Origin of the sequence: Sutcliffiella horikoshii, from assembly GCF_021991925.1 — a bacterium.
Lineage (GTDB): Bacteria > Bacillota > Bacilli > Bacillales > Bacillaceae_I > Sutcliffiella_A > Sutcliffiella_A horikoshii_F.
Genome location: NZ_RXZI01000012.1, coordinates 1 through 55,322 on the forward strand (window position 1 = coordinate 1; position 55,322 = coordinate 55,322).

72 protein-coding genes, 1 rRNA gene, 1 pseudogene and 1 other annotated feature (1 of these 75 running past the window's edge) are annotated in these 55,322 nt (G+C 42.8%); of the genes and pseudogenes, 2 read left to right on the forward strand and 72 right to left on the reverse strand.

Annotated features, from left to right (window positions below):
* Together EKQ44_RS19795 and EKQ44_RS19800 are read right to left on the reverse strand one after the other, a co-directional pair.
* A 16S ribosomal RNA gene (locus EKQ44_RS19795) occupies positions 1-96 on the reverse strand; the annotation flags it as partial.
* Positions 97-446: 350 nt separating this feature from the next.
* Positions 447-683: a hypothetical protein gene (locus tag EKQ44_RS19800; protein ID WP_237665332.1), complete on the reverse strand. Its 237-nt coding sequence runs from the start codon at positions 681-683 to the stop codon at positions 447-449.
* 141 nt (positions 684-824) lie between these two features.
* On the opposite strand from EKQ44_RS19800, the gene pdaB reads away from it, so the two are divergent.
* Positions 825-1,589 (forward strand): polysaccharide deacetylase family sporulation protein PdaB, encoded by a 765-nt coding sequence (pdaB, locus tag EKQ44_RS19805; RefSeq protein WP_237665282.1) that lies wholly within the window; start codon positions 825-827, stop codon positions 1,587-1,589.
* A 39-nt stretch (positions 1,590-1,628) separates the two neighbouring features.
* Here the strand turns inward: pdaB and EKQ44_RS19810 are convergent, their stop codons facing one another.
* The gene (locus tag EKQ44_RS19810; protein WP_237665283.1) at positions 1,629-2,228 is read right to left on the reverse strand and encodes a KinB-signaling pathway activation protein; all 600 of its coding nucleotides are present in this window, start codon (positions 2,226-2,228) and stop codon (positions 1,629-1,631) included.
* Positions 2,229-2,386: 158 nt separating this feature from the next.
* Here EKQ44_RS19810 and gerD point away from each other — a divergent pair, with 158 nt between their 5' ends.
* The gene (gerD, locus tag EKQ44_RS19815) at positions 2,387-3,016 is read left to right on the forward strand and encodes a spore germination lipoprotein GerD (protein ID WP_237665284.1); all 630 of its coding nucleotides are present in this window, start codon (positions 2,387-2,389) and stop codon (positions 3,014-3,016) included.
* A gap of 50 nt (positions 3,017-3,066) precedes the next feature.
* On the opposite strand, the gene EKQ44_RS19820 is transcribed toward gerD, so the two are convergent.
* The 69 genes and pseudogenes from EKQ44_RS19820 to gltX form a co-directional block, all read right to left on the reverse strand.
* The gene (locus EKQ44_RS19820) at positions 3,067-4,113 is read right to left on the reverse strand and encodes an Mrp/NBP35 family ATP-binding protein (protein ID WP_237665333.1); all 1,047 of its coding nucleotides are present in this window, start codon (positions 4,111-4,113) and stop codon (positions 3,067-3,069) included.
* A gap of 471 nt (positions 4,114-4,584) precedes the next feature.
* Entirely contained in the window at positions 4,585-5,307 is a 723-nt protein-coding gene (cwlD, locus tag EKQ44_RS19825; protein WP_237665285.1) for an N-acetylmuramoyl-L-alanine amidase CwlD, read from the reverse strand.
* A 62-nt stretch (positions 5,308-5,369) separates the two neighbouring features.
* Entirely contained in the window at positions 5,370-5,810 is a 441-nt protein-coding gene (locus EKQ44_RS19830; protein ID WP_237665286.1) for a YbaK family protein, read from the reverse strand.
* A 208-nt stretch (positions 5,811-6,018) separates the two neighbouring features.
* Positions 6,019-6,462, reverse strand: coding sequence for a hypothetical protein (locus EKQ44_RS19835; protein WP_237665287.1), 444 nt, complete (start codon positions 6,460-6,462; stop codon positions 6,019-6,021).
* A 28-nt stretch (positions 6,463-6,490) separates the two neighbouring features.
* Entirely contained in the window at positions 6,491-7,261 is a 771-nt protein-coding gene (locus EKQ44_RS19840) for a hypothetical protein (RefSeq protein ID WP_237665288.1), read from the reverse strand.
* Between the two features lie 22 nt (positions 7,262-7,283).
* On the reverse strand, positions 7,284-7,685 hold the full coding sequence (locus EKQ44_RS19845; RefSeq protein WP_237665289.1) for a hypothetical protein: 402 nt from the start codon (positions 7,683-7,685) through the stop codon (positions 7,284-7,286).
* A 237-nt stretch (positions 7,686-7,922) separates the two neighbouring features.
* Positions 7,923-8,516, reverse strand: coding sequence for a TetR/AcrR family transcriptional regulator (locus tag EKQ44_RS19850; protein ID WP_237665290.1), 594 nt, complete (start codon positions 8,514-8,516; stop codon positions 7,923-7,925).
* Positions 8,503-9,774: an MFS transporter gene (locus EKQ44_RS19855; protein WP_237665291.1), complete on the reverse strand. Its 1,272-nt coding sequence runs from the start codon at positions 9,772-9,774 to the stop codon at positions 8,503-8,505. The genes EKQ44_RS19850 and EKQ44_RS19855 overlap by 14 nt, the downstream gene beginning before the upstream one ends.
* Before the next feature lie 530 nt (positions 9,775-10,304).
* Entirely contained in the window at positions 10,305-10,886 is a 582-nt protein-coding gene (locus tag EKQ44_RS19860) for a PIN domain-containing protein (protein ID WP_237665292.1), read from the reverse strand.
* The gene (locus tag EKQ44_RS19865; RefSeq protein WP_237665293.1) at positions 10,855-11,574 is read right to left on the reverse strand and encodes a helix-turn-helix domain-containing protein; all 720 of its coding nucleotides are present in this window, start codon (positions 11,572-11,574) and stop codon (positions 10,855-10,857) included. The genes EKQ44_RS19860 and EKQ44_RS19865 overlap by 32 nt, the downstream gene beginning before the upstream one ends.
* 278 nt (positions 11,575-11,852) lie before the next feature.
* Positions 11,853-12,245 (reverse strand): 30S ribosomal protein S9, encoded by a 393-nt coding sequence (gene rpsI, locus EKQ44_RS19870; protein WP_060666582.1) that lies wholly within the window; start codon positions 12,243-12,245, stop codon positions 11,853-11,855.
* 20 nt (positions 12,246-12,265) lie between these two features.
* The gene (gene rplM, locus EKQ44_RS19875) at positions 12,266-12,703 is read right to left on the reverse strand and encodes a 50S ribosomal protein L13 (protein ID WP_060666583.1); all 438 of its coding nucleotides are present in this window, start codon (positions 12,701-12,703) and stop codon (positions 12,266-12,268) included.
* Positions 12,704-12,867: 164 nt separating this feature from the next.
* Complete coding sequence (gene truA, locus EKQ44_RS19880) at positions 12,868-13,614, reverse strand: tRNA pseudouridine(38-40) synthase TruA (RefSeq protein WP_331254678.1); 747 nt, start codon at positions 13,612-13,614, stop codon at positions 12,868-12,870.
* A 14-nt stretch (positions 13,615-13,628) separates the two neighbouring features.
* Entirely contained in the window at positions 13,629-14,426 is a 798-nt protein-coding gene (locus EKQ44_RS19885; protein WP_237665294.1) for an energy-coupling factor transporter transmembrane component T family protein, read from the reverse strand.
* Complete coding sequence (locus EKQ44_RS19890; protein ID WP_237665297.1) at positions 14,423-15,292, reverse strand: energy-coupling factor ABC transporter ATP-binding protein; 870 nt, start codon at positions 15,290-15,292, stop codon at positions 14,423-14,425. The genes EKQ44_RS19885 and EKQ44_RS19890 overlap by 4 nt, the downstream gene beginning before the upstream one ends.
* Complete coding sequence (locus tag EKQ44_RS19895; protein ID WP_237665299.1) at positions 15,268-16,101, reverse strand: energy-coupling factor ABC transporter ATP-binding protein; 834 nt, start codon at positions 16,099-16,101, stop codon at positions 15,268-15,270. The genes EKQ44_RS19890 and EKQ44_RS19895 overlap by 25 nt, the downstream gene beginning before the upstream one ends.
* A gap of 622 nt (positions 16,102-16,723) precedes the next feature.
* Positions 16,724-17,086 carry a 50S ribosomal protein L17 gene (gene rplQ, locus EKQ44_RS19900; protein WP_064097824.1) on the reverse strand — a complete coding sequence of 121 codons (363 nt, stop codon included), beginning with the start codon at positions 17,084-17,086 and terminating at the stop codon, positions 16,724-16,726.
* Between the two features lie 74 nt (positions 17,087-17,160).
* Positions 17,161-18,105 carry a DNA-directed RNA polymerase subunit alpha gene (locus tag EKQ44_RS19905; RefSeq protein WP_148990109.1) on the reverse strand — a complete coding sequence of 315 codons (945 nt, stop codon included), beginning with the start codon at positions 18,103-18,105 and terminating at the stop codon, positions 17,161-17,163.
* Positions 18,106-18,275: 170 nt separating this feature from the next.
* Positions 18,276-18,665, reverse strand: coding sequence for a 30S ribosomal protein S11 (gene rpsK, locus EKQ44_RS19910; RefSeq protein ID WP_063558956.1), 390 nt, complete (start codon positions 18,663-18,665; stop codon positions 18,276-18,278).
* Positions 18,666-18,694: 29 nt separating this feature from the next.
* Positions 18,695-19,060 carry a 30S ribosomal protein S13 gene (gene rpsM / locus EKQ44_RS19915; RefSeq protein WP_010191536.1) on the reverse strand — a complete coding sequence of 122 codons (366 nt, stop codon included), beginning with the start codon at positions 19,058-19,060 and terminating at the stop codon, positions 18,695-18,697.
* A 20-nt stretch (positions 19,061-19,080) separates the two neighbouring features.
* Entirely contained in the window at positions 19,081-19,194 is a 114-nt protein-coding gene (gene rpmJ, locus EKQ44_RS19920) for a 50S ribosomal protein L36 (protein ID WP_003156543.1), read from the reverse strand.
* A 41-nt stretch (positions 19,195-19,235) separates the two neighbouring features.
* Entirely contained in the window at positions 19,236-19,454 is a 219-nt protein-coding gene (gene infA, locus EKQ44_RS19925; protein ID WP_003348578.1) for a translation initiation factor IF-1, read from the reverse strand.
* Positions 19,454-19,768: a KOW motif-containing protein gene (locus EKQ44_RS19930; RefSeq protein ID WP_063558957.1), complete on the reverse strand. Its 315-nt coding sequence runs from the start codon at positions 19,766-19,768 to the stop codon at positions 19,454-19,456. The genes infA and EKQ44_RS19930 overlap by 1 nt, the downstream gene beginning before the upstream one ends.
* 13 nt (positions 19,769-19,781) lie before the next feature.
* Positions 19,782-20,528 (reverse strand): type I methionyl aminopeptidase, encoded by a 747-nt coding sequence (gene map / locus EKQ44_RS19935; protein WP_237665300.1) that lies wholly within the window; start codon positions 20,526-20,528, stop codon positions 19,782-19,784.
* Entirely contained in the window at positions 20,528-21,178 is a 651-nt protein-coding gene (locus EKQ44_RS19940) for an adenylate kinase (protein ID WP_237665301.1), read from the reverse strand. The genes map and EKQ44_RS19940 overlap by 1 nt, the downstream gene beginning before the upstream one ends.
* 60 nt (positions 21,179-21,238) lie before the next feature.
* Positions 21,239-22,534 carry a preprotein translocase subunit SecY gene (secY, locus tag EKQ44_RS19945; RefSeq protein WP_237665302.1) on the reverse strand — a complete coding sequence of 432 codons (1,296 nt, stop codon included), beginning with the start codon at positions 22,532-22,534 and terminating at the stop codon, positions 21,239-21,241.
* A complete protein-coding gene (gene rplO / locus EKQ44_RS19950) occupies positions 22,534-22,974 on the reverse strand; it encodes a 50S ribosomal protein L15 (RefSeq protein ID WP_237665303.1) in 441 nt (146 codons plus the stop codon). Before rplO ends, secY begins: the two co-directional genes overlap by 1 nt.
* Positions 22,975-23,008: 34 nt before the next feature.
* Entirely contained in the window at positions 23,009-23,191 is a 183-nt protein-coding gene (gene rpmD / locus EKQ44_RS19955; protein WP_237665304.1) for a 50S ribosomal protein L30, read from the reverse strand.
* Positions 23,192-23,204: 13 nt separating this feature from the next.
* Positions 23,205-23,705: a 30S ribosomal protein S5 gene (gene rpsE / locus EKQ44_RS19960; RefSeq protein ID WP_237665305.1), complete on the reverse strand. Its 501-nt coding sequence runs from the start codon at positions 23,703-23,705 to the stop codon at positions 23,205-23,207.
* Positions 23,706-23,725: 20 nt separating this feature from the next.
* Entirely contained in the window at positions 23,726-24,085 is a 360-nt protein-coding gene (gene rplR, locus EKQ44_RS19965) for a 50S ribosomal protein L18 (protein ID WP_237665306.1), read from the reverse strand.
* A gap of 35 nt (positions 24,086-24,120) precedes the next feature.
* The gene (rplF, locus tag EKQ44_RS19970; RefSeq protein ID WP_237665307.1) at positions 24,121-24,657 is read right to left on the reverse strand and encodes a 50S ribosomal protein L6; all 537 of its coding nucleotides are present in this window, start codon (positions 24,655-24,657) and stop codon (positions 24,121-24,123) included.
* A 31-nt stretch (positions 24,658-24,688) separates the two neighbouring features.
* A complete protein-coding gene (gene rpsH, locus EKQ44_RS19975; protein WP_010191507.1) occupies positions 24,689-25,087 on the reverse strand; it encodes a 30S ribosomal protein S8 in 399 nt (132 codons plus the stop codon).
* A gap of 30 nt (positions 25,088-25,117) precedes the next feature.
* Positions 25,118-25,303: a type Z 30S ribosomal protein S14 gene (locus EKQ44_RS19980; protein WP_060666600.1), complete on the reverse strand. Its 186-nt coding sequence runs from the start codon at positions 25,301-25,303 to the stop codon at positions 25,118-25,120.
* 30 nt (positions 25,304-25,333) lie between these two features.
* Entirely contained in the window at positions 25,334-25,873 is a 540-nt protein-coding gene (rplE, locus tag EKQ44_RS19985) for a 50S ribosomal protein L5 (protein WP_168864267.1), read from the reverse strand.
* A 26-nt stretch (positions 25,874-25,899) separates the two neighbouring features.
* A complete protein-coding gene (rplX, locus tag EKQ44_RS19990) occupies positions 25,900-26,211 on the reverse strand; it encodes a 50S ribosomal protein L24 (RefSeq protein ID WP_010191502.1) in 312 nt (103 codons plus the stop codon).
* Positions 26,212-26,248: 37 nt separating this feature from the next.
* Complete coding sequence (gene rplN / locus EKQ44_RS19995) at positions 26,249-26,617, reverse strand: 50S ribosomal protein L14 (RefSeq protein ID WP_010191501.1); 369 nt, start codon at positions 26,615-26,617, stop codon at positions 26,249-26,251.
* Positions 26,618-26,659: 42 nt separating this feature from the next.
* Entirely contained in the window at positions 26,660-26,923 is a 264-nt protein-coding gene (gene rpsQ, locus EKQ44_RS20000; RefSeq protein ID WP_060666602.1) for a 30S ribosomal protein S17, read from the reverse strand.
* A gap of 20 nt (positions 26,924-26,943) precedes the next feature.
* The gene (rpmC, locus tag EKQ44_RS20005) at positions 26,944-27,144 is read right to left on the reverse strand and encodes a 50S ribosomal protein L29 (protein ID WP_010191499.1); all 201 of its coding nucleotides are present in this window, start codon (positions 27,142-27,144) and stop codon (positions 26,944-26,946) included.
* Positions 27,134-27,568, reverse strand: a complete 435-nt coding sequence (gene rplP / locus EKQ44_RS20010; RefSeq protein ID WP_010191498.1) for a 50S ribosomal protein L16 — start codon at positions 27,566-27,568, stop codon at positions 27,134-27,136. The genes rpmC and rplP overlap by 11 nt, the downstream gene beginning before the upstream one ends.
* A gap of 2 nt (positions 27,569-27,570) precedes the next feature.
* Positions 27,571-28,227: a 30S ribosomal protein S3 gene (rpsC, locus tag EKQ44_RS20015; protein WP_060666603.1), complete on the reverse strand. Its 657-nt coding sequence runs from the start codon at positions 28,225-28,227 to the stop codon at positions 27,571-27,573.
* 3 nt (positions 28,228-28,230) lie between these two features.
* A complete protein-coding gene (gene rplV / locus EKQ44_RS20020) occupies positions 28,231-28,572 on the reverse strand; it encodes a 50S ribosomal protein L22 (RefSeq protein ID WP_064097835.1) in 342 nt (113 codons plus the stop codon).
* Between the two features lie 19 nt (positions 28,573-28,591).
* The gene (rpsS, locus tag EKQ44_RS20025) at positions 28,592-28,870 is read right to left on the reverse strand and encodes a 30S ribosomal protein S19 (protein ID WP_063558970.1); all 279 of its coding nucleotides are present in this window, start codon (positions 28,868-28,870) and stop codon (positions 28,592-28,594) included.
* 57 nt (positions 28,871-28,927) lie between these two features.
* Positions 28,928-29,758 carry a 50S ribosomal protein L2 gene (gene rplB / locus EKQ44_RS20030; protein WP_237665335.1) on the reverse strand — a complete coding sequence of 277 codons (831 nt, stop codon included), beginning with the start codon at positions 29,756-29,758 and terminating at the stop codon, positions 28,928-28,930.
* A 38-nt stretch (positions 29,759-29,796) separates the two neighbouring features.
* On the reverse strand, positions 29,797-30,084 hold the full coding sequence (gene rplW / locus EKQ44_RS20035) for a 50S ribosomal protein L23 (protein ID WP_010191491.1): 288 nt from the start codon (positions 30,082-30,084) through the stop codon (positions 29,797-29,799).
* On the reverse strand, positions 30,084-30,707 hold the full coding sequence (gene rplD / locus EKQ44_RS20040; RefSeq protein ID WP_010191489.1) for a 50S ribosomal protein L4: 624 nt from the start codon (positions 30,705-30,707) through the stop codon (positions 30,084-30,086). Before rplD ends, rplW begins: the two co-directional genes overlap by 1 nt.
* Before the next feature lie 25 nt (positions 30,708-30,732).
* Entirely contained in the window at positions 30,733-31,353 is a 621-nt protein-coding gene (gene rplC / locus EKQ44_RS20045; protein ID WP_237665308.1) for a 50S ribosomal protein L3, read from the reverse strand.
* Between the two features lie 36 nt (positions 31,354-31,389).
* Positions 31,390-31,698, reverse strand: coding sequence for a 30S ribosomal protein S10 (gene rpsJ / locus EKQ44_RS20050; RefSeq protein WP_010191483.1), 309 nt, complete (start codon positions 31,696-31,698; stop codon positions 31,390-31,392).
* An 885-nt stretch (positions 31,699-32,583) separates the two neighbouring features.
* Complete coding sequence (gene tuf / locus EKQ44_RS20055; RefSeq protein WP_237665309.1) at positions 32,584-33,774, reverse strand: elongation factor Tu; 1,191 nt, start codon at positions 33,772-33,774, stop codon at positions 32,584-32,586.
* Between the two features lie 113 nt (positions 33,775-33,887).
* Positions 33,888-35,966: an elongation factor G gene (fusA, locus tag EKQ44_RS20060; RefSeq protein WP_237665310.1), complete on the reverse strand. Its 2,079-nt coding sequence runs from the start codon at positions 35,964-35,966 to the stop codon at positions 33,888-33,890.
* 89 nt (positions 35,967-36,055) lie between these two features.
* Positions 36,056-36,526 (reverse strand): 30S ribosomal protein S7, encoded by a 471-nt coding sequence (rpsG, locus tag EKQ44_RS20065; RefSeq protein ID WP_010191480.1) that lies wholly within the window; start codon positions 36,524-36,526, stop codon positions 36,056-36,058.
* 49 nt (positions 36,527-36,575) lie between these two features.
* Positions 36,576-36,998, reverse strand: a complete 423-nt coding sequence (gene rpsL / locus EKQ44_RS20070) for a 30S ribosomal protein S12 (RefSeq protein WP_010191479.1) — start codon at positions 36,996-36,998, stop codon at positions 36,576-36,578.
* 102 nt (positions 36,999-37,100) lie between these two features.
* Entirely contained in the window at positions 37,101-37,349 is a 249-nt protein-coding gene (locus EKQ44_RS20075) for a 50S ribosomal protein L7ae-like protein (RefSeq protein WP_010191478.1), read from the reverse strand.
* Positions 37,350-37,476: 127 nt separating this feature from the next.
* Positions 37,477-41,073 carry a DNA-directed RNA polymerase subunit beta' gene (rpoC, locus tag EKQ44_RS20080; protein WP_237665311.1) on the reverse strand — a complete coding sequence of 1,199 codons (3,597 nt, stop codon included), beginning with the start codon at positions 41,071-41,073 and terminating at the stop codon, positions 37,477-37,479.
* Positions 41,074-41,139: 66 nt separating this feature from the next.
* On the reverse strand, positions 41,140-44,697 hold the full coding sequence (gene rpoB / locus EKQ44_RS20085) for a DNA-directed RNA polymerase subunit beta (protein WP_237665312.1): 3,558 nt from the start codon (positions 44,695-44,697) through the stop codon (positions 41,140-41,142).
* 286 nt (positions 44,698-44,983) lie between these two features.
* Positions 44,984-45,586, reverse strand: a complete 603-nt coding sequence (locus EKQ44_RS20090) for a class I SAM-dependent methyltransferase (RefSeq protein ID WP_237665313.1) — start codon at positions 45,584-45,586, stop codon at positions 44,984-44,986.
* Between the two features lie 157 nt (positions 45,587-45,743).
* A complete protein-coding gene (rplL, locus tag EKQ44_RS20095) occupies positions 45,744-46,106 on the reverse strand; it encodes a 50S ribosomal protein L7/L12 (protein WP_060666612.1) in 363 nt (120 codons plus the stop codon).
* A 63-nt stretch (positions 46,107-46,169) separates the two neighbouring features.
* The gene (gene rplJ / locus EKQ44_RS20100) at positions 46,170-46,670 is read right to left on the reverse strand and encodes a 50S ribosomal protein L10 (protein WP_237665314.1); all 501 of its coding nucleotides are present in this window, start codon (positions 46,668-46,670) and stop codon (positions 46,170-46,172) included.
* A gap of 40 nt (positions 46,671-46,710) precedes the next feature.
* Positions 46,711-46,858: a sequence feature (ribosomal protein L10 leader region), on the reverse strand.
* 48 nt (positions 46,859-46,906) lie between these two features.
* On the reverse strand, positions 46,907-47,611 hold the full coding sequence (gene rplA / locus EKQ44_RS20105) for a 50S ribosomal protein L1 (RefSeq protein WP_237665315.1): 705 nt from the start codon (positions 47,609-47,611) through the stop codon (positions 46,907-46,909).
* A gap of 117 nt (positions 47,612-47,728) precedes the next feature.
* On the reverse strand, positions 47,729-48,154 hold the full coding sequence (gene rplK / locus EKQ44_RS20110; RefSeq protein ID WP_148967032.1) for a 50S ribosomal protein L11: 426 nt from the start codon (positions 48,152-48,154) through the stop codon (positions 47,729-47,731).
* A gap of 172 nt (positions 48,155-48,326) precedes the next feature.
* Positions 48,327-48,860 (reverse strand): transcription termination/antitermination protein NusG, encoded by a 534-nt coding sequence (nusG, locus tag EKQ44_RS20115; protein WP_060666616.1) that lies wholly within the window; start codon positions 48,858-48,860, stop codon positions 48,327-48,329.
* A gap of 426 nt (positions 48,861-49,286) precedes the next feature.
* A complete protein-coding gene (secE, locus tag EKQ44_RS20120) occupies positions 49,287-49,469 on the reverse strand; it encodes a preprotein translocase subunit SecE (RefSeq protein ID WP_237665316.1) in 183 nt (60 codons plus the stop codon).
* Between the two features lie 31 nt (positions 49,470-49,500).
* On the reverse strand, positions 49,501-49,650 hold the full coding sequence (gene rpmG, locus EKQ44_RS20125) for a 50S ribosomal protein L33 (RefSeq protein WP_063558983.1): 150 nt from the start codon (positions 49,648-49,650) through the stop codon (positions 49,501-49,503).
* A 119-nt stretch (positions 49,651-49,769) separates the two neighbouring features.
* Entirely contained in the window at positions 49,770-50,420 is a 651-nt protein-coding gene (gene sigH, locus EKQ44_RS20130) for an RNA polymerase sporulation sigma factor SigH (protein WP_063558984.1), read from the reverse strand.
* Between the two features lie 68 nt (positions 50,421-50,488).
* Positions 50,489-50,998, reverse strand: coding sequence for an NYN domain-containing protein (locus EKQ44_RS20135; protein WP_237665317.1), 510 nt, complete (start codon positions 50,996-50,998; stop codon positions 50,489-50,491).
* A gap of 6 nt (positions 50,999-51,004) precedes the next feature.
* The gene (gene rlmB / locus EKQ44_RS20140) at positions 51,005-51,748 is read right to left on the reverse strand and encodes a 23S rRNA (guanosine(2251)-2'-O)-methyltransferase RlmB (RefSeq protein ID WP_237665318.1); all 744 of its coding nucleotides are present in this window, start codon (positions 51,746-51,748) and stop codon (positions 51,005-51,007) included.
* Between the two features lie 2 nt (positions 51,749-51,750).
* The gene (locus EKQ44_RS20145) at positions 51,751-52,158 is read right to left on the reverse strand and encodes a Mini-ribonuclease 3 (RefSeq protein WP_237665319.1); all 408 of its coding nucleotides are present in this window, start codon (positions 52,156-52,158) and stop codon (positions 51,751-51,753) included.
* Positions 52,159-52,165: 7 nt separating this feature from the next.
* A complete protein-coding gene (cysS, locus tag EKQ44_RS20150) occupies positions 52,166-53,566 on the reverse strand; it encodes a cysteine--tRNA ligase (protein ID WP_237665320.1) in 1,401 nt (466 codons plus the stop codon).
* Positions 53,547-54,236, reverse strand: a pseudogene (cysE, locus tag EKQ44_RS20155) (serine O-acetyltransferase); the annotation flags it as partial. The gene cysS and the pseudogene cysE, both read right to left, overlap by 20 nt.
* A gap of 631 nt (positions 54,237-54,867) precedes the next feature.
* On the reverse strand, positions 54,868-55,322 hold the 3' end of the coding sequence (gene gltX / locus EKQ44_RS20160) for a glutamate--tRNA ligase (RefSeq protein ID WP_237665322.1). Its footprint extends 997 nt past the window's final position; 455 of the gene's 1,452 nt are visible here — the last part of the coding sequence; the start codon falls outside the window, past its right edge — the gene reads right to left on this strand; it ends in the stop codon at positions 54,868-54,870.

The window sequence follows — 55,322 nt, forward strand, 5'->3', positions numbered from 1 at the left end:
CCTTTCAAAAGCAAGCTTTTGAAAGGTCCGCTCGACTTGCATGTATTAGGCACGCCGCCAGCGTTCGTCCTGAGCCAGGATCAAACTCTCCAATAAAGAGTCTGAGCTTTTGCTCAAAATTTGCTAGCTTGTGTTACTTAAAATCATTTGCCAGTTCCGTAGAACCGACGTTATGACGCTGTTGTTTTGTTTAGTTTTCAAAGATCATTTCAATCAGTTCATCGCTCAGAGGCGACTTTTCTAATTTAACATATCGAGCAATTGTTTGTCAACATGTTTTTTATTTTTTATCGTGCAAGCTGTTGTTCATCTCGCAGCGACGAATAATAATATACCACGCATTTTCTATTTGCGTCAACAGTTTTTCTCATTTATTCTTTAGTTGTTTTTTTAATCGCTAAAAAGCGCAAACAAAAAACCGCAGTGACTGCGGCGGTATTATAGATCTATAAGGATTCTCTTTCCCTGAAGACGGCTTTGGATCGGATGTATTTCATGCATTCTGTCTGCGGTGCGATACGGGTGAACATTTTATAGAGTATTTGATAGCGTTCTTCCATGGCGTGCTTTACCACTCTATCGATACGTTTATCCTCGAAGTCATGTAAAAGCTCTTCAAGTTCGCGTTTGAGCAGGTATTCCATTTCCTTTACTTCTTTATTATTAAATAGCATCCCTAACATTTCTTCACCTCTGAAAGTTACTTTATAGTTATTTTTTCCACCAAACTGGTTTTTATGAAACATTTTCCTAGATTTTTTTTGCATAAGATTTGTCCTACTGAATATTTATGAGAGTAGACACTGTGGACAAGGGGGCAAAGCATGACTAACTTTTATGTGATTAACGGAAGGAAGCTCAAGCAATTATCCATTATCATATTGGCAGCATTCTTCACTGCAGGGATCTTATATATAGAGAATTTTTCTAATCAGCCTGTATTTTCAACAAAGGATGGTCCAAGAGCTATTTATAAAGGGGAGGGGAAGAATAAAGAAGTTGCTTTGTCTTTTGATATCAGCTGGGGTGATGAGAAAGCTTTGCCTATACTCAACTTACTGAAGCAGAACGGCGTGACGGGGGTGACCTTTTTCCTTTCCGCTTCCTGGGCGGAGAGGCACCCAGATATAGTGAAGCGAATTATGGATGACGGTCACGAAATTGGGAGTATGGGATATGCTTATGAAAATTACCGGGACTTGGAAGATTTAAAAGTGAAACGTGATATATTGAAGTCGCTGGATGTTTTCAACAAGCTTGGAGTAAAGAAGGTCAATTTGTTGCGCCCACCAAAAGGCGCTTTTGATAAGAGGGTTCTGGAGATTGCCAATTCCCTTGGTTTTACTGTTGTGCATTGGAGTGTGGATTCCCATGATCTGATTAACCCAGGCAAGGAGATCATCGTGGATAATGTGACAAAGAACCTCACGGATGGAGACATTGTACTCCTGCACGCGTCAGACTCCGCCAAGCAAACAGAGGAAGCTTTGCCGGAAATTATCCAATATATCAAGAGCAAGGGATATGATATAAGCAGTGTGACGGAATTGATAAATAATACGAAGGCAAATAGCAAGGAAGTACAATAGAAAAATGGCGCTTCTCCCAAATGGAGAGGCGCCATTTACTTATTTTGCAGCAGGTTTATTCAGCCTGTGCAACAGTAGAAGCTGATAAGAGTTACATGCCAATAACGGAAACAGCATAAACAACAGCCATCCTGGTTCATTCTCCCTTAGGGCCGGGAACCATTCTATCGTGGTGACGACCACCATAAAGAATAGGGCTGGGATAAACGCATGCTTATTGGTCTGTGCACTTTTTACATATGCGACAAGCAGGCCATATACGAGCAAGAAAATCGGAAAGGCCAGATAAGGGAGCATGGAATCTCCATCATTTGCAAAAGCTATATAACGGAAATACACCAAATCAAACAGTACAAAAATGATCAATACAATCTGTACTGCGTTCCAAAGGGACTTGAAAATTCCAAGACCAAATCGGTGAATGGTCAGATAAGCGAAAAACCCCATTTGGCTGATGATGCTGAATATAAGACCCACTCCAATATACCAAGCAATAATGGAGAGAAATTGAAGATATTCCCCATTAGCAAATTGTGCTGTATGTTGATCCCAACGGACTATGAAGGCAACAATAACGGTGGTTACCGCTCCGACTAGTAACGTGGAAAGAAATAATCGAACCCAATTACGACTGTTCACTTTTCTTTTCCTCCATTTTACACAGATTAAAGACACTAGTTACCATTTTACCAATCCAACCAGTAAAAATCTATAATAGCACGCCTGCAAATTTGTATATTTCATTAACTTTGTCACATATTAAACGTATGAAAAACCTGATGGAAGGAGTTTTCTTCATGAAAAGCTACCTTTTGCCGTCTCTCCTTCTTTTCCTGTTGCTTTCAGGATGTGCACAGGGTGAAAAAGGCGGCCAAATGGATTATGATGAAACCAAAAAGATGGTTGTGGATATATTAAAGACAGATGATGGCAAGAAAGCGATCGAAGAAATTATGGCAGATGACAAGATGAAGGCTAATTTTGTCCTTGATCAGGAAGTTGTCACCAAGTCAATAGAGCAGACATTGGACAGTGAAAAAGGCACGGAGTTCTGGAAGAAAGCCTTTGAAGATCCAAAATTTGCAGAGACCTTTGCAAAAAGCATGCAAGCTGAGCATGAAAAACTTATCAAGGACCTGATGAAGGATCCTGAATATCAAGGAATGATGGTTCAGATCTTGCAAGATCCCGAAATGGAAAAGCAGATGATCACCGTAATGAGTGGGCAGGAGTATAAAAAGCACCTGCAAAAGGTTATGACCGAAACATTTGAGAGTCCATTGTTCAAGGCAAAAATACAGGATATCTTGTTAAAAGCAGCTTCTGACATGCAGGGCGGACAAGGCCAACAAGGCGGAGGCCAGGAAGGACAATCTGGCGGTTCAGAGGGCGGTCAGGAATCCTCCGGCGGTGGAGAAGGCGGTTAATAGAAAGAAGCAGACCTTTAGTACTTGGGGTCTGCTTCTTCTTTTCTTTTTTATGTCAGTTCCACCACTTTGGAAGCAATGTTCAGATAGATTTCCCCAAGGTCATGGTCTTGCTGGTAGATGGAAGGTGCGAAATCATCGTCGTTCCAATCCGGCTGTTGAAGAGGAAGCTGTCCAAGTAGGGGAGCCTGCAATTCCTCCGCCAACTTCTCTCCTCCACCTTTACCAAATACATATTCCTTCTCGCCTGTCTTCTTACTTTCGAAGTAAGCCATGTTTTCGATGACCCCAATTACCTCATGATCTGTTTTGATGGCCATCGCACCCGCTCTGGCAGCAACAAAAGCAGCTGTAGGATGAGGTGTCGTCACGATGAGCTCTTTACAGGACGGTAGCATGGAGTGCACATCCAGTGCCACATCACCTGTGCCCGGCGGCAGATCTAACAGGAGATAGTCCAAGTCGCCCCACTCCACTTCATTAAAGAAACTGTTCAGCATTTTACCAAGCATCGGCCCTCTCCAGATTACTGGGGAGTTGTCCTCCACGAAAAAGCCCATAGAAATCACCTGCACCCCAAAACGCTCAACTGGGATGATTTTTTCCCCGCGCACTACCGGACGTTTTGTAATTCCCATCATATCCGGGACGCTGAATCCATAGATATCCGCATCAATCAACCCGACCTTTTTCCCTAAACGCGCAAGGGATACAGCCAAGTTAACGGATACTGTTGATTTTCCAACGCCGCCTTTTCCGGAAGCAATGGCAAGGAACGTTGTTTTATTACTATTCAAAAGTGTTTCTTCCTCCTTAGGCGCTGCAGCCCCGAAGCGTTCCACCACTTCTTGAGGAAGTTCCATAAAACGCAGGCCCACTGTTGAGGCACCTGCTTCTTTTAAAAGGTTAACGATCGTGCCCTGGAGCTGCATTTGTTCTGCAGTACCAGTTTTGGCAAGTGCCACTTTTACACTTACATGGTTCTTCTCCTCTTTGATGGAGATTTCTTGGATCGCATTTGTTTCTTCGAATGTTCTATGTAAAAACGGATCTTGTAGATCTTTCAATAACTGTACAACTTTAGCTTCTGTTAACAACATGACCCCACCCTTATGTGATAATAGTCTATTTTCAGAATTGAATTCGTTTACAATACCAGTATAACATAAGGCTTATTTTTTATGGAATTATTGATTTCCGTTTCCGCGCCCCACTCTCCTGCGAGCATTCAGGAAATCTCTTCGGATTCGCCGAGGCCACTAAGAAAGAATATTTTCTTAATGATTGGTTTACTGTCGCTGTTGATTTCCGCAAACGGCTTCGCTTTCCGCGGGGCGACCTTGAGCCTCCTCAGGCTACGTCTTGCGGGGTCTCAACATTTCGCTACTCCCCCGCTGGAGTCTTCGCCTTTTGCTCCAATCAACAGCTGGAAATCATTAATATAATTGTTATTTTTATTTATCAATGGCCTATTTCCCTACAGGTCCCATATGCCTCCCTCCTGTAGGAGTCTTCACGCCTTCCACTCCACTTGCAAACTTCCTGCCTAAATAAAAATCCCCCTTTTCTTATTGAGGGGGATCTGGTAGTTCCTTTTCATCGGTATAATGTCTCATGATTCCGTTATAGATGGATGCCGCAAGTGCCTTTTGGTATTCCTCTGTGTTTAGCAGGGCCCGCTCTGAAGGGTTGGATAAGAAACCGACTTCCACGAGGGCACCAGGAATCTTTGCATTCTTCAATATAAATAGGGTGTTCATTGATTTAGCGTAGCGATCTGTATTTTCAAGATTGACCCGAAACTCCTCTTGGATGAATTTCGCCAATCGTTCATTTTTTTCATGTTTGCTGCCGTGGTAGAAGGTTTGGGCACCTCTCCACCTTGGAGATGGGATGGCATTCAAGTGGATACTGAGAAAGAGGTCGCCATCTGATTCGTTGATCATCTCAATCCTTTTTCGCAGGTCTTCCACCTTTCTACGGCTGTAGCCTTTTGTGGCAGGGTCTGCAAGATCTACATCCTCCTCACGCGTCATCAATACCAAGGCTCCCTGCTCCTGTAGATAGTCTTTCACATACCTAGATACCTGCAGGGCCACATCCTTTTCCAGCACGTCCCCACCAACAGCACCGCCATCAGGTCCCCCATGACCGGGATCAAGAATGATAATTTTCCCACTTAAAGGAAGGCTCCATTGTTCCCATGTATCTTCAGAAAATAACTGAAATTGAAAAACGGCTGTCACCGTTAAGGCTGCTGTTAGAAACGCCCAGAACTTCCACCTTCGCATATGTATCCCTCCCGCATGTCCGCTCTATAAACTATATGGGACAAGGGGGAAGATTATGATAATTAGTGCAGCCTCATTTTGTACCTTTTTTCACCTTTATGGAAGCCTTCTCGCCACCAGTAGTCGACGAAGGCATCGCATGTCATATAAAAAGATTCATGTACCATATCATTATCGCCGATCGAGCCCCAATAAAGGAAATAGTCGTATAGGGTATCAATCAGGTATTTTTCTTCTACATGACAGCGCGTTTTCACCATCTCCGCACTTTCTCCGTAATATCCAAACTTACTATATGAAGCACCTAGGAGATACGCCTCAATGGCCACATCCAGGCATCCCTCTTCAATGGCAGTAACCTGCTTTTTATTTTTTAAGTATGGTGAAAAGAAATCCTTCACCTTCGTCCGCAAAACCTCTAGTGATATTTCACGCAGCATTTTTCGCTCGTACTTCATCTGCTTTTCTCTGCGTTTTTCCTTGAAGGTTGTTACTACAGTCATCGCATTCACACCCTTTCCCGTTTAGTTTCCTAAAGGGCGTGGGCTTTCATGCGTACAAAGAATGAGTACGTTTTTCCAAGTATGGAATTGGACTGTCTTAGGCTTTATAAAGTTTGTCCAGTTCCTTACGCTGCAGGTACTCGCCTTCCGCTTCAATCCACTCCTCTTTTAAAGCAAAAAGCCTGCACATTCAAGTACAGGCAACATTTCATTCCGTATTTATTATGGATTCCGCACGCGCTTGCTCTAGTTTCTCATATGCCTCTTCCATAATCCGCTCCACTTCCAACAAAAACTGCTCTTGTTGGCCCTCCATATCAACCTCCATCGTTTGTAACAGAGTGTTTGTATAAGCATTTAGCTCTTCCTTGCTCTTCTCAGCCTCTTGCGCGGTAAAGTCTGCAAGCTCTTGATTGGCTTTCGCAAGAGTGGCTGCTATCTCTTTCTTCAATATGGCCATCTGCGCTTCCTTCTCCTTGGTTATTTCCATTTCCAGAGAACGAATCGATTCCTGCTTTTCCCCTTCAAACCAATTGGTTAACAATGTTTGGATGCCGCTGCTGGCAAAGGCCGTTTTCCATTCTGCCGTAAAAAGAAGTACCATGATCATCATCGCAACAACGAATAGCTTCTTATACTTCCCTGTACTCAATCACTTCACCTCTTAAATATCCCCTGTTTTAGTCATTGATACTGTTCATCACCTCATCAAGGCTTGCTTTCGCTTCCTGTTCCAGTTCCAACGCCTTGGCTGTTATGATATTTTGCTGTTCTCTTACCAAGCCATTGATGATGGATGTCAATGCCTCACGCAAGTCGTTCAGCTTGTATGTGATTTGCCGCTCCAAATTATGTCTGCTTACCTGCTCTTCCATTGCAAGCTGTGCGGATAGTTCCGCTTTTGCCTGTTCAATGGCACCCTCTAGCTCGGAAACCGCCGAATCCTTAGCAGAGGTCAACTCTTGCGTCATTTCGTTAACGGCAGCTTGTCCAGTTTCGCTGGTGTAATCACGAAATCCTTCCCGCACCGTTCCTAAGGCTGCGTCTCCTTGGTTCTGAATGGCAAAATAACCTTCTAGGAAAATATGCTGGTACACCTGATAGTTCATATTATCAAGCAAAGCCAATTTCTCCGCATCCAATGAAGCAAGATGCCCCTCTTTTCTAGTCATAATTTCCGTACCTGCCCTTGTTAGCTCCGCCGCCATTGTTTCATTGATCTTCAAGCCCGCTCCTGCCTTAAGCTGCTCCGTGTTTGCTGCCCAGCTTTCAAATGCAGCAGTTGCATTTGCTTCATTATCCGCCAAGATAGATTGTTGTGTAGTACCAAAAATACTGTTATACCACTGCCTTAGGGGAGAATCCTCACTAGCATTTGCAAAAGTCAATCCAACACCCGATACCAAACCTACCGCTACCGTACCTGCTACTAATTTCTTTTTCCACGACATATATATCGCTCCTTTTAGAGGGTTATTGTTTTTCACCTAATAATTCAGCAAGATATTGTTCGAGTTCTTCCGTCAGTTCTGCATCTAATTCTACTTGGCGCTCTTCGTAATAAGTGCCAAGTGGATGTTGGTTCAGTTGGTTTTTCGTTTGTGTTAATTGTTGAAGGTATGTCTGTTGATGGAGTTCGATGTTACGCTTTGATGAAGATGTGGTGGAATTAATGAATTCTTCTAGTTCTAAGGAGTAGTGGGAGTTATTTGTTTCCTGGAGTTGTTCTGAAAAGGTGTCTTTAGTAATCCATTCTCTGGCATTATCGGAATGGTCGTTCCATTTTCCTGCCATCCAATCTTTAAGGCTGTTCCAGCTACTGCCTGCCTGAACTTGGCTGCCAGCGACGAAGAAACAGGTCAGTGATAGACACATGATCAACCGTTTATTCTTTATGGCTATTCATCCCCCTTTCTTCTTTATTAAGAACTAATGATATAGCATGTCCGGATTTATGTTAAGTTGCATTATGCCTATTTTATTCACTATATAGAACAAGTTAAAATTGGTTGTTATTACCTATTTTTAATTAATTTTCCATAGGGACTGTGAAATACTGCTTAGGTAGGAAGGCCGAGCATAAAAAAAACCCAACCATAAAGGGTCGGGGGCTTATTTCTTCACACCTAATGCTATTTTTAGAAATTCCACAAACAGCTCTGCCTGCTCTTTTATTTTGAGGTCTTCACTGGGCAGAATGGTATGGTCTAAAGCCAGACCATCCAGGAAAGTGACAATGGAACGTGCGAGAACTTCACTTTGGAAAGATGGTTGGAATTCCCCTCTTTCCTGGCCCTGTTCAATGATGTCCCTGTATATTTTTACACCATTTTCATAACGGACCTTCCCATACTCCCTTCTCCGCTGATCCTTTCTTCCCGAAATGAAAAATTCCAGATTGGAAGGCCCCATCGGATCCATCTTATCGTTTGGCTTTTTGTCTTTCCCAAACATACAGGAAAGCAGCAGTTCCCAGTGGGAAGCCACATTATCTTTCAGAAGCTCGGCACTATTGTTCATGGACTCCTTCAATGCTTCATCCAGTATGGTTTCATACACATCCTCTTTATTGGAAAAGTACTGATACAAGCCGCCACGGCTTATGTTCGCCTTCTCCATGATGTGCTTCATTGTCGTCTTTTCGTAGCCATGCTCGATAAAAACCTCTTTTGCTTTATTCAGTATATAAGCTCTACGTTGTTCCATGTGTTCCTTGCTGACTTTCGGAGACACTGATCTTCCCCCGCTCTATATTATTTTTAAAAGTAAGACCCAGTATTGAGATGACGACCAATAGGGATGCTGTAATTATAAATGTCGGTAACACTCCCCATACAGTGGCAAGCCAACCTCCCAACAAAGGGCCGATTATGGTCGCTGTTGTGGTTACACTGTTTATCACTCCGAAGACCCTGCCTGTCATGTGAACAGGTGTACTGGTTTGAACAGCAGCCTGAAACGGGATGAAAACAAGTCCAGCTGCAAACCCGGCCAATAATCCAAGTGCAGGTCCCCATAGCGTGGATAATGCTGTATCAAGCCCGGTCAGTACTGCCATCATGCCAAATCCTAAGCCAAGGCCGCATACCCCGAGGAACATGAGGCTGAGGGCATGATAGCCTGTTTTCTTGGCTAGCAAGGCCCCTGATAAGAGCATGCCGATTCCTGAAGCCGTGACGATAAAACCGAAAAGGTCGGGTGAAGCCTGTGAGAGCTCCCTTATCAATACGATAATCTGGGAATCTGAAAGCTGCAAGATTAAAAGGCTGATTCCAAGCACCAATATTCCGACCAGCAAATAGCGGCTTCCTTTGATAAAGGCCATTCCTTCCAAAAACTCCTCTTTAAAAGAAGTTTTATTCATTCCCCCGGATTCCTCAGTAGGGGCAATTGTCTCTTTAACCGTTTTCGGCAAGGTGAATAATAACAGGGCCGAGAGGATAAAAGTCACCGAGTCTATATAGAAAACAAGCTGTGTACTGAAGGCAGTAACCAATAACCCGCTCAGCAACGGACCAATCACCTTTGTACTTGCATCGATCATAGAGGTGATGGACATGGCACTCTTCATATGCTCCTGATGTACGAGTTCCTTCAGTTTACCATTCTTAGCGGGAACAAAGACAGCGGACAGCATTCCAATAAAAAATAAACACACATACACCATCCAAATCGAGCTTGCGAAGGCAAGTATCAATATAAGCACCGCTCTTCCAAGGTCTGAAACCACCATCAGCGTTCTCCGGTTCACTCTGTCTGCAACTGTCCCTGCAAAAGGCCCCAAAAGCGCCATTGGAATCGCCAGGCTCAAAATTACAAAGGAGACCTCCATCGGTGAGGCTTGCCACTTCAATCCCACAAGCGTCATTATCGCAACAATACTCAACCAATCACCCAAACTTGAAATCAACTGTGCCAACATCAGCGTAAGAAATCCTCTATTTCTGTTCAACTTCACGTCCATCCCATTCCCTCCATTAATAACGACATTAGTGTCTATTTAAAACTATTATATCGACACAGATGTCGTTTTGATACCTTTTTTTAAAAAAAATTAAAGCAGGATTAAATATGGGTGTTGAATTACTGAGATTACTCGCGAATCCGGGACGGGTACTGGAGCTGGATGCGTATATATATGTACACACAGAGTCCCCTAAAAAATTTAATTTTCCGAACACCAAAAACCCCCAACCACAAAGGGCCGGGGGTTTTCCATATTGGAATCCGAAGATTAACGTTTGGAGAACTGAGGTGCACGACGAGCGCCCTTAAGTCCATAATTTGTATATATACTATGAAGAAAAAATAAAACTATATATCCAAGGTTTAAGTTTATTTTTATTCCTTAAATTTAAGTGTAATAATATAGGTTCTATATGTTTCGTGAACAAATCGTAACCCCTAAAATACATTGGAAATATATCCATGGTTAAACCAAAAAGGAAAAGAACCACTTTCTCTAAAAGACGTTCCTTTTCTTTAATAACGTATTTATATAGAATTATAAAAATCTATAGGATCGATTCGAATAATGGAACCGATTTGATCAGGAAAACGCTTAGTATTTCTGGTGACTATGTAATTACATTCTGTTTCAATTGCGGTTGCCCACACGTGAAAATCATGAATGTCGAACTGTTCCAATGGGAGCTTCATTCCATGTTGTTGGGCAATCGCTTGTGCATGTTCATCCGAACAGGCTGCGATCTCGAGAAGTGCCTCTCCAATTGAGATTGATGGTTTTTGTGTGAGCATTTTGATAACCTCGTAACTACTACGGGACACAACGCTATTAGTCACTTCTTGACCTTGTAAAGAAGGGAAGACGAAATGATTTATAAACGAATCAATCGTCTCCCAATCAAACACTTTTTTGTTTGTCTTACTACCTAGTCCTTTAGATGCATTTCGTACAAATTCTAATAAACAGACATTTGAAATAATGGGTTGATAAATGCCTAATCGAGCAACAGTAAGCAATTTTCGATTTATACCATTAGTGAGCAAGGCACCGCACAAAACTGTGGTATCAATCATGGCTCTAGGAGTAATCAAGGTCGAGGTCAAACTCATCCACTTCGCCTCCAAACTGTTCACGGGTGTTTTCATCTACATCTTTCATAAAAGAATCTGCTTTTCTCGCTTCTTGTAAAGTCATTTTAAAGAATTTTTGAGGAATTCTCCAGTGCCCCCCATCGGTTTTGAAAGCACCTGGAAATTTTCCTTTTTCACACCAGCGACGGATGGTTTGATCTGAAACTCCCCCAATCTCTGCTGCTTCACTTGATTTTACATATTCTGCCTTTTCTGATTCAGCAGCAATTCTTCCAAGAATTGAACGGTCATAAATTTTTGCACCCTTAAGAACTTTATAACGCTTTTGTTCCTTAAATTTATGTTCAATTAATGATTTTAATAATTGTTTGTGCAAGTAATCAGCTTCTCTGTGAGTGTCAGACAACAAATGAACGAAGCGATCTAAATACTCCGTAGTTAGTTCTGCTACCTCTTCTTCTTTCCTTTGCTCCACTAATTGAGCAATTTCTTTTGACAATGATTGCATATAAAGTATTTCTTTTTCTTCTAATTGCTTTTGTGGAGTAGGAAAAGCACGAAAGGAAATTGTTCCTCCTATCGATTGAACAGTTTGAACAGCAATGGCTTTCATTACTTCAACAGCATCTGTATAATGTTGACCTTTTACTAATGTCAAAGCACTTTTCCATAATCCATCTTCAGTTTGCCATTTCGTTACATACATATTCATCCCTCCTTCAATTATTCTTATGTTTAGTATACCACACAAGTCAACAAAAAATCCAACAAACTCAACATTTTTTTATAGTTCAACTTCTGTTGCGATCGTTTCAAACCAATAAACCGGTTAAGGTGTAACCGTAATTTTTGGACAAAGGATGAGGTTAAGCAATTTTTAAATTTACTAATAAATTATTGTGACTGATATGTAACCAATAACACATTTTCGCAATAAAAAAGACCCCCAACCAAAATGGTTGAGAGCCTTCGAAACATTGATAATTAACGTTTTGAGAACTGAGGTGCACGACGAGCGCCCTTAAGTCCGTATTTTTTACGTTCTTTCATACGCGCGTCACGAGTCAGAAGACCTGCACGCTTTAAAGAAGCACGGAACTCAGGATCAGCTTGTAATAATGCACGAGCGATTCCGTGACGGATCGCACCAGCTTGACCAGTGTATCCTCCACCGTCAACGTTTACCAATACATCGTAGTTACCTTCTGTTTCAGTAACTGCCAATGGTTGTTTAACAACGTTACGTAGAGCTTCGAATGGGATGTAGTTTTCGATATCACGATCGTTGATCACGATTTGTCCGTTACCAGGAACTAGACGTACACGTGCAACGGAGCTTTTACGACGACCTGTGCCGTAGTATTGTACTTGTGCCAAAGTTATACCCTCCTTATTAATTAACCGCGAAGTTCGTAAACTTCTGGTTGTTGTGCTTGGTGTGGATGCTCGCTTCCAGCATACACATTCAATTTTTTAGCTTGCTGACGTCCAAGACTTCCTTTTGGAAGCATGCCTTTGATTGCTAGTTCTAACATCTTTGTAGGATAGTTAGTACGCATTTCCAAAGCCGTTCTTTGTTTTAGTCCACCTGGGTGCATTGTGTGACGGTAGTAGATCTTACCGTTCAACTTGTTACCAGTTAAGTGGATTTTTTCTGCATTGATGATAATTACATGATCTCCAGTGTCTACGTTTGGAGTAAATGTTGGTTTATGTTTACCACGTAAAATGGATGCAACTTCACTTGCAAGACGACCTAAAGTTTGACCTTCAGCGTCAACCACGTACCATTTACGATTTACTTCGCTAGCTTTCGCCATAAACGTTGTACGCATTAAATTTCCCTCCTAAAAAAAATAAACCTTTTATTTTTCATTTCTTCATATATTTTATTCAACACGATGAAACTCTTCCGGGGCTTGATCGTGGGGTTAAAATACATACCATGTGATATCTTATATCTTTTTTGCCAGATTGTCAAGAAAATGTTACACCAGGATTAGTTGTCATCATAAACCACGTTCCAAAGGTATAAACCGTGAGCTGGTGCCGTTTTTCCTGCCGCTCCCCTATCTCTCGCTTCCAGGATCGAAAAAATATCTTCTGGTAATTTTTTACCTTGTCCAATCTCCAATAAGGTACCCACGATGATACGGACCATATTGTATAAAAAGCCATTGCCGACAATGCGAAACTCCAGCTCCTCGCCAATCACAGCAGCTTCCAACGAGTAAATGGTCCTCACCTTGTCCTCTACCTCCGTCTTAGCGGAACAGAAGCTTGTAAAGTCGTGCTCACCAAGGAGATGCTCACACGCCTCCCTAATCGCCTCCACATCCAATGAAAAAGGATAATGAAACACCTGGTTACGATGAAATACATCAAAATCCTTCGCAAGGCTCACTTTGTACCTGTATTCCTTTTTCACCACATCAAAGCGCGCATGGAAGCCCCCTGCTACAGACTCCACCCTCTTCACCCAAATATCCTTGGGCAAATGGGCATTCATCGCCTTTTGCCAAGCCTCTTCAGGAATGGTCAAAGGCGAGTCAAAATGTAGCACCTGACCGACCGCATGAACTCCTGCATCGGTGCGTCCAGAAGCAGAGACCTTGATTTCTGCCCCCTTGTGGATGCGTGACAGGGCACGCTGCACCTCGAGCTGGACCGTGCGCTTTTCCTTTTGGATCTGATAGCCTTCAAACTCTGCCCCATCATAGGAAAGGGTACATTTTACTCTATTCATCACATCTAACTCCATTATGTTCGAATAAGAACCAAGATAAACGTAAGGACAGCAAGGACCACCATCAGCATGGTGTCCTTCGTCTGCCACTCCAGCAGGCGGAATTTCGTCCTTCCTTCGCCGCCCTTATAGCCGCGTGCTTCCATCGCTGTTGCGAGCTCTTCTGCGCGTTTGAATGCACTGATAAACAAAGGGACAAGCAAAGGCACCAACGCCTTTACACGCTCCTTCAGAGGCCCCACAGTGAAGTCTGCACCTCTTGCACTCTGCGCCTTCATGATTTTATCGGTCTCTTGCATCAAAGTCGGGATGAATCGAAGGGAAATAGACATCATAAGCGCCAGCTCATGCACAGGGACCCCCACCTTTTTGAACGGCCCGAACAAGGTCTCCATCCCATCCGTGACCTCAATTGGTGTCGTCGTAAGTGTCAGGATCGTCGTAATGGTAATCAAGAATAAAAATCTTAAAGAGATGAAAATTGCTTGAATGACCCCTTCTTCATACACTTGAATAAACCCGACTTCAAAAAGAAGTGTCCCTTGTTTTGTCAAAAACACATGAAATAGCATCGTAAACAAGATGATCCAGATGATTGGCTTTAAGCCCTTTAAAATGAATGGGACCGGAATTCTCGTCAATAATACCACTGCCAGCGTAAAGACACCGAGTAATCCATAGCCCCAGACGCTGTTAGCCAGGAACACGATCATCACAAAGATGAAGACAAGGAGCAGTTTCGCCCTTGGGTCCATCCGATGAATCAGAGAGGTTCCAGGAACATACCGCCCAATAATCAAATTGTTCATCATGAGCCAGCCCCCCCGTTCATGCGGGACGCTATCGCCTGTGCCACTTCTTCAACAGTCAGACAAACTTCATCGAACTTCTCGTCCAGACGGACTCCAAGATCTTTCATGAAAAGCACCGTCTCGGGAACATCAAGTCCAAGCTTTTGAAGCTCCTCAGCCTGTCCAAATATCTCCCTTGGTGTTCCTTTCAATCCAACCGTCCCCTTGTTCATCACCATGATGGTATCTGCATATCTTGCTGCATCCTCCATGCTGTGCGTGACAAGGATGGTTGTGAGATTTTGCTCCTTGTGCAACTTGTAAAATAGATCCATGATTTCTTTACGGCCACGAGGGTCCAGGCCTGCTGTCGGTTCATCCAGTACTAACACCTCTGGCTGCATGGCAAGCACTCCCGCTATAGCAACCCGGCGCATCTGCCCCCCACTTAAGTCAAACGGAGAGGCTTCTAAGTATTTATCAGGTAAACCAACCATCTGTAAAGCTTCTTTTGCACGCCTTTTCGCTTCGTCTTCAGGTACGCCAAAATTAATCGGACCGAAGCACACATCCTTTTCCACTGTCTCATCAAATAGTTGATGTTCCGGAAATTGAAAAACGATTCCTACCTTTTTACGGATAGACTTAATGTTCTTTTCCTTCTTGTTAGCCTGCAGGGTAATATCCCCCACCTGGATACTCCCTTTGGTAGGCCTGAGCAACCCATTGAGGTGCTGCAAAAGCGTCGACTTACCGGACCCTGTATGTCCAATAATCGCCGTATAGGAGTTCTGTGGTATCAGCATGTTGACATCGAATAGGGCAACCCGTTCAAACGGGGTATTCGCCTGATAGCGATGTTCTAAGTCTTTGATTGTAATTTGCATAGCTCATCCATCAGCCTTTCCCTATTCGTCGGATCTGTTTCGAACCTCACACCCAATTCTTTGAGTCTATTTGCCAAAATGATAGGAAAAGGCAGATCTAACCCTATCTCCACAAGCTTTTCTCCCATACGGAAAATATCGTCAGGGGTGCCCTCCCCAAATACTTTTCCACCATTCATCACTATGATGCGGTCCGCTCTTGCTGCTTCTTCTAAGTCATGTGTAATGGAGATTACCGTTACACCGACTTCCTGTCTTAACTCTTCTATTGTATTGATCACTTCTTTACGACCGATAGGATCCAACATACTTGTTGCTTCATCCAGAATAATGATGGATGGACGCAGCGCAATCAATCCTGCAATGGCTACTCGCTGCTTTTGGCCACCGGAGAGCTGATGTGGCTCTTGGGTTAAAAAAGATTCCATCCCAACTTTTTCGATTCCCTCTGCTACACGCGTAAGCATCTCATCGCGGGGAACGCCAATATTTTCTAAACCAAACGCAACATCATCCTCCACCGTCGATCCCACAAATTGATTATCCGGGTTTTGAAAGACCATGCCGACCTGTCTTCTGATATCCCAGATGGTTTCTTCAGTTAGTTTTACTCCTTGAACCAAGACAGTCCCATCTGATGGAAGCTGCAGCCCGTTCAGGATTCTGGCCAATGTGGACTTACCGGAGCCGTTATGGCCGACAATCGCAGTCCACTCCCCTTGATTGACTTCAAGGTTGATATTCTTTAACGTATCTTCCTCTTGATTTGCGTAGCGGAAGGACAAATCCTTCACTTCTAAGATGGCCACGAAAACACAACTCCTCTCTTCTCCGCTTAACTGACTCTCTCTATTATAGCCTTATCATCACCAAAAGGCTCAATTATACACGGCTGTTGATTTCCGCACAGGGCTTCGCTTTCCTCGGGGCGCTTGGGGAGCCTCCTCGGCTTTGCATATGGGGTCTCCCCTAACCGCTACCTCCCGTAGGAGTCTTCGCCCTGTGCTACAATCACCAGCTATAAATCTCATTAAATAGAGGTTTTTAAGACTCTCACTTCTATTTACAGATTATAGAGGTTTGCTTTACTTCGGTTTATCGGAATAGATGAACCAGTAACCACCTGTTGCTTGGAGTGCAAGGTGTGAGACTCCTGCGGGGGGAAACGGTTGGTTGAGACCCCGCAACGAAGTGAGGAGGCTCAAGCACCGTCCCGCGGAAAGCGAACACCTGGAACGCAAAGCAACAAGGGAGAAAAACCAGTGCTTATATCACAAACTGTGTTACCCAACCGATGAATCTCTCAATATATAGGCAAAAAAATAAAGGGCATAGATCAGTCATTACAACTGTCCGCCCTTATTTATGACTGACTATAGTAAGTTAAAAGACTCGTTGCCTCCTCTTTCAACCACTACCATCTAATATATATTATACAAGTTCAATGATTACCATTGGAGCTCCGTCTCCACGACGAGGTCCGACTTTCATGATACGAGTGTATCCGCCTTGACGCTCTTCGTAACGTGGAGCGATATCAGCGAATAACTTTTGAACTGCATCTTGACCAGTTTCTTCGTTTGCAACTTCGTGACGAACGTAAGAAGCTGCTTGACGACGAGCGTGTAAGTCACCACGCTTACCAAGAGTGATCATTTTTTCTACTAAAGAACGTAATTCTTTCGCACGTGCTTCAGTAGTTTCAATGCGCTCGCTGATGATCAAGTCAGTAGTCAAGTCACGTAACATTGCTTTACGCTGTGCGCTAGTACGACCTAATTTTCTGTATCCCATGTTGATGTTCCCTCCTTCTGTAGAAAGTCATGAACGTTCAAACACATAAAGATGCCTAGTTTTACGAGTAAAAACTAGTCATCTTTACGCAGGCCAAGACCAAGCTCTTCTAATTTGTGCTTGACTTCTTCTAAAGATTTACGGCCTAAGTTGCGAACTTTCATCATATCTTCTTCTGTTTTATTTGCAAGTTCCTGAACAGTGTTGATGCCAGCACGCTTCAGGCAGTTATAAGAACGAACGGATAGGTCTAGTTCCTCGATAGTCATCTCTAGAACTTTCTCTTTCTGATCTTCTTCTTTTTCTACCATGATTTCCGCGTTTTGCGCTTCATCTGTCAAGCCTACAAAAATATTTAAGTGCTCAGTTAAAATCTTTGCCCCAAGTGCAACCGCTTCTTGTGGACCGTTACTACCATCTGTCCATACATCGAGTGTAAGTTTGTCGTAGTTAGATACTTGGCCTACACGAGTATTTTCAACATAATAAGAAACGCGGGAAACTGGAGTAAAGATGGAGTCAATTGGAATAACACCGATTGGTTGATCTTCACGTTTGTTTCCGTCCGCTGGCACATATCCGCGACCGCGCTTGGCAGTGAAACGAATACGTAGGTGAGCGTCCTTCGCTAACGTAGCGATATGAAGGTCAGGGTTCAGGATCTCAACATCGCTGTCATGAGTAATGTCAGCAGCTGTTACAGCTCCCTCGCCTTGCACATCAATCTCTAACGTCTTCTCATCATCAGAATAGATTTTTAATGCTAGCTTCTTAACGTTCAAAATAACTGTTGTAACATCTTCAACGACGCCTTCAATTGTTGAGAACTCATGCAGTACACCATCTATTTGGATAGATGTTACAGCGGCACCAGGAAGTGAGGATAAAAGAATACGACGTAAGGAGTTACCCAAAGTTGTTCCATATCCACGCTCAAGTGGCTCGACGACGAATTTACCATAGTTGGCGTCATCGCTGATTTCAACCGTTTCGATTTTTGGTTTTTCGATTTCTAACATTCATAACCCTCCTTCAAAACGTCGAAACCCCGGAAAGACATAAGATGTCTAACCGAAATTCCCCATAGGTATGTCCCGATTGTGCACAACAACAACATTTAATTATCTCTGTATATTTAAACTGTATCATCAGCCATTATTGACATGTATACAAAATCTATACAGACAAATTAAACACGGCGACGTTTTGGTGGACGGCAACCGTTGTGAGGTACTGGGGTTACGTCTCTGATAGCAGTTACTTCAAGACCAGCTGCTTGTAAAGCACGGATTGCTGCTTCACGACCAGCACCAGGGCCTTTTACTGTAACTTCAAGAGTTTTCAAACCGTGCTCCATGCATGCTTTTGCAGCTGTTTCAGCAGCCATTTGCGCCGCGAATGGAGTGGATTTACGAGAACCTCTGAATCCAAGAGCACCTGCACTAGACCACCCAATTGCATTTCCGTGAGCGTCAGTAATCGTTACGATCGTGTTATTGAATGTAGAACGGATATGCGCGATACCTTGTTCAATATTCTTTTTCACACGGCGTTTACGTGTATTAGTTTTGCGTGCCATATTTAACTTACCTCCTTACTTACTTGAAATTATTTCTTTTTGTTCGCTACAGTACGACGAGGTCCTTTACGTGTACGAGCGTTGTTTTTAGTGTTTTGACCACGAACCGGTAAACCACGACGGTGACGAAGACCACGGTAGCAACCGATCTCGATTAGACGTTTAATGTTAAGAGATACTTCACGACGAAGGTCACCCTCAACTTTAATTTTATCTACAACATCACGAATCTTTCCTAATTCTTCTTCCGTTAAGTCGCGAACGCGAGTGTCTTCAGAAACACCTGCTTCAGCCAATACTTTCTCAGCTGTGGAACGACCGATACCGAAAACGTATGTTAATGAAATTACAACGCGCTTGTCGCGAGGAACATCAACACCAGCAATACGTGCCATATATGCGCACCTCCCTCAAGTTATCCTTGTTTTTGTTTGTGTTTCGGGTTTTCACAAATAACCATGACTTTGCCTTTTCTACGAATAACTTTACATTTTTCGCAGATCGGCTTAACAGATGGTCTCACTTTCATCTTATATTACCTCCCTGATAGTACGGAGTGCTAAAATAGGTTTATTTAAAACGATACGTAATTCTACCGCGTGTTAAATCGTATGGAGAAAGCTCCACCGTTACTTTATCTCCTGGTAGGATTCGAATAAAGTGCATACGTATTTTCCCAGATACATGAGCCAACACAGTATGACCATTTTCCAATTCTACTTTAAACATAGCATTTGGTAAAGTCTCAACGACCGTACCTTCAACTTCAATTACATCGTCTTTCGCCATTAATTAAGTTCTCCCTTCTTCAAATCAGTAACAAGCTCATTAACAAATTTGGTCAGTGCGAAGCGCAGCTTTCCATTTGTCACACGGCCTGTTTCCTTCATACTGTTCTGAACTTCTGGAGACACGTAATCAAAAAATTCAAGATGATGAATGTTCTTTTTCTTTGGGCGGTCAAACTTCCGCTTGTCTCCATCCGCTAGGACGACAAAACGCTCATCAAGAATTTTAATAATTACGGCATACTGTCCGGCATCTCTGCCTTGAGTAATCGAAACAATTTGGCCTACTTGCAGAGTCGAATTAGATTCGATCAAGCAATATCACCTCTTAGGCTTTTGTTAAGATCTCATAGCCTGTTTCTGTAATAGCGACCGTATGTTCAAAATGAGCACACATTTTACCGTCAACAGTAACAACAGTCCAGTCATCTGCTAGCGTTTTTACGTAGCGGGTGCCTGCATTGACCATCGGTTCAATTGCAAGAACCATACCAGGTTTTAACCGTGGACCTTTGTTAGGAGGTCCATAATGAGGAATTTGTGGGTCTTCATGTAAGTCTTGACCAATTCCATGCCCTACATACTCTCTTACGATTGAAAAATCGTGACCTTCCGCATACGTTTGGATCGCATGGGAAACATCTGAGAGACGAGCGCCCGGTTTTACTTCCTTGATGCCTTCATACAATGATTGTTCCGTGACTTCAAGTAATCGCTTTGTTTCATCGGATATGTTACCAACAGCATACGTCCAAGCGGAGTCTCCGTGGTAACCATTATATTTAGCACCAATATCTATGCTAATGATATCTCCGTCTTTCAATACACGATCGCCCGGAATACCATGAACAAGTTCTTCATTGACAGAAGCGCAGATGCTTCCGCGAAAACCATTATACCCCTTAAACGAAGGAATTGCATCATGTTTGCGGATGAATTTCTCAGCAATATCATCCAATTGCTTCGTAGTCACACCAGGTACAATATGTTTTTTTAATTCTTGGTGGGTAAGGGCGACAATTCTACCTGCTTCTCTCATGATCTCAAGTTCACGAGGAGTTTTACAGATGATCATTACGCCTGACCTCCAAGAAGCTCTTCTATATCAGCGAATACTTTGTCAATCGCTTGTTGGCCATCGATGTTGCGAAGATAGCCTTTGGATTCGTAGAAATCCAATAATGGCTTAGATTGTTTTACATTCACTTCAAGTCGGTTACCTACAGTCTCTTCGTTGTCATCCGCACGTTGATACAACTCACCGCCACACTTGTCACAAACACCATCTTTAGCAGGAGGGTTGAATACCAAGTGGTAAGTGGATCCACAATCTTTACAAATACGACGTCCTGTTAAACGTTCCATCAGAATGCTTTGATCGACATTGACGTTGATGACATAGTCAATCTTGCGACCTAGTTCTTCTAGCATTTGCTCAAGAGCATCCGCTTGAGGAACCGTTCTTGGGAATCCATCTAATAGAAAGCCGTCCTTGCAATCTTCTTTTTCTAATCTTTCACGAACGATACCGATCGTCACTTCATCCGGAACAAGCTGACCTTGATCCATGAAAGACTTAGCTTTCATGCCCAGTTCAGTTTCTTCCTTCATAGCAGCACGAAACATATCTCCAGTAGAGATATGAGGGATATTGTACTTTTCGACAATTCGTTCTGCTTGAGTACCTTTACCGGCACCCGGAAGTCCCATTAGAACTAAATTCATCTTTTTGCCCCCTCAGTATCTTGTGAAGTATATTGGGATAATGTTATCCCAATTACTTCATTACTTGATAAACCCTTTATAATGACGCTTCACTAACTGACTTTCTAGCTGCTTCATCGTCTCAAGTGCAACACCTACGACGATCAGTAGACTAGTACCGCCAATCTGCACTGCTGCAGGAAGACCGGCAAAGCTCATAAAGATGATAGGTAGGATAGAAATAGCTGCCAAGAACAATGCACCAACAAATGTTAGTCGGTAGATGATCTTTGTCAAGTATTCCTGTGTATTTAAACCAGGACGAATTCCTGGGATATATCCGCCTTGTTTCTTTAAGTTTTCTGCCATCTGCTCAGGATTGGACTGAACAAATGTGTAGAAATAAGTGAAGGCAATTATAAGAGCCACATATACAACCATGCCGATTGGATTCGTATAGTCAAATGAACTAATGATCCATCTTGTCACAGCATTCTCGTTAAAAAATGAAGCGATTGTCGGTGGTGTAATGATAAAGGATACGGCAAAGATAACAGGAATTACCCCTGCAGCATTAACCTTCAATGGTAAGTGTGTAGTGTGTCCTCCACCAGTTGGAGCGCGACCCGCCATCTTCTTCGCATACTGAATCGGAATCTTGCGTAACGCTTGCTGGATAAAGATAACGCCTACGATTACTGCCAAGATAGCAAGTAGGATTAGAGCGACAATCACAAGATTTAGGAACAACTGATCACCAGCATCCTGGATCAAAGAAGCATAAATCTGGTTTGCGCCTGTCGGGATTGCAGATACGATACCAGCGAAGATTAGAATGGAGATTCCGTTACCTACGCCATGTGCCGTAATTTGCTCACCAAGCCACATTAAAAATGCAGTTCCTGCTGTTAACACTATTGCTATAAGCAAATAAGTAGTGATGGTTGGATTCGAAATCAATTGACCATTGGCCATCGTGTTGAATCCGATTGACATACCGATTGCCTGGATAAAACCAAGTACAATGGTAAAATACCTAGTGAATTGAGCTAATTTGCGACGTCCAGCTTCTCCTTGTTTTGACCACTCCGTAAATTTCGGAACAACATCCATTTGTAAAAGTTGTACAATGATGGACGCTGTGATGTATGGCATTACACCCATGGCAAGAATAGAGAAGTTCTGAAGAGCTCCACCACCAAAAGTATTCAGGATACCAAATACACTAAGTTCATCCTGGAATTTCAAAATGTCAGCGTTCACCCCTGGTACTGGGATAAACGTACCGATACGGAATATTACTAACATTAATAGGGTGAAGACTATTTTCTTTCTTATATCACCCACGCGCATAAAATTGGAGAATGTCTGGAACATTAAATCACCTCAACTGAACCGCCAGCTGCTTCGATCGCTTCCTTAGCTGCTGAGGAGAATTTATGAGCACGAACTGTAAGCTTTTTCTCGATAGAACCGTTACCCAATACTTTAAGACCAGCGTTTAATTTGCTAACTAAACCTGTTTCAAGAAGTAATTCAGGAGTAACTTCAGTTCCTTCGTCAAAGCGGTTTAGTGCATCAAGGTTGATGATTGCATACTCTTTACGATTGATGTTCGTGAATCCGCGCTTAGGTAAGCGTTGGAATAGAGGTGTTTGACCACCCTCAAATCCAGGACGAACGCCACCGCCAGAGCGTGCATTTTGACCTTTATGACCTTTACCAGAAGTTTTTCCGTTACCAGAACCAGTTCCGCGACCTAAGCGATTGCGTTCTTTACGAGATCCTTCGTTTGGTTTTAACTCATGAAGTTTCATTGTGGCACCTCCTTATTTAAAAAGACCGTTTCTATTATTGCTCTTTCACAGTAACAAGGTGAGATACCTTGTTAATCATTCCACGGATAGCTGCGTTATCCTCATGGACAACTGTTTGGTGCATCTTATTCAAACCAAGAGTTTGAACAGTCACACGTTGATCTTGTGGACGACCGATTACACTGCGAGTGAGGGTGATTGCTAATTTGTTCGCCATTTTGTTTCCCTCCTTATCCTAACAGTTCTTCTACCGTTTTACCACGCAATTTAGCAACGTCCTCTGCACGTTTCAATTGCTTTAATCCGTTGATTGTAGCACGGATCATGTTGATTGGTGTGTTAGATCCTAAAGATTTAGAAAGGATGTCTTGAACACCCGCTAACTCAAGTACCGCACGAACCGGTCCTCCAGCGATAACCCCAGTACCTTCAGAAGCAGGCTTCAATAGGATTTCTCCAGAACCGAACTCTCCAAGTACTTGGTGAGGAATTGTTGTACCAACGATAGGTACAGCAACTAAGTTCTTTTTCGCATCTTCAATTGCTTTACGGATTGCTTCAGGTACCTCTTGAGCTTTACCAGTACCAAAACCAACATTACCGTTTTTATCTCCTACTACTACAAGAGCAGCAAAGCGGAAACGACGTCCACCTTTTACTACTTTCGCAACGCGGTTAACCGTAACTACGCGTTCTTCAAGTTCTAATTTGTTTGGATCAATACGACGCATCAGTGTCCCTCCTTTGTCGATTAAAATTCTAGACCAGCCTCACGTGCAGCATCTGCTAATGCTTTCACACGGCCGTGATATAAGTATCCACCGCGGTCGAATACTACTGATTTGATTCCTTGTTCAATTGCGCGCTTTGCAACTAGTTCTCCAACTGCTTTCGCGGACTCTACGTTACTACCGTTTGCTGTTACATCTTTATCAAGTGTAGAAGCACTTGCAATTGTTACAGCGTTCGTATCGTCGATCACTTGAGCGTAAATGTGTTGGTTGGAACGGAACACATTTAAACGTGGACGAGTTGCAGTGCCTGATAACTTAGCACGAACACGAGTGTGTCTTTTCTTACGAGTAGAATTCTTATCAGGTTTTGTAATCATCGTGCAGTCACTCCTTTCTATCTGCTTATGCCGTATTACTTAGCAGTTTTACCTTCTTTACGACGTACATGTTCACCTTCATAACGAATACCTTTACCTTTGTAAGGCTCTGGTGGGCGAACGTCACGAATGTTAGCTGCTAAAGCACCTACGCGCTCTTTATCAATACCTTTAATAACGATCTTTGTGTTTGCTGGTACTTCCACTTCAATCCCTTGTTCAGGAGTGATTTCAACTGGATGAGAGTAACCAACGTTAAGAACTAGTTTATTACCTTGCTTAGAAGCACGGTAACCAACCCCGATAAGTTCCAATCCTCTTTCGAAACCAGTCGTTACACCTTGAACCATGTTGTTTAAAAGTGCACGAGTTGTTCCGTGGATTGTACGGTGTTCTTTGCTATCAGAAGGACGTACTACTGTTAATACGTTCTCTTCCACTGTAATAGCCAATTCTTGGCTGAATGTACGAGTTAATTCACCTTTAGGACCTTTTACGGTAACTGTGTTGTTGTCGTTTGTAATTGTAACCCCAGCTGGGATTTCAATAGGTTTTTTACCTACACGTGACATAGTTACACCTCCGTTCATTTAAAGAAATTTATTACCAAACGTATGCTAATACTTCTCCACCAGCTTGTTTTTGACGAGCTTCTTTATCAGTGATTACACCTTGAGAAGTAGAGATGATCGCAATACCTAAACCGTTTAATACACGAGGTACTTCATTTGCTTTTGCATATACACGAAGACCAGGCTTACTGATACGCTTAAGACCAGTAATAACACGCTCGTTGTTTGCACCGTATTTTAGGAAAATACGAATGATACCTTGTTTGTTGTCTTCGATAAATTCAACGTCACGTACGAAACCTTCACGCTTTAAGATTTCAGCAACTTCTTTTTTGATTTTAGAAGCAGGAAGTTCTAGCTTCTCGTGACGTACCATGTTCGCATTGCGGATGCGAGTAAGCATATCTGCAATAGGATCTGTCATAACCATTTAATTTACCTCCTTCCCAATTATCGGGTTTTACCAACTTGCTTTTTTAACGCCAGGAATTTGGCCTTTATAAGCTAATTCACGGAAACAAATACGGCAAAGCTTAAACTTACGGATTACAGAGTGGGGACGTCCACAACGTTCACAACGAGTGTAAGCCTGCACGTTATATTTAGGTGTGCGCTTTTGTTTCGCAATCATTGATTTTTTAGCCACATTTTCGCCTCCCTCTACCACACGCTGGTATTATTTTTGGAATGGCATTCCGAATGATGTTAAAAGCTCACGAGCTTCTTCATCAGTGTTAGCAGTAGTAACGATAACGATATCCATACCACGAACCTTGCTAACTTTATCGTAATCAATTTCAGGGAAGATAAGTTGTTCTTTCACTCCAAGAGTGTAGTTTCCACGACCGTCGAAAGACTTCTTGGAGATTCCACGGAAGTCACGAACACGTGGTAGGGAAACAGATACTAACTTATCTAGGAATTCGTACATACGCTCGCCGCGTAATGTAACTTTCGCACCGATAGGCATTCCTTCACGAAGACGGAAACCAGCGATAGATTTTTTCGCTCTTGTTACAACAGGTTTTTGACCAGTGATAGAAGTTAACTCTTCAACAGCTGCGTCTAAAGCCTTGGAGTTTGCTACTGCATCACCAACACCCATGTTGATAACGATTTTCTCAAGCTTTGGAGCTTGCATCACAGATTTATAGTTAAACTTGCCCATTAGAGCAGGAATAATTTCGCTTTGATACTTTTCTTTTAGGCGGTTCATCAAAAGTACCTCCTTTCTTCAACGTTCTATTTATCTAATTGTTCACCTGATTTTGTTGCAACACGTACTTTTTTACCGTCTACTACCTTGTATCCTACACGAGTCGGTTCACCGGACTTCGGATCTAAAGGCATAACGTTTGATACATGAATAGGTGCCTCACGGTTGATGATTCCACCTTGAGGGTTTTCTTGAGATGGTTTAGCGTGCTTTTTGATCACGTTGATACCTTCTACAAGAACACGGTCTTTCTTAGGATAAGATTCAAGAATCACTCCTTGTTTCCCTTTATCCTTACCAGAGATAACTACAACTTTATCACCTTTTTTGACATGCATCCTTTCGCACCTCCTTGACAAACATCTTTTCGATTTATTACAGAACTTCTGGAGCTAAAGATACAATCTTCATGTAGTTGTTATCACGTAATTCACGTGCAACTGGGCCGAAGATACGAGTTCCACGAGGGCTCTTATCATCCTTGATGATTACGCATGCGTTCTCATCGAAACGGATGTATGAACCGTCATTACGACGAACTCCGCGCTTTGTACGTACTACAACAGCTTTCACTACGTCACCTTTTTTAACAACGCCTCCTGGTGTTGCTTGTTTCACTGTACAAACAATTACATCACCGATGTTAGCGTAACGACGACCAGATCCACCTAGTACTTTAATAGCAAGTACTTCACGAGCACCTGAGTTATCAGCAACTTTCAAACGAGATTCTTGTTGAATCATGCATGGTACCTCCCTTCGGAATTAGATATCCGAACTTATATATTAGATAATTACAGCTTTCTCTACAACCTCTAGCAAACGGAAACGCTTCGTAGAAGATAATGGACGAGTCTCCATGATTTTCACGATGTCGCCAGTTTTAGCTGTGCTATTCTCATCATGCGCTTTGTACTTTTTAGAGTACTTAACACGTTTGCCGTAGAGTGGGTGAGTTTTGTAAGTTTCAACTAGTACAGTGATTGTTTTATCCATTTTATCGGAAACAACACGACCAGTGTAAACTTTACGTTGGTTACGTTCACTCATTTTCGCGAACCTCCTCTTGATTATTTGTTAGAAGCGATCTCTCTCTCGCGAACTACTGTTTTCATACGAGCGATTGACTTACGTACTTCGCGAATACGAGCAGTGTTTTCTAATTGACCAGTCGCTAATTGAAAGCGTAGGTTAAATAACTCTTCTTTTAAAGATTTCACTTTTTGTTCAATCTCGGCAGTGGTTAAGTCGCGTAGTTCATTAGCTTTCATTAGATTCACCACCAATTTCTTCACGTTTTACGAACTTACATTTAACAGGCAATTTGTGCATTGCTAAACGTAGAGCTTCACGAGCTACTTCTTCAGATACACCTGAAATTTCAAACATAACCTTTCCAGGTTTAACAACTGCTACCCATCCTTCTGGAGCACCTTTACCGGAACCCATTCGGACCTCTAGAGGTTTTGCAGTGTATGGTTTTGAAGGGAAAATTTTAATCCAAACTTTACCGCCACGTTTCATATAACGAGTCATCGCACGACGCGCAGCTTCGATTTGACGGTTAGTGATCCAAGAAGCTTCAAGAGATTGTAATCCGAACTCTCCGAAATGTACTTCTGTACCGCCTTTCGCTTTACCACGCATTTTTCCACGATGTTCGCGGCGATATTTTACGCGTTTTGGTAATAACATAATTATTTTCCTCCTTCCTCAGTTTTCTTCTTCGTAGGAAGGACCTCTCCACGGTAGATCCATACTTTCACACCTAATTTACCGTAAGTTGTATCAGCTTCTGCTGTACCATAGTCAATATCAGCGCGAAGAGTATGAAGTGGAACTGTACCCTCACTATAATGTTCAGAACGAGCGATATCTGCTCCGCCTAGGCGGCCAGAAACCATCGTTTTAATACCTTTTGCACCAGCGCGCATAGCACGTTGAAGTGATTGCTTTTGTGCACGACGGAAAGATACACGGTTTTCTAATTGACGAGCGATGTTTTCAGCTACTAATTTAGCATCAAGATCTGCTCTCTTAACCTCTAAAATGTTGATGTGTACACGTTTACCAGTTAATTGGTTTAGTGCTTTACGTAATGCTTCAACTTCCGTACCACCTTTACCTATAACCATACCTGGCTTAGCAGTGTGAACAGTAACGTTCAGACGGTTTGCAGCACGTTCGATTTCTACTTTAGAAACAGATGCGTCATTTAGACGTTTTGCGATGTATTCGCGAACTTTGATGTCTTCATGTAGCAGGTTAGCATAATCTTTGCCTGCGTACCACTTGGACTCCCAGTCACGAATGACTCCTACACGAAGACCGATCGGATTTACCTTTTGACCCACTGGTTATCCCTCCTTCTTTTCTGATACCACGATTGTGATGTGGCTAGTACGTTTGTTAATTTGGCTCGCACGACCCATAGCGCGAGGACGGAAACGTTTCAAAGTTGGACCTTCGTTAACGTATGCTTCCGTTACAACTAGTGAGTTTGCGTCCATTTCAAAGTTGTGCTCTGCATTTGCAATAGCAGACTTAAGAACTTTTTCGATTACTGGTGAAGCAGCTTTTGGAGTTAATTTCAAAATAGCTACTGCTTCGCCAACTTGCTTGCCTCGAATTAAATCCATAACTAGACGAGCTTTACGAGGAGCAATACGAACTGTGTTTGCAACAGCTTTAGCTTGCATGTAAAAGCCTCCTCTCTATTTAGCGTTTTGTTTTCTTATCATCATTTCCGTGACCTTTGTAAGCACGAGATGGAGCGAATTCTCCAAGCTTGTGTCCTACCATGTCTTCTGTCACATATACTGGTACGTGTTTACGGCCATCATATACAGCGATTGTATGTCCGATAAATTGTGGGAAAATAGTAGAACGACGAGACCAAGTTTTAACAACTTGCTTACCCTCAGTTTCATTTAACTTTTCAATCTTAGCCATTAAATGATCATCTACAAAAGGCCCTTTTTTCAAGCTGCGACCCATGTGGAAACCTCCCTTCGTGATTGCTCTACGGCTCCTGTGAACCGTAGTACAACCCCGTTATTTTTTACGACGACGAACGATAAATTTGTCAGACTTGTTTTTCTTCTTACGAGTTTTGAATCCAAGAGTCGGTTTGCCCCAAGGAGTCATAGGTGACTTACGTCCGATTGGAGAACGTCCTTCACCACCACCGTGTGGGTGATCGTTAGGGTTCATTACAGAACCACGTACAGTTGGGCGAATACCCATCCAACGAGAACGTCCTGCTTTACCAATGTTGATAAGTTCGTGTTGTTCGTTACCTACTTGACCTACAGTAGCGCGGCAAGTGGAAAGAATCATACGAGTTTCACCAGAAGTTAAACGTACAAGTACGTATTTACCTTCTTTACCAAGTACTTGTGCAGATGTACCTGCAGAGCGAACCAATTGTCCACCTTTACCTGGTTTTAATTCGATGTTGTGAACTACAGTACCAACTGGGATGTTGATTAGTGGTAATGCATTTCCTACCTTGATGTCTGCTTCAGGTCCAGCCATTACAGTCATTCCTACTTCTAAGTTCTTAGGAGCCAGGATGTAACGCTTTTCTCCATCTGCATAGTTGATTAACGCGATATTAGCGGAACGGTTAGGATCGTACTCGATTGTAGCAACGCGTCCTGGTATACCATCTTTATCACGCTTAAAGTCGATGACGCGGTATTGACGTTTGTGTCCACCACCTTGGTGACGTACAGTCAATTTACCTTGGTTATTACGACCACCTTTTCTGTGTAACGGTTGTAGCAAGCTTTTTTCTGGTTTGTCTGTAGTGATCTCAGCAAAATCAGAAACTGTCATGCCACGACGTCCATTAGAGGTTGGTTTGTATTTTTTGATCGCCATCATGTTCCCTCCTTTTCGATGATGTTTTTATTTTTGTATTAAACCTCGAAGAATTCGATTTCTTTGCTATCAGCTTTTAATGTTACGATAGCTTTTCTACGACGGTTAGTTAATCCGCTATGACGACCTACACGACGGAATTTACCTTTGTAGTTCATGATGTTAACTTTTTCAACGTCTACGCCAAAGATCGCTTCAACAGCATCTTTCACTTCAGTTTTATTAGCTCTAACATCTACTTCAAAAGTATATTTCTTTTCTGTCATTAAATCTGTAGAACGCTCAGTAATCACGGGGCGCTTAAGAACATCACGATGATCTCTCATTATGCAAGCACCTCCTCTAATTTTTGAACAGCGTCTTTCGTAAAGATTACTTTATCGTGGTTTACAACGTCTAATACGTTCACACCAGTTACTGTAACAACTGTTACTCCAGGAATGTTACGAGCAGATAAAGCAACGTTTTCGTCAGCGTCAGCTGTTACGATCAACGCTTTACGATTGATTTCCAAACCTTTTAATACAGAAGTCATTTCTTTTGTTTTTGGTGCATCAAAAGCCAATCCTTCTAATACTAATAGTTCGTTTTCTAATACCTTGGATGATAATGCAGATTTGATAGCTAAGCGACGAACTTTCTTAGGAAGTTTGTAGCTATAGCTTCTTGGTGTAGGACCGAATACGATACCACCACCACGCCATTGTGGAGAGCGGATAGATCCTTGACGAGCACGACCAGTACCCTTTTGACGCCATGGTTTGCGTCCACCACCTGCTACTTCAGAACGTCCTTTTACTTTTGCAGTACCTTGACGTAAAGATGCTCTTTGCATAACGATCGCATCGAACAATACGCTGTTATTTGGCTCAATACCGAATACAGCATCTGCTAATTCAACTTCACCAACGTTTGCGCCAGCTTGGTTGTATAATGCTACTTTAGGCATTTGTAGTTCCTCCTTTCCTAAACAATTAGTTTGCTTTTATCGCACTTTTAATTGTGATTAAAGATTTTTTCGGACCAGGTACGTTACCTTTAACAAGTAATAGGTTACGTTCTGCGTCTACTTTCACGATCTCAAGGTTCTGGATAGTGATGCGCTCTCCACCCATACGTCCAGGTAATAGTTTACCTTTGAATACACGGTTTGGAGCAACAGGTCCCATAGAACCAGGACGACGGTGATAACGGGAACCGTGACTCATTGGGCCGCGAGATTGGTTATGGCGCTTAATGGAGCCTTGGAAACCTTTACCCTTTGAGATTCCTGTTACATCTACTACATCGCCTTCTGCGAAAATATCAACTTTGACTTCTTGACCAACTTCTAAGTTAGCTCCACTGATTTCACGAATGAAGCGCTTAGGTGCTGTGTTCGCTTTAGCAACATGTCCTTTTAAAGGCTTGTTCGCTAATTTATCGCGTTTGTCAGCAAAACCAATCTGAACCGCTTCATATCCGTCTGTTTCAACAGTTTTAACTTGAAGTACAACGTTTGGTGTAGCTTCAATTACTGTTACAGGGATAAGATCGCCGTTTTCAGCAAAAACTTGAGTCATACCAACTTTTCTTCCTAAGATTCCTTTGGTCATCAGTCACACCTCCTAGATTTTTTAAGTATTTATTGATTAAAGCTTGATTTCGATATCTACACCAGATGGTAGGTCTAAACGCATTAAGCTGTCAACCGTTTGTGGTGTTGGATTAATGATGTCGATTAAGCGCTTATGAGTGCGCATTTCGAATTGCTCACGAGAATCTTTATATTTGTGTACCGCACGTAAGATTGTGTATACAGATCTTTCCGTTGGTAACGGAATAGGACCAGAAACAGTTGCACCTGAACGTTTTGCAGTTTCAACGATCTTCTCAGAAGATTGATCTAGAATTCTGTGATCATAAGCTTTTAAACGAATGCGAATCTTTTCTTTTGCCATTATTTTTCCCTCCTTTTTTCGCCTATATTATTGATAGACATTCTCCGTGAAAATTAACCTGTCACACTCGCCATGGCAAAGCGGCCGGGTGTGCCAGCAACCTTTCACATCATCGCAGTCAAAGACCAACATTACCTATTATACATGGTGTTAATAGACAATGCAACTATATTTCTAATAAATCTCTGAGCACTTTTCATATTATAACGAGAAGTGTGGTTTATTGCAACCAGTGGACGTGAGATTTATTCGTTTCAGTTTTTTCCAGTTGTGGTTGGTGGTTATTTATATAGAAGAAAAGCGGTTTTAGATGGTTTAGGATGCATGTGGATTGGGGTGATTGTTGTGTGAGATACACGCTGATATTGATAGATTGTGATGGGGGCATAGTGGTATATTTGGGCGAGGCAATTGTTTTCATTTTTTGACCTGTTTTGCGACTCTCTTGCGCGACTTTCCCGCTGTGTTGCCTTCATTGTAATTATGATAACATTCTCGACCAGCTTTCTCTCTCGGAATTGTCTTCATCGATCTTATGATGACATTCTCAAACCGTTTTCTCTCTCGGGATTGTCTTCATCGACCTTATGATGACAATATCAAACCACTTTCTCTCTTGGGATTGTCTTCATCGACCTTATGATGACATTCTCAAACCGTTTTCTCTCTCCGAATTGTCTTCATCGACCCTATGAAGACATTCTCAAACCACTTTCTCTCTTGAGATTGTCTTCATCGATCCTATGATGACATTCTCGACCAGCTTTCTCTCTCGGAATTGTCTTCATCGACCTTTTGATGACAATATCGCGAACAATATGTAACAAAAAACCGACACCCCAAAATCGGGATGCCGGTTTGTAAAAGATCTATTCAGATCAAAGATTACTCTTGGATAGTCGCTACAACGCCAGCGCCTACAGTACGTCCACCTTCACGAATAGAGAACTTAGTTCCTTCTTCGATAGCGATTGGAGAGATAAGTTCAACAGTCATCTCAACGTTGTCGCCAGGCATAACCATTTCTACGCCTTCAGGTAGGTTACAAATACCAGTTACGTCAGTTGTACGGAAGTAGAACTGAGGACGGTAGTTTGTGAAGAATGGAGTGTGACGTCCACCCTCTTCTTTAGATAGTACGTAAACTTCAGCTTTGAACTTTGTGTGTGGAGTGATTGTACCAGGCTTAGCTAATACTTGTCCACGTTGGATGTCGTCACGAGCAACCCCACGAAGAAGTGCACCGATGTTGTCTCCAGCTTCAGCATAGTCAAGAAGCTTACGGAACATTTCTACTCCAGTTACAGTAGTAGATTTAGGCTCTTCAGTTAAACCGATGATTTCGATAGTGTCACCAACTTTAACTTGTCCACGCTCAACACGTCCAGTAGCAACTGTTCCACGACCAGTGATAGAGAATACGTCCTCAACTGGCATCATGAATGGCTTTTCAGTGTCACGAGTTGGAGTTGGGATGTAGTCATCAACTGCAGCCATAAGCTCAACGATTCTTTCTTCCCACTCAGCATCTCCTTCAAGAGCTTTAAGAGCAGAACCTTTGATTACAGGAACATCGTCTCCAGGGAAATCGTACTCAGAAAGAAGGTCACGAACTTCCATTTCAACTAATTCAAGTAATTCTTCGTCGTCTACCATGTCGCATTTGTTTAAGAATACTACAAGGTAAGGTACACCTACTTGACGAGAAAGAAGGATGTGCTCACGAGTTTGTGGCATTGGGCCGTCAGCAGCAGATACTACTAGGATTCCGCCGTCCATTTGAGCAGCACCAGTGATCATGTTTTTAACATAGTCAGCATGTCCTGGGCAGTCAACGTGCGCATAGTGACGAGTTTCAGTTTCGTACTCAACGTGAGCTGTAGAAATTGTGATTCCACGCTCTCTTTCTTCTGGAGCAGCATCGATCATGTCGTATGCCATTGCAGCACCTTTACCGCTCTTCTTAGCAAGAACAGTAGTGATTGCAGCTGTTAAAGTTGTTTTACCGTGGTCAACGTGACCGATTGTACCGATATTAGCATGAGTCTTGGATCTATCGAATTTCTCTTTACCCATTGTTATATCCTCCTTAGAATTTCATTAATTTTTTATTTTAATATGTTATTAACAAGTGATTTCCACTTATTAACCTACATACTATTTATAAAACAAGATTAGGTGAAAATCAATTATTCACCTTTATTTTTTTTGATGATTTCCTCAGAAATCGATTTTGGAACTTCTTCATAGTGATCGAAATGCATGGTGAACACTCCGCGTCCTTGTGTGTTAGAACGTAGGGATGTTGCATAACCAAACATTTCAGATAGTGGAACCATTGCACGGACAACTTGAGCGTTACCGCGAGCTTCCATACCTTCTACACGACCACGACGGGAAGTGATACCACCCATGATGTCTCCCATGTACTCTTCAGGTGTCACTACTTCAACTTTCATGACAGGCTCAAGGATTACAGGGTTACATTTGGATACTGCATTTTTAAGAGCTAAAGATGCAGCTACTTTAAACGCCATCTCAGAGGAGTCAACGTCATGGTAAGAACCATCAACCAATGCAGCTTTTACATCGATTAGAGGGTAACCAGCAAGTACACCGTTCGCCATTGCATCTTCAAGACCAGCTTGAACTGCAGGTACGTATTCACGAGGTACTACCCCACCTACGATTTTGTTTTCAAATTCGAAGCCTGCTCCTTCTTCGTTTGGTTCGAATTCGATCCAAACGTGTCCGAATTGACCACGTCCACCAGATTGACGAGCAAATTTACCTTCAACCTTAGCAGATCCGCGGAACGTTTCACGGTAGGCAACCTGAGGTGCACCAACGTTTGCTTCTACTTTGAACTCACGTTTCATACGGTCAACCAGGATGTCAAGGTGAAGCTCACCCATACCTGCGATGATCGTTTGACCAGTTTCCTGATCAGTGTGAGCGCGGAAAGTAGGATCTTCTTCTTGTAGCTTTTGAAGGGCAGTTGTCATTTTGTCTTGGTCAGCCTTGGATTTAGGCTCAACAGACAATTGGATAACCGGCTCTGGGAATTCCATGGACTCCAAGATAACTTGGTTCTTATCGTCACATAGAGTGTCACCAGTAGTTGTATCTTTAAGACCAACTGCAGCAGCGATATCTCCGGAGTAAACAACAGGAATCTCTTCACGGCTGTTTGCGTGCATTTGTAGGATACGTCCTACACGCTCACGCTTACCTTTTGTAGAGTTGATAACGTAAGATCCGGAGTTTAATGTACCAGAGTACACACGGAAGAACGTTAATTTACCTACATAAGGGTCAGTCATAACTTTGAATGCAAGAGCGGCAAACGGGTTGTCATCTCCAGATTCACGAGTTACTTCCTCTTCAGTGTCAGGAATAGTACCTTTGATTGCAGGTACGTCTGTTGGCGCTGGAAGGTAATCGATAACAGCGTCAAGCATTAACTGAACACCTTTGTTTTTGAATGCAGAACCACAGATTACTGGGTAGAAGTTAACGTCACAAGTACCTTTACGGATAGTAGCTTTCAACTCTTCAGTAGTAAGCTCTTCCCCTTCTAGGTATTTCATCATTAATTCTTCATCCAACTCTGCAACTGCTTCAACTAAGCGTTGGCGATACTCGTCAGCTTTGTCTTTGTACTCAGCTGGAATTTCTTTCGCTTCAGAACGAGTACCTAGGTCATCTTCGTAGTAGTATGCAACCATTTCTACTAAGTCGATGATACCTTCAAACTCATCTTCAGCTCCGATTGGAAGTTGAATTGGATGAGCGTTAGCTTGAAGGCGGTCATGGATAGTTCCTACAGAGTATAAGAAGTCTGCACCGATCTTGTCCATTTTGTTAACGAACACGATACGTGGAACACCATAAGTTGTAGCTTGGCGCCAAACTGTTTCAGTTTGTGGTTCAACACCAGATTGTGCATCAAGAACTGCTACCGCACCATCAAGTACACGAAGGGAACGTTCTACTTCAACAGTGAAGTCTACGTGACCAGGTGTATCGATAATGTTTACGCGGTGGCCTTTCCATTGAGCTGTAGTCGCAGCAGATGTGATCGTGATTCCACGCTCTTGCTCCTGCTCCATCCAGTCCATTTGAGAAGCACCTTCATGAGTTTCACCGATTTTGTGAATACGTCCTGTGTAGAACAAAACACGCTCAGTTGTCGTTGTTTTACCAGCATCGATGTGAGCCATGATACCGATATTACGTGTTTTATCTAAGGAGAACTCTCTTGCCATAGTGTATTTCTCCTTCCTAAGTAACTAGATTTAATTTATACCTAAAGCTGTTAAGTACTTGTCTTAACAGCTCCAGATAGTATGTGATCTTACCAGCGGTAGTGAGCAAACGCTTTGTTTGCTTCTGCCATTTTGTGCATATCTTCACGCTTCTTAACGGAAGCACCAGTGTTGTTAGCAGCATCTAGGATTTCGTTAGCTAAGCGCTCTTCCATCGTTTTCTCACCGCGAAGACGAGAGTAGTTAACTAAATAACGAAGTCCAAGAGTTGTACGACGATCTGGGCGCACCTCTACAGGTACTTGGTAGTTTGCTCCACCTACACGACGTGCTCTTACTTCAAGAACAGGCATGATGTTTTTCATAGCTTGTTCGAACACTTCCATAGGTTCTTGTCCGGAACGCTCACCAACTAGTTTGAATGCGTTATAGATGATAGCTTGAGATTTTCCTCTCTTACCATCGATCATTAATTTATTTACAAGACGAGTTACTAATTTAGAGTTGTATAACGGATCTGGTAATACGTCTCTTTTTGCAACAGGGCCTTTACGTGGCATATTATTTTCCTCCTTTCGGGTAACTTAATGTTAAGCAGTTTGAAGTTTATTACTTCTTAGGTGCTTTTGGTCTCTTCGTACCATATTTGGAACGACCTTGCATACGGTTGTTAACTCCCGCAGTATCAAGTGCTCCACGAACGATGTGGTAACGTACCCCTGGTAAGTCTTTTACACGACCGCCGCGAATTAAAACTACGCTGTGCTCTTGTAGGTTGTGACCGATACCTGGGATATAAGCAGTTACCTCAATTTGGTTAGTTAAACGAACACGAGCATATTTACGTAATGCGGAGTTCGGTTTCTTCGGAGTCATTGTACCAACACGAGTACATACACCACGTTTTTGAGGTGAAGACACATCAGTTTGAGCCTTCTTGAAACTGTTATAACCTTTGTTCAAAGCTGGAGATTTTGACTTTACAACTTTACTTGTACGTCCTTTGCGGACTAACTGGTTAATAGTAGGCATTAATATTTCCTCCTTCCTAGTGTTTTAAGACCACATATCCAGGTGGTTCATTTTTAGGTAAAAAACAAAGTCTTTGCGAATCTGCACTCACAAAAACAGTTTTTAATGAATGATCGCAACAGCGGAGGCACCGACTTCAATCCCGCAAGCTTTTCCGAGTTTTTTCATCGAATCTACTTTTAAGACTGGTATGTTGTGCTCATTGGCAGTTTGGACAACCTTCTGTGTGACAATCACATCGGCATCTTCTGCAATGACAACCTCTTTTACTGTTCCGGATTTCAGCGCCTTCACTGTTTGTTTAGTACCAACAATGAAGGTGTTTGCCTGCATCACTTTTTCATAAGACATTAACATATCCTCCAAAGCAACAGGTTATATAAGCACCTTTGCTATATTACCATCTCTATTTTTGAATGTCAACACTTTCTCGAATAACATTGAAAAGATTGTCGGGGGCCGCCCGACAATCTTCCATTTATTCTACTGTTACAGGTTCTTCCTGGCCGACTTCTTTCGTTAGATCGAATTTGCGGTAACGGTTCATACCTGTACCAGCTGGAACTAGCTTACCAATGATAACATTCTCTTTAAGTCCCAGTAACTCGTCGCGTTTTCCTTTGATTGCAGCGTCTGTCAAGACTCTTGTTGTTTCCTGGAAGGAAGCTGCAGACAAGAAGGAATCCGTTTCAAGGGACGCTTTTGTAATACCAAGCAATACAGGACGTCCTGTTGCAGGTGTTTTGCCTTCAAGAAGCACACGTTCGTTTGCATCGGTGAATTGGTGAACATCAAGCAGTGTTCCTGGTAGTACATCTGTATCACCAGCATCGATAACACGTACTTTACGTAGCATCTGGCGAACCATTACCTCTACGTGTTTGTCCCCGATTTCTACCCCTTGCATACGGTATACTTTTTGAACTTCAAGCAGTAGGTACTCCTGTACAGAGACCATATCTTTCACTTTCAGTAGCTCTTTCGGATCGATGGAACCTTCTGTCAGTTCCTGACCGCGGGATACTTCTGAATTCACGCCGACTTTCAGGCGACCAGTGTATGGCACTGTGTAGTTTCTCGTTTCCACTTCACCTTGAACAGTGATTTCCTGCTGACGATCACGGCCTTCGTTGATGGATGTTACGACACCATCAATTTCAGAGATGACCGCTTGACCTTTCGGATTACGCGCTTCGAAGATCTCCTGAATACGCGGTAAACCTTGAGTGATATCGTCTCCTGCAACCCCACCTGTATGGAAAGTACGCATCGTCAACTGAGTTCCTGGCTCACCGATGGATTGGGCAGCGATGATACCTACTGCTTCTCCCACTTCTACTTCTAAGCCAGTCGCAAGGTTGCGGCCGTAACATTTTTTACATACACCATGACGAGTGTCACATGTGAATACAGAGCGGATCCAAACATCTTCCACGCCTGCTTCTACAATGGTTGTTGCAAGGTCTTCTGTAATTAAATCGTTCGCTGCCACAAGAACTTCCCCTGTTTCAGGATGCTTCACAGCTTTTCTTGCATAACGACCGACTAAACGCTCTTCTAATTTTTCTACCACTTCTGTGCCATCTTTAAGTGATGTGATGTGAAGGCCACGATCGGTTCCACAATCTTTCTCACGGACGATGACATCCTGTGCAACGTCTACAAGACGACGAGTCAGGTAACCGGAATCGGCAGTTTTCAGTGCTGTATCGGCAAGACCTTTACGTGCACCGTGGGTAGAGATAAAGTATTCCAATACCGTCAGACCTTCACGGAAACTGGATTTGATTGGAAGTTCAATGATGCGTCCAGATGGGTTGGCCATCAGACCACGCATACCGGCTAACTGTGTAAAGTTAGACGCGTTACCACGGGCACCGGAATCACTCATCATGAAGATGTGGTTCAGGCGAGGCAAGGACTCCATCAGTTTTCCTTGAATTTTATCCTTCGCAGCACTCCAGATGGAAATAACGCGATCATAGCGCTCTTCTTCCGTAATTAAACCACGGCGGAATTGTTTCAAGACTGTATCAACTTTCGTTTGTGCTTCCACCAAGATTTCATCTTTCTCTTTAAGAACCACGATATCTGCTACACCAACTGTAATACCAGCTTTGGTAGAGTAACGGAATCCAAGGTTTTTCATGCGGTCAAGCATTTCGGATGTTTGCGTGATCTTGAAGCGTTTGAACACTTCCGCAATGATGTTACCAAGGATTTTTTTCTTAAATGGATCGATAAGTCCTTGTGCTTGGATTGCTTCTTTAACATTCGCACCTTTTTCCACAAAGTACTTATCAGGAGTGTTCACTTCCAAGTTATACTTTGTAGGTTCGTTGATGTACGGGAATGACGGCGGTAGGATTTCGTTGAAAATCAACTTACCTACTGTCGTGATAAGAAGCTTTTGTTTTTGTTCTTCAGTGAACGTTTCGTTATTTAAAGATCCGGCATAGACAGCTACACGTGTGTGCAGATGTACATATCCGTTCGAATAAGCAATAAGCGCTTCATTCGTATCTTTGAATACCATTCCTTCCCCTACAGCATTTTCACGCTCTAGAGTTAAGTAGTAGTTACCAAGTACCATATCCTGGGAAGGTGTTACTACAGGTTTTCCATCCTTAGGGTTAAGGATGTTTTGGGCAGCAAGCATCAAGATGCGTGCTTCAGCCTGTGCTTCAGCAGAAAGAGGTACGTGAACAGCCATTTGGTCTCCATCAAAGTCCGCGTTGTATGCAGTACATACAAGTGGGTGAAGGCGGATGGCACGGCCTTCTACAAGTGTAGGTTCAAATGCTTGAATACCTAGTCTGTGTAGAGTTGGTGCGCGGTTCAGTAATACTGGATGTTCCTTGATAACGGATTCCAATACATCCCAAACCTCTGGTTGTACGCGTTCGATCTTACGCTTTGCACTCTTGATGTTATGTGCAAGCCCGCGCTCTACAAGTTCTTTCATGACGAAAGGCTTGAATAGCTCAAGGGCCATTTCTTTCGGTAATCCACATTGGTACATTTTCAAGTTAGGTCCTACTACGATAACGGAACGACCAGAATAGTCCACACGTTTTCCTAGTAAGTTCTGACGGAAACGACCTTGCTTCCCTTTCAGCATATGAGAAAGAGATTTCAATGGACGGTTACCAGGTCCTGTTACCGGACGGCCACGGCGACCATTGTCGATAAGTGCGTCAACAGCTTCTTGTAACATACGTTTTTCGTTCTGTACGATGATGCTTGGAGCACCAAGGTCAAGAAGACGTTTTAAACGGTTATTACGGTTGATTACACGACGATACAAGTCATTCAAGTCGGAAGTCGCAAAACGACCACCATCCAATTGTACCATTGGACGTAATTCAGGAGGGATGACAGGTAGTACATCAAGGATCATCCAAGATGGTTCATTGCCGGATCCCCTGAAGGATTCCAATACTTCGAGACGCTTAATCGCTCTTGTACGGCGTTGACCTTGAGCGGTTTTAAGCTCTTCTTTCAACGTATCCACTTCTTTTTCCAAATCGATGTCAAAAAGAAGCTTCTTGATTGCTTCTGCACCCATGGCTGCTTGGAATGTCTGGCCATACTTTTCACGGTATGCACGGAATTCCTTTTCAGAAAGCAGTTGCTTCTTCTCAAGAGGAGTGTCGCCTGTTTCTGTTACCACGTAAGATGCAAAGTAAATGACTTCCTCTAGTGCACGTGGGGACATGTCAAGAACAAGACCCATACGGCTAGGGATGCCTTTGAAGTACCAGATGTGGGATACAGGAGCAGCAAGCTCGATGTGACCCATGCGCTCACGACGGACTTTCGCTCTTGTCACTTCCACTCCACAGCGGTCACAAACAACGCCCTTATAACGGACACGCTTGTATTTACCACAGTGACACTCCCAGTCCTTTGTAGGACCGAAAATTCTTTCGCAGAATAACCCATCTTTTTCTGGCTTTAATGTACGATAGTTAATTGTCTCAGGCTTCTTGACTTCCCCGAAAGACCAGGATCTGATCTTGTCGGGGGAAGCAAGGCCTATTTTCATATATTCAAAATTATTAACATCTAGCAAGGGGCCTACCTCCCTTATAATCTACAGGTTCTACCCAAATGCTTATCTTTAAAGTCCTGTTGGCCATCAGTCTTTAGCGACAGTTTCTTTTACTTCTTCTACTTGATCTGAATCAAGGGAAATACCTTCGGAAGATTGCTCTTCGTCATCTTCCAAGTCTCTCATTTCGATCTCTTCTTCATCGCCGGATAGGATCTTAACATCCATACCTAAACTTTGAAGCTCTTTGATTAATACTTTGAAAGATTCAGGTACACCAGGTTCAGGTACATTTTCACCTTTAACGATCGCCTCGTACGTTTTCACACGTCCTACTACGTCATCGGATTTAACTGTAAGGATTTCTTGAAGTGTATATGCGGCACCATAAGCCTCAAGTGCCCAAACTTCCATCTCACCGAAACGCTGTCCACCAAATTGCGCTTTACCGCCAAGTGGTTGCTGTGTAACAAGTGAGTATGGTCCAGTGGAACGTGCGTGCAACTTGTCGTCAACCATGTGCGCCAGTTTGATCATGTACATGATCCCAACAGATACGCGGCTGTCGAAAGGTTCACCTGTTCTACCGTCATACAGTACAGTTTTCGCATCTCTTGCCATGCCAGCCTCTTCCAACGTGCTCCATACGTCTTCTTCACGCGCGCCATCAAATACGGCGGAAGCTACGTGTATACCCAAGGTTCTTGCTGCCATACCCAGGTGAAGCTCCAATACCTGCCCGATGTTCATACGGGACGGAACCCCAAGTGGGTTTAACATGATGTCGATTGGCGTACCGTCTGGAAGATATGGCATATCTTCTTCCGGTAAGATGCGGGAGATAACCCCTTTGTTACCATGTCGTCCGGCCATTTTGTCCCCTTCAGAAATTTTACGCTTCTGAACGATATATGCACGAACTAGTTGGTTAACACCTGGTGGCAACTCGTCTCCGTCTTCACGGTTGAATACTTTAACATCAAGTACGATACCCCCACCACCGTGTGGAACTCGTAGTGATGTATCACGTACTTCTCTCGCTTTTTCACCAAAGATTGCGTGTAATAGGCGTTCTTCTGCAGTAAGTTCCGTAACCCCTTTAGGTGTTACTTTTCCTACTAATAGGTCTCCGTCTTTTACTTCCGCACCGACTCTGATGATTCCACGATCGTCAAGGTTCTTAAGTGCCTCTTCCCCTACGTTCGGGATATCACGTGTGATTTCCTCTGGTCCAAGCTTTGTGTCACGTGCTTCTGATTCATACTCTTCAATATGGATGGAAGTATACACATCGTCTTTTACCAGACGCTCACTCATGATGATGGCATCCTCATAGTTATAACCGTCCCATGTCATGAAGCCGACCATTACGTTACGGCCAAGTGCCAATTCACCTTTTTCCATGGATGGGCCATCTGCAAGGATTTCACCTTTTGTTACAACGTCTCCAACGGAAACGATCGGACGCTGGTTATAACAAGTTCCTTGGTTGGAACGAATGAATTTAAGCATTCTGTACTTATCAAGGTTGCCTTTTACCTGTTGTCCGTCTACTTCTTCCATACGACGCACCCAAACTTCACGGGCTTCTACGCGTTCTACAACACCTGGGTGTTTACAGATCACTGCAGCACCGGAGTCTTTAGCGGAAACGTGCTCCATCCCTGTACCGACAATCGGTGATTCCGGTTGCATCAAAGGTACAGCTTGACGTTGCATGTTCGCTCCCATTAGGGCACGGTTAGAGTCATCGTTTTCCAAGAAAGGAATACATGCTGTCGCAGCGGAAACAACCTGCTTAGGAGATACGTCCATATAGTCGATTCTTTCACTTATAACAACGGTGTTCTCTCCGCGGAAACGGGAAACAACATTCTCATCAAGGAAAGTACCATCTTCCCCAAGGCGTGCGTTCGCTTGGGCTACTACATAATTATCTTCCTCATCTGCTGTCAAGTAATCGATTTGGTCTGTCACTCTACCCGTTTCAGGGTCTACTCTTCTGTAAGGAGTTTCAATGAAACCAAATTTATTCACTTTCGCAAAAGAAGAAAGGGAGTTGATCAGTCCAATGTTCGGCCCCTCAGGAGTCTCGATCGGACACATACGGCCATAGTGGGAGTAGTGAACGTCACGTACTTCAAAGCCAGCACGCTCACGTGTTAAACCACCAGGTCCAAGTGCAGACAATCTACGTTTATGTGTCAATTCAGCTAGTGGATTCGTTTGATCCATGAACTGAGATAATTGAGAGCTTCCGAAGAACTCTTTAATGGATGCGATAACAGGTCTGATATTGATCAGTTGTTGCGGAGTGATCGTGTTGGTGTCCTGGATGGACATTCTCTCACGCACTACACGCTCCATTCTGGATAGACCGATACGGAACTGGTTTTGAAGAAGCTCTCCAACAGAACGTAAACGGCGGTTACCAAGGTGATCGATATCGTCTGTGTCGCCTACACCGTGTAGAAGGTCAAAGAAATAACTGATAGAAGCAATGATATCTGCCGGAGCGATATGCTTCACTTTTTCTTCAATAAAACCGTTGCCTAAAACGACGATTTCTTTTTCCCCTTCTGCATCATTTGGTGCATATATCTTAATAGATTGCATTGGCACTTCATCTTCTACTACCCCACCATGCGGATGGAAGGAAGTAAGACCGATGCCATCTTCAATGTTAGGTAGAATGCGATCTAACGTTCTACGGTCTAACAGCGTACCTTTTTCTACGATGATTTCCCCTGTTTCAGGGTCTACAAGCGTTTCAGCGATACGTTGATTGAAAAGTCTGTTCTTGATATGAAGCTTTTTATTAATCTTGTATCTTCCAACACTTGCTAAATCATAGCGTTTAGGATCGAAAAATCTAGATTCTAATAAACTTTTCGCATTTTCAACCGTAGGTGGCTCCCCAGGGCGTAAACGCTCATATATTTCTAGTAATGCCTTTTCGGTACTTTCTGTGTTATCCTTATCTAAAGTATTGCGCAGGTACTCGTTTTCACCTAGAAGATCAATGATCTCCTGGTCGGAACCGAATCCAAGAGCACGCAAAAGAACCGTTACTGGTAGTTTACGAGTACGATCTATACGAACATATACAACATCTTTAGCGTCAGTCTCGTATTCTAACCATGCACCACGGTTTGGAATAACAGTAGCCGAAAAGCCTTTTTTACCATTTTTATCTACTTTTCCGCTGTAATACACACTTGGAGAACGCACTAACTGAGATACAATAACACGTTCTGCACCATTAATAACGAACGTACCAGTATCCGTCATCAACGGGAAATCACCCATAAATACATCCTGGTCTTTTACTTCACCAGTTTCTTTGTTAATGAGACGAACCTTCACACGTAAAGGAGCTGAGTATGTAACATCTCTTTCCTTTGATTCTTCAACAGAATATTTAGGTTCCCCTAAGCTATAATCGATGAATTCTAAAGATAGATTTCCTGTGAAGTCTTCAATTGGGGAAATGTCATGAAACATTTCTCTCAATCCCTCATCAAGGAACCATTGATAAGAAGATGTTTGAATCTCTATTAGATTTGGTAAATCTAATACTTCACTAATGCGAGCATAACTTCTGCGTTGGCGGTGTCGTCCGTATTGAACTAGTTGACCTGTCAACTGATTCACCCCTCGTATCAAGCGTTATTAAATAGTAGTTTAAATAATATAAACCACTCAAAGCCAAACATAAAAAAACATTCAACATGGAAACGATACAGCTAAAAGAATCCATGTTAAAAATAAAAAATGGTTTCAATACAGAAAACCACATTTCAATCGCTCTATTGATTTTACTATCTTTTCCAAGCATACTAATTTTATACATGAAAAATACATAAAATTATTAGTGCTCAGAAAAATACATATTGGCATTAAACAATGCTACCATAACAAAAAAACCAAGTCAACCCTTTTTTGATTTGATAATAGAGTAACCTTTTTTCTTCGTTACCACTTCCACTTCCTCAAACAAAGACTCCAATTTCTCTATGGCGGAAGGAGCTCCCTGCTTCTTCTGGATCACAACCCACAGTTCTCCCTTTGGAGCCAAGTGCGTCCAAGCTTTTTCCAGAATCTCATGCACCACTTTTTTCCCGGCGCGTATAGGAGGATTGGAAAGTATTGCTGCATAATCAGTAGCTGTTACATTTTCATAGATATTACTAGTGAAAATAGAGACATTTTCCACTTTGTTTTTCACAGCATTCTCTTTTGCAAGCTCGACTGCCCTTTCATTCACATCAATCATATCAACTAGACGATTTGGAAATGTTTTAGCAAGTGACAACCCGATTGGACCATAACCGCATCCCACATCCAGGATTCGCCCTTCCACTTCTGGTTCTTCAAAAGTTTCTATCAAGACTCTTGAACCAAAGTCTACTTCCTTTTTCGAGAAAACCCCGGTGTCTGTTGTGAACGAGAAGGTATACCCTTTTAAATCAAAGTTCCATTGTTGACGGTTACTTTCTACAGAAGGCTTGTTTGTATAATAATGATTCGTCATATTTAGTCTCCTTATCTGAAAAGCCACTACTAGCCTTTCAACAAATCAACTTCATATATTAGCACCCTTGAAAAAAACAGTAAGAAAACGGAGATATCACACCGTTTAAAAAAAGCCCGCTAACACGTAGCGAGCTTTCCTTTTTAAGAGCCTGTAATTACTTAACTTCTACAGAAGCTCCAACTTCTTCAAGTTTAGCTTTGATTTCTTCAGCTTCTTCTTTAGCGATACCTTCTTTAAGAGCTTTAGGAGCGTTGTCTACAACTTCTTTAGCTTCTTTAAGACCAAGGCCAGTGATTTCACGTACTACTTTGATAACCTTGATTTTTTGTCCGCCAGCGTTAGCTAGGATTACGTCGAATTCAGTTTGCTCAGCAGCAGCTTCAGCAGCTCCGCCACCAGCTACAGCTACAGGAGCAGCAGCAGTTACACCAAATTCTTCTTCGATTGCTTTTACTAGGTCGTTTAGTTCTAAAACAGTCATATTCTTAACCGCTTCAATGATTTGTTCGTGTGTCATTGTTAATTTCCTCCTTAGATATTATAAGTTTTTGTTTTTCTTACTTAACTTGCTAGATTGAAATTAAGCGCCTTGCTCTTCTTTTTGATCTGCAACTGCTTTCGTAACAAGAGCCAAGTTGCGGATTGGAGCTTGAAGGACGCTAAGCAACATGGAAAGAAGACCTTCGCGGGATGGAAGTTCAGCAAGAGCTTTCACTTCTTCAACCGTTGCAACATTTCCTTCGATTACGCCAGCTTTGATTTCTAATGCTTCGTGCTTTTTCGCGAAGTCATTAAGGATCTTAGCAGGAGCTACTACATCTTCAGTAGAGAATGCGATAGCGTTAGGTCCTGTTAATGCGTCGTTAAGTCCGTTGATGTCTGCTGCTTCAGCTGCACGGCGAGTTAAAGAGTTTTTGAAAACCTTGAACTCAACACCTGCTTCACGAAGTTGTTTACGAAGTTCTGTTACTTCCGCAACGTTAAGTCCACGGTAGTCAACTACGATAGTAGATACAGAAGCTTTAAACTTGTCAGCGATTTCTCCAACAGCTTGTTTTTTTACTTCAACTGCTTTGCTCATCGTTACACCTCCTAAAAAGTTGGTTACCACTTATACCGACCGGTGTACATAAAGAATGCCTCCACGCAGGTGGAGGCAGAAGTTTTATCGTTAAAAGCACAAGAGGCCTTTGATCGTAAAAATTCACACCTCGGTAGGAAATTAAGCCGATTGGCACCTACTGTCTACGGTACAAACAATATCATTTTATAAACACAACGATTATTATAACCGTGTAGTTAACTTATGTCAATATGTTAGTTTTTGGTAGCTACGAAAGTAGAAGCGTCAACTTTTACTCCAGGTCCCATTGTAGAAGTAACGGCAACGTTCTTCATGAATGTACCTTTTGCAGCAGCCGGTTTAGCTTTTAGTAAAGTCTCATAGATAGTTGAGAAGTTTTCAGCAAGCTTCGTATCTTCGAAAGAGATTTTACCAATTGGAACATGGATGTTACCGGATTTATCAAGGCGGTATTCAACTTTACCAGCTTTGATTTCGTTAACAGCTTTCGTTACATCAAATGTAACTGTTCCAGTTTTAGGGTTTGGCATTAAGCCTTTAGGTCCTAATACGCGTCCTAATTTACCAACTTCACCCATCATGTCTGGTGTAGCAACGATTACGTCAAAATCGAACCAACCTTGGTTGATTTTCGCGATCATGTCAGCATCCCCAACATAGTCAGCTCCAGCAGCTTCTGCTTCTTTCGCTTTTTCGCCTTTAGCGAAAACTAGGACTTTTTGAGTTTTACCAGTTCCATGAGGAAGCACTACTGCTCCACGGATCTGTTGGTCGTTTTTACGAGGGTCAACTCCAAGGCGGAATGCAACTTCCACAGTAGCGTCGAACTTCGCAGTGTTTGTTTTCTTAACTAATTCGATAGCTTCGTTAACAGAGTAAGCCGTTGTACGGTCTACAAGTTTCGCAGCTTCGATGTACTTTTTACCTCTTTTTGCCATTTTAAATGTCCTCCTTATGTGGTTTTAGCGGAATAACCTCCCACGAATAAAGGTTGCGAATTGGCCATAAACCAAAGTCCGCAACCCTGAACAGCAGTTAAATCAAAAGCAATGGGATTAGTCTTCGATAGTGATACCCATGCTACGAGCAGTACCTTCAACCATGCGCATTGCAGCTTCTACGCTTGCAGCGTTTAGATCTGGCATTTTCGTCTCCGCAATTTCGCGTACTTTATCACGCTTAACTGTTGCAACTTTATTACGGTTTGGTTCACCAGAACCAGACTCAATACCAGCTGCTTTTTTAAGTAAAACTGCAGCAGGTGGAGTTTTCGTAATAAATGTAAATGAACGGTCTTCAAAAACCGTGATTTCAACAGGGATAATCAATCCAGCTTGATCTGCTGTACGAGCGTTGAACTCTTTACAGAAACCCATGATGTTAACACCTGCTTGACCTAGTGCTGGTCCAACTGGTGGTGCTGGGTTAGCTTTCGCTGCCGGAATTTGTAGCTTTACCATTTTAATTACTTTTTTAGCCACGAGACACACCTCCTTAAGTCCGTGATGTGGTATCTGGGATTTCTCCCTCCCACTCAACTCATTCTTTATATATGCAATAAAGAATATTTTTTTATTAATAGTCTCTATTTCAGAGACATACTGACCTTTGAAATAATATCATTTTTACGAAACTATTTCAAGTTTTTTTACATTATAATTTTTCAATCTGTGTAAAGTCAAGCTCCACAGGGGTTTCACGGCCAAACATATTCACTAAAACTTTCACTTTATGCTTGTCTTTGTCTAGTTCTACGATATGACCGGTGAAGTTTGCAAAAGGACCTTCTGTCACTTTTACGGATTCTTTCAGATCGAAGTCTACTTCGACTTGCTTCTCCATCATGCCCATTCTCTTCAGGATGAATGCAATTTCATCATCCAATAGAGGTGTTGGCTTGGAACCGGATCCGCTTGATCCTACGAAACCTGTCACTCCTGGTGTGTTACGTACTACATACCAGGAATCGTCTGTCATGACGATTTCGACTAGCACGTAACCTGGGAATACCTTTTTCTTTGTTACTTTCTTTTTGCCGTTTTTGATGTCGGTTTCTTCTTCTTCAGGAACGACGACGCGGAAGATCTTGTCTTGCATCCCCATTGACTCTACTCGTTTTTCTAAGTTCGCTTTTACTTTATTCTCGTATCCGGAATAAGTATGAACGACGTACCAGTTTTTCTCCATTGTTTAGGACTTGTGTCCGTCCCTCCCTTTTCGTAACTTTTTGTTGCTGATAGCAAATCTTATACATATCGTTGATATATGAATATGAATGACAACCAAAATCCTTAATCTTAAGAATCCCAAAACTCCTGTTGATTTCCGTTCCGGGTGTTCGCTTTCCTAGGGGCGCTGCTTGAGCCTCCTCACTCCGCTCGGGGGTCTCAAGCTAACGCTATCTCCCTCAGGAGTCTCACACCCTGCACTTCAATCAACAGGGGCGGCCAATATATCAACAGTGTTTTAAAATCATTGAAACTAGTAAAGAATGCTTGTTTTTTTCCAAATGAAAAAACCCGTTGAACGGGCTTTTTGTCAGAAAGTATTATTTACATTATACCATGATATAACACTACTTATTCAAGAGTAAAAGGAATAAGTTTAGATTACTTATTTAATCACAGTACGCAACAACTCGGAAATACCCATGTCTACAATCCAGAAGAATACTGTAACAAACAATACAGTTGTTACTACTGTGATTGTGTAACGTGTCAATTCCTTGCGTTTTGGCCAGCTTACTTTTTTCATTTCGCGAGCTACATCACGAAAAAAATTAGTCAAACGTCCCATCCATGTAACCTCCAACCCCAGAAATACTGATCTATTTTGTCTCCCGATGAACGGTGTGAGCATTACAAACCTTGCAAAACTTCTTTATCTCTAAACGCTCGCCGCTTTGTGCTTTCCCTTTGACTGTTGAATAGTTTCGGGAAGAACAAGCTGCACAAGCAAGTGCCACCTTACTTTGCATGTGTTACACCACCTGAACTGAACAAAGATGTCCATAAAAATGTAACATAGGTGTAATAATTAGTCAATGTCAAGTAGAACGCTCAAAGCTGTGTTTTATTATGCGTTTCCACTTGTGGATCACAATGTGATTTCCCTAAGCTCCAGATATCGCTCGAGCTTGCGCTTTACCCTTTGCAAGGCGTTATCGATGGATTTCACATGCCGGTTTAAATCTTCTGAAATTTCCTGATAAGAACGTCCATCCAGATAGAGAGCAAGCACCTTTCTTTCCAGGTCGCTTAAAAGCTCGCCCATCTTCACCTCTATATCATCAAATTCTTCTTGATTGATAATCAATTCTTCCGGATCCATCACTTTTGCTCCGGAAATGACATCCATTAATGTGCGATCTGATTCCTCGTCATAAATAGGCTTGTCCAGCGATACATACGAATTCAGTGGAATATGCTTTTGTCTCGTGGCCGTTTTAATCGCAGTGATGATTTGTCTGGTGATGCACAATTCTGCAAATGCTTTGAAAGAAGTTAGCTTGTCCTCTTTAAAGTCACGAATTGCCTTGTAAAGACCAATCATACCTTCTTGCACAATATCTTCGCGATCTGCACCTATGAGAAAATAGGATCTAGCCTTCGCGCGAACGAAGTTTTTATACTTGTTGATTAAATAATCCAGCGCTTCACTGTCACCTAAATGCACAAGTTCTACCATCTGTTCGTCTTCCATAAGCTCTAATGTCCTGTTGGCATTTCTTGGATCGCTCACTATCACACCTATCCCTCCGGCTGAATCAGTAGATAGAAATATTATACAGTAGGCGCAAATTGACCGTCAACCACTCATCGCTGTCCTCGGCGCCATTTTTCGAAAATTGCTGAAATTTCATTGTCTAATTCAATGCGTTTTGAAGGTTTTTCGTTGGTAAATTTTGTTACCCTCTTTTTTATTTTTGCTTCGATTGCCTCTGACTCATTCAGGAGTTCCCTTGCAGATTTCCGCAAAGCCCCTTGTCCAAAAATTGCCCATTGCTCGGTAAAATCGGACGTTGCAACATGAATTTGCGTTCGGATATCACTTAAACTGATGGCCAGTTTTTCGATTCTTTCATCTGCGGTTTCATTTTCACGAGTATAAATGACTTCCACACGATGGTTTTTGTACTTAGTTTCTATCCCCTGGGACATGTGGGCATCAAAGACAACGATCACTTTATAGCCAGTGTAGGCCTGGTATTCTGCCATTCTCGAAATAAGGATATCGCGGGCCATCGCGAGATCCTTATCTTTCAGTACTCTCAGCTCCGGCCACGCTCCAATAATGTTATATCCATCCACCAGTAGAATATCCATTTTCCTTTACTCTCCTGCCGGCATTCTTTTGCGAAAAACCTCATACATTAATAGACTGGCAGCAACAGAAGCGTTCAAAGACGTCACTTTTCCCACCATTGGCAACGATACAAGGAAGTCACATTTTTCCTTTAACAGCCTTGCCATCCCTTTGCCTTCACTGCCGATGATCAGGCCAAGTGGCAGGGAGCCATCCATTTTCGTGTAATCCACTGTTCCTTTAGCATCTGTGCCGAATATCCAGAGTCCTCTTTCCTTCAGCTCGTCCACCGTTCTTGCAAGGTTGGTTACTCGTACAACCGGGATGTGCTCAATCGCCCCGGTGGACGATTTCGCGACAGTCGCAGTCAGCCCTACAGCCCTTCGCTTTGGAATGATGATCCCATGTGCACCCACGGCATCCGCTGTACGCATGATGGAACCAAGATTATGCGGATCTTCTATTTCGTCCAGAATCAAGAAGAAAGGGTCTTCGTTTCTCTCTTCCGCCAATCGATAAAGGTCATCTAGTTCCGCGTAGTCATATGCGGCTACTGAAGCGACAACCCCCTGGTGATTTCCTTCCACCATCTGGTCAATTTTTTTACGAGGGACAAACTGCACCAGAACGTTCGCCTCTTTCGCCATGGCGATCACTTGTTGGATAGAGCCTTTTTGACCACCTTCTGCTATCCAGAGTTTGTTGATTTCACGATTTGATTTAAGTGCCTCAAGCACTGGGTTACGTCCCATAATGAATTCTTTTGTCATCTCTATTCACCTCTCTTGCTGTCTACCAGTTCTATGCAGGTAAACACGATTTCTTCCATTCGTTCTATGTCTTCATGTAAGTATAAATAGCCAATCAGTGCTTCAAATGCGGTGGAATAACGGTATGTTTGAACATCCGTATTCTTTGGTACGGAACCGGATTTGGCATTGCGGCCCCGCCTGATGACACCTTGTTCCTCATCGCTGAAAAATTCCCGATCCATCAGCTGATGAAGCAGATGTGCCTGCGATTTCGCAGACACATAGTTCGTAGCTGCTCGATGCAACTGATTTGGGCGTATTTTCCCAGATTTCAAAAGATGATGGCGAATATACCCTTCATACACCGCATCCCCCATATAGGCGAGCGCCAAACTATTCAATTGCTTTGCATCCACATTGTTGCTCATTACTGGTTTAGCCTCTTTTCCATCTTGTGCCTTGTGCGGTATCTTCGAGGATGATGTTTTTTGCTTTCAGTTCGTCGCGAATCTCGTCAGCTCTTGTGAAGTCTCGGTTTTTTCTGGCATCGATGCGCTGCTGGATCAGGCTTTCGATTTCCTCATCCAAAAGCTCCTCTTCTACTGTAAGGGATACTCCGATAACAGAGAACAATTCTTCAAATTGAGTGATGAATGCTTGTAAGACTTTCTCAGAGGTGTTTTTCCCATTCAAGTAAAGGTTGGCTTGTTTCGCCATGTCAAATAAGATAGAAATGGCATTTGCCGTATGAAAATCATCGTCCATTACTTGGATGAATTCGTTTTTAAACGCTTCTACTTTTTGTAGCCATTCTTTATCATCTGTTGCAAGGTCTGCTGTATTATCCAGACGGTGTTTCAGGTTTGTGTATGCTGTGCGTAAACGGTCCAGACCATTCTTGGTGCTTTGAAGCAGCTCTTCATTGTAGTTGATCGGATGGCGGTAATGAACAGACAGCATGAAGAAACGAAGCAATTGTGGATCATGTTTTTGAATGATGTCATGTACTAAAACAAAGTTCCCAAGTGATTTAGACATTTTTTCGTTATCGATATTAATATACCCATTATGGAGCCAATACTTAGCAAATGTCTTGCCTGTCAGTGCTTCAGATTGAGCGATTTCATTTTCATGATGTGGGAAGGAGAGATCCTGTCCGCCGGCATGGATATCAATGGTGTCGCCAAGGTACTTTCGTGCCATTGCCGAGCACTCGATATGCCAGCCGGGTCTGCCTTTCCCCCACGGACTTTCCCAGTGGATTTCTCCTTCTTTTGCCGCTTTCCACAGTACAAAGTCAAGCGCGTCTTGCTTCTTTTCGCCTACTTCTATGCGTGTTCCAAGCTGAAGGTCTTCAATCGGTTGATGGGAGAGCTTGCCGTACTCTTTGAACTCGCGGGTTCTGTAATACACATCTCCACCAGACTCATAGGCAAATCCTTTTTCAATCAGCGCTTCAATGAATTCTATGATGATATCCATATTTTCTGTGACTCTCGGATGGACGGTTGCCTTTTTGCAACCTAGCGCAGATACATCCTCATGGTAAGCCGCGATGAATCGATCCGCAATTGTCGGTACATCTTCTCCCAACTCATTGGCTGCCTTGATCAGCTTGTCATCCACATCTGTGAAATTGGATATATAGTTGACTTCATAGCCGCGATATTCAAGGTATCTTCTTACCGTATCAAATACAATCGGCGGTCTGGCATTCCCGATATGGATATAGTTATAGACGGTTGGTCCGCAAACATACATCTTGACCTTGCCCTCTTCAAGTGGGACGAATTTTTCCTTTTGACGTGTCAGTGTATTATAAAGATGAATGGTCATCTATTTTCTTCCTCTCTTTTAAAAGTATCAGTTCGTTTTGCAGGTGGGCGATTTGTTTCTCCAATTCCACAAATCTGTCTCCGGTCGGATCTGGCATTTCATGATGGTTCAGATCCCTTTTTACTTTTACCCCATCCTGGATCACAATTTTCCCCGGTATCCCCACCACGGTGGAGTTGGCTGGTACATCCTTCAGTACAACAGATCCCGCTCCTACCTTGGAGTTCTCGCCTATCGTGATGGAACCCAACACCTTTGCTCCGGTTGCAATCAGGGCGTGATCTTGTATGGTTGGATGCCGTTTACCTTTTTCTTTCCCTGTTCCGCCGAGCGTCACTCCTTGGAAGACAGTAACATTATTCCCAATTTCACAGGTTTCACCAATGACAACACCCATTCCGTGATCGATGAAAAATCTTCGGCCAATTTTTGCGCCCGGATGGATTTCAATCCCTGTGAAGAAACGGCTTATCTGGGAGATGACCCTGGCGATGAAGAACATTTTACGCTTAAAAAAGGCGTGAGCCAATCTGTGGGCCCATACGGCATGCAGACCTGAATATGTCAGGATCACTTCCAAATGATTTCTTGCAGCCGGATCTTGTTCAAATACGACTTCAATATCTTCCTTCAATGTGCGAAACATGTAGTGATCCTCCTTTCGTTTTGCGTTTGTTAATTTAACTCCCTGTTTCCTTTCGTTCTGGGAGTTCGCTTATCCAGTGGGCGGTGCTTGAACCTCCTTCAGGGGTCTCAAGTCTACCGCTACCTCCCGCCGGAGTCTCACTCCCTGCTCTTCAGTCAACAGGGGGGACAGGTTATACTATTAAGCCACCATTCCTTATTGCCCTCTGTAATGTATCCCATAAATAAAGGCTCTGTTAAAGTATATTATTTAATTTTTGTATCAACAGCGATGTTTAACAGAGCCAAAATAAAAACGCCTCGGTGTCAATGACACAGAGACGCTTTTGGCGCGGTTCCACTCTGTTTGGATGGTGACTGCCTTTTGGAAAGGGTCACATCCCTACTTAAGCCTCGTAACGGGAGGTAGCCGCTATTACTTACTCGGCATTGGTGCCTTTTAGCAACAGACTCGGAGGTGCATTTCAGAAAAGTCATCACGTGAATCGCTTGCAGCCGGTGGCGATTCTCTCTGGGAAGGATGTACCTTTCTTACTCTCCTCTTCTACATTCATGCTCAGGCTGCCTGAAAACCAAGCAATCCGAGTTATTTTTTAACGTTCATTATTATCATTATAAAAAGGTTAGTTCTATCATATTACGTTTTACTGAAAATGTTAACCGATTAGCTTTGATAATCTTGCTAAAACCGTATCTTTTCCTAAAAGGTGGATGGTTTGTGGTAGATCTCGACCATGGGTTTGGCCTGTTGTTGCCACACGGATCGGCATGAACAGCTTTTTCCCTTTATGTCCGGTCGCTTTTTGGACGGCCTTGGTTGCGGCCTTTATGTTGTCCACGGAGAAATCCTCCATGGTTTCAATTTCTTTATGGAAAGCTTCCATCACTTCTGGCACCTGCTCTTCTGCCAAGACAGCTTTTGCTTCTTCATCATACTCAATATGCGTTTTGAAGAACATTTCCGTCAGTTCGACGATTTCCGCCCCAAAGCTCATCTGCTCTTGGTAAAGGCCGATCAGTTCTTTCGCCCATGCTTGTTGTTCTTCTGTCATGGATTCTTCCAGTCGTCCCGCTTTGATAAGATGTGGCAAGGACAGTTCGACAAGTTGGT

What these genes read in the sequence shown, in the direction of transcription:
- EKQ44_RS19940 (WP_237665301.1), bottom strand. Translation starts at nt 21,178, where the DNA reads ATGAATTTAGTTCTAATGGGACTTCCGGGTGCCGGTAAAGGTACTCAA.
- rpsG (WP_010191480.1), bottom strand. Translation starts at nt 36,526, where the DNA reads ATGCCACGTAAAGGCCCTGTTGCAAAAAGAGACGTATTACCAGATCCG.
- rpsM (WP_010191536.1), bottom strand. Translation starts at nt 19,060, where the DNA reads ATGGCACGTATTGCTGGTGTTGATGTTCCTCGCGACAAGCGCGTTGTA.
- EKQ44_RS19850 (WP_237665290.1), bottom strand. Translation starts at nt 8,516, where the DNA reads ATGGAACAACGTAGAGCTTATATACTGAATAAAGCAAAAGAGGTTTTT.
- EKQ44_RS19830 (WP_237665286.1), bottom strand. Translation starts at nt 5,810, where the DNA reads ATGACTGTAGTAACAACCTTCAAGGAAAAACGCAGAGAAAAGCAGATG.
- EKQ44_RS19855 (WP_237665291.1), bottom strand. Translation starts at nt 9,774, where the DNA reads ATGGACGTGAAGTTGAACAGAAATAGAGGATTTCTTACGCTGATGTTG.
- rplQ (WP_064097824.1), bottom strand. Translation starts at nt 17,086, where the DNA reads ATGGGATACAGAAAATTAGGTCGTACTAGCGCACAGCGTAAAGCAATG.
- rpmC (WP_010191499.1), bottom strand. Translation starts at nt 27,144, where the DNA reads ATGAAAGCTAATGAACTACGCGACTTAACCACTGCCGAGATTGAACAA.
- rplJ (WP_237665314.1), bottom strand. Translation starts at nt 46,670, where the DNA reads ATGAGCAAAGCAGTTGAAGTAAAAAAACAAGCTGTTGGAGAAATCGCT.
- EKQ44_RS19905 (WP_148990109.1), bottom strand. Translation starts at nt 18,105, where the DNA reads ATGTTAGAAATCGAAAAACCAAAAATCGAAACGGTTGAAATCAGCGAT.
- rplV (WP_064097835.1), bottom strand. Translation starts at nt 28,572, where the DNA reads ATGCAAGCTAAAGCTGTTGCAAACACAGTTCGTATTGCTCCTCGTAAA.
- rplN (WP_010191501.1), bottom strand. Translation starts at nt 26,617, where the DNA reads ATGATTCAACAAGAATCTCGTTTGAAAGTTGCTGATAACTCAGGTGCT.
- rplA (WP_237665315.1), bottom strand. Translation starts at nt 47,611, where the DNA reads ATGGCAAAAAGAGGTAAAAAGTACATCGAAGCTGCGAAACTTGTAGAC.
- rplR (WP_237665306.1), bottom strand. Translation starts at nt 24,085, where the DNA reads ATGATTACAAAACCTGATAAGAATTCTACTCGTAAGAAAAGACACACT.
- rplE (WP_168864267.1), bottom strand. Translation starts at nt 25,873, where the DNA reads ATGAACCGCCTAAAAGAAAAGTATCAAAGCGAAATTATTCCTGCTCTA.
- rpsE (WP_237665305.1), bottom strand. Translation starts at nt 23,705, where the DNA reads ATGCGTCGTATTGATCCAAACAAATTAGAACTTGAAGAACGCGTAGTT.
- infA (WP_003348578.1), bottom strand. Translation starts at nt 19,454, where the DNA reads ATGGCGAAAGACGATGTAATTGAAGTTGAAGGTACGGTCGTTGAGACT.
- rplP (WP_010191498.1), bottom strand. Translation starts at nt 27,568, where the DNA reads ATGTTATTACCAAAACGCGTAAAATATCGCCGCGAACATCGTGGAAAA.
- rlmB (WP_237665318.1), bottom strand. Translation starts at nt 51,748, where the DNA reads ATGACAAAAGAATTCATTATGGGACGTAACCCAGTGCTTGAGGCACTT.
- rpmD (WP_237665304.1), bottom strand. Translation starts at nt 23,191, where the DNA reads ATGGCGAACAAATTAGCAATCACCCTCACTCGCAGTGTAATCGGTCGT.
- EKQ44_RS19800 (WP_237665332.1), bottom strand. Translation starts at nt 683, where the DNA reads ATGTTAGGGATGCTATTTAATAATAAAGAAGTAAAGGAAATGGAATAC.
- rplF (WP_237665307.1), bottom strand. Translation starts at nt 24,657, where the DNA reads ATGTCACGTGTAGGTAAAAAACCTATTGAAATCCCAGCTGGGGTTACA.
- rplD (WP_010191489.1), bottom strand. Translation starts at nt 30,707, where the DNA reads ATGCCTAAAGTAGCATTATACAACCAAGCTGGCGCAAACGTTGGTGAA.
- rpsS (WP_063558970.1), bottom strand. Translation starts at nt 28,870, where the DNA reads ATGGGTCGCAGCTTGAAAAAAGGGCCTTTTGTAGATGATCATTTAATG.
- EKQ44_RS19885 (WP_237665294.1), bottom strand. Translation starts at nt 14,426, where the DNA reads ATGATGAACAATTTGATTATTGGGCGGTATGTTCCTGGAACCTCTCTG.
- rplM (WP_060666583.1), bottom strand. Translation starts at nt 12,703, where the DNA reads ATGCGTACAACGTTTATGGCGAAAGCTAGCGAAGTAAATCGTAAATGG.
- rplX (WP_010191502.1), bottom strand. Translation starts at nt 26,211, where the DNA reads ATGCATGTCAAAAAAGGTGATAAAGTTGTAGTTATCTCTGGTAAGGAT.
- fusA (WP_237665310.1), bottom strand. Translation starts at nt 35,966, where the DNA reads ATGGCAAGAGAGTTCTCCTTAGATAAAACACGTAATATCGGTATCATG.
- pdaB (WP_237665282.1), top strand. Translation starts at nt 825, where the DNA reads ATGACTAACTTTTATGTGATTAACGGAAGGAAGCTCAAGCAATTATCC.
- EKQ44_RS20145 (WP_237665319.1), bottom strand. Translation starts at nt 52,158, where the DNA reads ATGAGCAACAATGTGGATGCAAAGCAATTGAATAGTTTGGCGCTCGCC.
- EKQ44_RS19890 (WP_237665297.1), bottom strand. Translation starts at nt 15,292, where the DNA reads ATGCAAATTACAATCAAAGACTTAGAACATCGCTATCAGGCGAATACC.
- EKQ44_RS19865 (WP_237665293.1), bottom strand. Translation starts at nt 11,574, where the DNA reads ATGTATGTAACGAAATGGCAAACTGAAGATGGATTATGGAAAAGTGCT.
- rpsL (WP_010191479.1), bottom strand. Translation starts at nt 36,998, where the DNA reads ATGCCTACTATTAACCAGTTAGTCCGCAAAGGACGTACAAGTAAAGTT.
- tuf (WP_237665309.1), bottom strand. Translation starts at nt 33,774, where the DNA reads ATGGGTAAAGAGAAATTCGATAGATCCAAGACTCATGCTAATATCGGT.
- gerD (WP_237665284.1), top strand. Translation starts at nt 2,387, where the DNA reads ATGAAAAGCTACCTTTTGCCGTCTCTCCTTCTTTTCCTGTTGCTTTCA.
- map (WP_237665300.1), bottom strand. Translation starts at nt 20,528, where the DNA reads ATGATCATCTGTAAAACTCCTCGTGAACTTGAGATCATGAGAGAAGCA.
- EKQ44_RS20135 (WP_237665317.1), bottom strand. Translation starts at nt 50,998, where the DNA reads ATGGATATTCTACTGGTGGATGGATATAACATTATTGGAGCGTGGCCG.
- rplB (WP_237665335.1), bottom strand. Translation starts at nt 29,758, where the DNA reads ATGGCGATCAAAAAATACAAACCAACCTCTAATGGACGTCGTGGCATG.
- rpsK (WP_063558956.1), bottom strand. Translation starts at nt 18,665, where the DNA reads ATGGCACGCAAAACTAATACACGTAAACGCCGTGTGAAAAAGAATATT.
- cwlD (WP_237665285.1), bottom strand. Translation starts at nt 5,307, where the DNA reads ATGCGAAGGTGGAAGTTCTGGGCGTTTCTAACAGCAGCCTTAACGGTG.
- rplW (WP_010191491.1), bottom strand. Translation starts at nt 30,084, where the DNA reads ATGAGAGATCATCGTGATGTTCTTAAGCGCCCCGTGATTACTGAGCGT.
- cysS (WP_237665320.1), bottom strand. Translation starts at nt 53,566, where the DNA reads ATGACCATTCATCTTTATAATACACTGACACGTCAAAAGGAAAAATTC.
- secY (WP_237665302.1), bottom strand. Translation starts at nt 22,534, where the DNA reads ATGTTCCAGACATTCTCCAATTTTATGCGCGTGGGTGATATAAGAAAG.
- truA (WP_331254678.1), bottom strand. Translation starts at nt 13,614, where the DNA reads ATGAATAGAGTAAAATGTACCCTTTCCTATGATGGGGCAGAGTTTGAA.
- rplL (WP_060666612.1), bottom strand. Translation starts at nt 46,106, where the DNA reads ATGACACACGAACAAATCATTGAAGCGGTTAAGAATATGACTGTTTTA.
- EKQ44_RS20075 (WP_010191478.1), bottom strand. Translation starts at nt 37,349, where the DNA reads ATGTCTTATGAAAAAGTGATGCAGGCAAACACCTTCATTGTTGGTACT.
- rpsJ (WP_010191483.1), bottom strand. Translation starts at nt 31,698, where the DNA reads ATGGCAAAAGAAAAGATTCGCATTCGTTTAAAAGCTTATGATCACAGA.
- rpmJ (WP_003156543.1), bottom strand. Translation starts at nt 19,194, where the DNA reads ATGAAAGTGAGACCATCTGTTAAGCCGATCTGCGAAAAATGTAAAGTT.
- rpsH (WP_010191507.1), bottom strand. Translation starts at nt 25,087, where the DNA reads ATGGTTATGACAGATCCTATTGCAGATATGCTTACTCGCATCCGCAAT.
- EKQ44_RS19860 (WP_237665292.1), bottom strand. Translation starts at nt 10,886, where the DNA reads ATGAGTTTGACCTCGACCTTGATTACTCCTAGAGCCATGATTGATACC.
- EKQ44_RS19845 (WP_237665289.1), bottom strand. Translation starts at nt 7,685, where the DNA reads ATGTGTCTATCACTGACCTGTTTCTTCGTCGCTGGCAGCCAAGTTCAG.
- rpmG (WP_063558983.1), bottom strand. Translation starts at nt 49,650, where the DNA reads ATGCAAAGTAAGGTGGCACTTGCTTGTGCAGCTTGTTCTTCCCGAAAC.
- EKQ44_RS20090 (WP_237665313.1), bottom strand. Translation starts at nt 45,586, where the DNA reads ATGACGAATCATTATTATACAAACAAGCCTTCTGTAGAAAGTAACCGT.
- rplO (WP_237665303.1), bottom strand. Translation starts at nt 22,974, where the DNA reads ATGAAACTTCATGAGTTAAAACCAAACGAAGGATCTCGTAAAGAACGC.
- nusG (WP_060666616.1), bottom strand. Translation starts at nt 48,860, where the DNA reads ATGGAGAAAAACTGGTACGTCGTTCATACTTATTCCGGATACGAGAAT.
- rplC (WP_237665308.1), bottom strand. Translation starts at nt 31,353, where the DNA reads ATGACCAAAGGAATCTTAGGAAGAAAAGTTGGTATGACTCAAGTTTTT.
- secE (WP_237665316.1), bottom strand. Translation starts at nt 49,469, where the DNA reads ATGGGACGTTTGACTAATTTTTTTCGTGATGTAGCTCGCGAAATGAAA.
- EKQ44_RS19840 (WP_237665288.1), bottom strand. Translation starts at nt 7,261, where the DNA reads ATGTCGTGGAAAAAGAAATTAGTAGCAGGTACGGTAGCGGTAGGTTTG.
- rpsQ (WP_060666602.1), bottom strand. Translation starts at nt 26,923, where the DNA reads ATGAGTGAACGTAACCAACGTAAAGTTTACACTGGTCGTGTTGTTTCC.